Consider the following 57671-nt stretch of genomic DNA (forward strand, 5'->3'; position numbering starts at 1 on the left):
GTCGCATACGTCGAATGCGTATGCACCACCCCACCCACACCATCCATATGCCGATACACATACGCATGCGCCGCCGTATCCGACGACGGCACCAAGCCCTCCGGCGTCCCATCCACAACCTTGTCCCCATCCAGCGTGCACACCACCATATTGTCAGCACAAAGCTCGTCATAGGCCACCCCCGACGGCTTAATCACAAACAACCCCGTCCTCTCCACACTCCCATCCGCCCGGGTCACCACCACCCGCTCAGACACATTCCCAGCCGTCCACACCACCAAACCCCACCGAATCAACTCCCCATGCAAACCAGCCACCCGCTCCCGCGCAGCCGCCACCGCCCCACGCACACCAGCATCCAAATCAGCCAGGACGATTCGTTCGGTCTTCTCCACCATGAGAGCACTCCTTCGTGACGGGCCGGCCCGCTGCCGGCCGATTTCTGCTGTCGTCACGATCCTGCTCGCCGCGGGGCAAACAGTCACCGCCTCCACCGCACGTTCGTGCAGCGGAGGCGGGGTGACTTATACCGGTTTCGGCACGTTGCTTGTGCCGGTCTAGATGAAAGTGGACGAGTGGTCGGTTCAGCGCAGGGTGTCGGCCAGGTCGCCGATGCGTCCGAGTAGTCCGTTGAGGAAGCGGGGCGAGTCGTCCGTCGACAGCATGCGGGCGAGGGTGATCGCCTCGTCCACTGCTACCGGTGAGTCGACGTCGTCGTTCCAGACGATCTCCCAGGTGGCCAGGCGCGCGATGGCCCGGTCCGTGGCAGGCATGCGGCTGAGCACCCACCCGTGGGAGTAGGTCTCGATGGTCTCGTCGATCTCGGTCAGGTGGTCGGCGACGCCCGCCAGGGCCTCGCGGGTGTAGGCGGGGGCCTCGGTCTGGTTCGCGGAGTGGGAGGCCCGCTCGGCGGCGAGCTCCCGCAGCCTCTGCGCGCCCGATTCGCCCCGCAACATGCCGCGCTGGTCCGCTTCGAACAGGACCTCGACGGCCCGCCTGCGGGCCTTGGTGCGGGCGGTAATCGGGTACTTGGGGTGCTGGTCCGACGCGGCGTCGGCGTCGTCGAGCGACGCACGCGGCGCGTCGGACTCAACCGGCATGGATTCGGTCATCGGCGCTCAGTCGGTGACGCGGGAGATGTAGGAGCGGGAGCGCGTGTCCACCTTCACCCTGTCACCGATGTTGAGGAACAGCGGGACCTGGATCTCGGCACCGGTCTCAAGCGTGGCGGGCTTGGTGCCCGCGGAGGAGCGGTCGCCCTGCAGGCCCGGCTCGGTGTGGGAGATGGTCAGCACGACGGCGGCCGGCAGCTCCACGAACAGCACGTTGTCCTCGTGGAAGGCGACGATGACGTCCTGCCCCTCAAGCATGAGGTCGGCGGCCTCCCCGACGACGTCGGCGGACACGTAGGTCTGCTCGTAGGTCTTGACGTCCATGAAGACGAAGTCGTCGCCGTCCTTGTAGGAGAACTGCATGTCGCGGCGGTCGACGGTGGCGGTCTCCACCTTGAGGCCGGCGTTGAAGGTCTTGTCGACGGTCTTGCCGGAAAGAACGTTCTTGATCTTGGTGCGCACGAAGGCGGGGCCCTTGCCCGGCTTGACGTGCTGGAACTCGACCACCTGCCACAGCTGGCCCTCCAGGTTCAGCACCATGCCGTTCTTCAGGTCGTTCGTCGTTGCCACGTGCGGTTTCCTATCTCGCTAGGGGATTGTCGGAGTCTCAGACCGCACCAGCCTACCGCCATGTCGCTGTCATCCCCCAGCCGCCGCCTGTCATGCCCATCACGGCCAGTGGGTCCCCCGCCACCATATCTACCGATCTCACCACGTAACTTCTACCGATCTCGGCGAGAGGGGGCGGCTAGTGGAAGTCAGTCATGTCCTTGACGTCCTCGCGCAGGGCGTGCACCTCGCCCAGGCGGGCGAGCGTGGCGTAGCGCTGCTCCGCATACGGCAGGGAGACTTCCAGCAGGAACTCGGCCATGCGGTCCTGCCCCTGGCGGGCCAGCTCGGCGGCGAGGGAGCGGATGTCGTCGGGGTGCCGGTTCTGGCTCATCTTGGCCTTGCCCTGGACGCGCTCGATGCGGACCTCCACCGCCACGATCCCCCGCGACATGCGCTCCAACTTCTCCTCGCCGACACCGGCCAGCACGTCGTCCGGCTCGCTCAGCTCGGTGAGCCCCCGCGCTGCCCGCAGTGCCGCCTCGGGGCTGGGGTCAACCCGAACGGGCCCCCACACGTGCAAGGTGATGTAGTCCCAGGTGGGAACATTGGGCTTGACCGCGTTGGTGGCGTACCAGCGGGGCGAGACGTAGGCGTCGACGTCGTCGAAGATCACCATGCCGCCGCCGGTGATCGGCTCGCGCACCTGCGGGTTGTTGCGCACCAGGTGGGTGACCAGGGTGCCCCGTTCGGGGTCCCGGTAGAAGGGCACCAGCGTGGCCCGTGGGCCGTCGGCGTGGACGGTGATCAGGTTGCCGACGTGGGGCCGGTCCAGCAGCTCGGTGGCGTATTCCTCAGGAAGTTCAAAGTGCCGCGGCACATACATGCGCTCAGCCTATGGTCCCGTCCGCCGCCGGGTCGAGGCCCTCCCGGTCCGCGACCCGCGCCAGCACCAGGGCGGCGGCCTGCGCCGGGGTGGTGTCGGTGGTGTCGACGACGATCGGGCACCACCGCGCACACGCGGCCTCCCGCTCGCGCAGCATCCGGGTGAAGGTCTGGTGGACGTTTCCCAGCGCCACCGAGCGCGGCGCGTCCAGGCCGTTGCGGGTGGCCAGGCGCCGCGGCGTGGCGGTCAGGTGTACCAGGCACACCCCGGCGGCAGTCGCACCCGCAAGCGCGCTTTCAACGGCCGGGTCTCCCAGGCAGCCCGAGCCCAGGGCGACGACGGCGCCATCGCCGACCCGGGCCAGGGCCCGCAGCGCGATGGCGGCCAGGGCGCGCCGGTAACGCTCCTCGGGGACGGCCACCAGGGCGAGCTCCGGGGCGGTGCCCAGTGCCCGGGCGGCCTCCGCGCCGACGTCGAGCAGGGGCGTCGCCTGGGCCTCCGCAAGGGCGGCGCCCACGCTGGAGCAGCCCGCACCGGGGGCGCCGAGCAGCACCACGCCGGCCGGGCTCACGCGTCCCCTCCCGCGACCGTGCCGGCGGCAGCTGCTGCCGTCGGGGCGGTGACGGCGCCGTGGGCGGCGCGCAGAACCTCCAGCCCGGGTTCGATGCCGCGCACGGGGCGGGCGACGTCGTCCAGCAGCACCATGCGCAGCCGGCCGGCACGCACCTTCTTGTCGGAGGTCATGGCCGCGTGCAAGGCGTCGAAGGCATCCGCTCCCTCCGGGAACGAAGTGGGCAGGCCGGCCGCGGCGAAGGCACGGCGGTGGAGGGCGAGCGCGTCCGCACCCAGCCGCCCCAGCCGGTGGGAGACCTCCGCTGCGAACACGCAGCCGACCGCGACCGCCTCACCGTGCCGCCAGGCGTAGCCGGTCACCTTCTCGATGGCGTGGGCGTAGGTGTGCCCGTAGTTGAGGATCTCCCGCAGCCCGGCCTCGGTGAGGTCCTCCCCCACCACCGCGGCCTTGACCGCGACCGAGCGGGTCACCAGCTCGCAGATCACCGGGGAGTCTGCAAGTGGCGGGGCGGAGCCGCTCAGGACCCGGTCCAGGATCACCGGGTCGGCGATGAACCCGCACTTGACGACCTCGCCCAGGCCCGCACGCAGCTCCGGCGTGGGCAGCGTCTCGAGAACATCCAGGTCGGCGATGACGGCGGCCGGCGGGTGGAACGCGCCCACCAGGTTCTTGCCGGCGTCGGTGTCAATGCCGGTCTTGCCGCCGACAGCGGCGTCCACCATCGCCAGCAGGGTGGTGGGCACCTGCACGATGGGGACGCCGCGCAGCCACGTGGCGGCGGCGAAACCGGCCAGGTCGGTGGTGGCACCCCCGCCCACGCCCACCAGGCAGCCGTCGCGGCCCATGCGGAAGGCGCCCAGCTGCTCCCAGATCTCGTTGAGTACGGCGGCGTGCTTGGCGCGCTCCCCGCCTGGCACCTCGATGCGGGTCACCCGCAGTCCGGCGGCGGCCAGCGCGGACGCGTAGGTGGTGGCGGCGGATGCCAGCGCGTCGGCGTGGATGATCGCGACCCCGCCGGCCCCCGCACCGGGGGCCGCGGCAACCGCACTGGTGACGGCTTCGGCCAGCCCGGCGCCGACCACCACGTCATAGGGGCGGGCAGTGGCGGTTCCCGGGACGGTAATGCGAGTAATGCCGTCCTCGTGCACCTGCCGCGGCGCGGCCGTCCGAGAGGCGTGCACGGCGCCGGGTGCCGGGTTCAGCGCGGCTGCCGCCTGGGAGGGGGCCGCACCCAGCGACACCAGGACCAGGGCGGCGACCTGCTCCGGGGTGAGCCCGTCCGTGGGCACGCTCAAGGTGGCGACCTGCCGATACAGCTCGGCGCGCTCGGTGTGCAGGGCCTCCATACGGGCCAGTACGTCTCCAGCAAGGCCTTCCCGAGCGGCCTCGGCGGCATCCGAGTCCGCCCCGCGGCCCGCCGGGCAGGCCGGGTTCATCAGCGGCCGACCGGCGCCGTCTCCCACGTGGGCCGCCGCGGTCGCCGGGCTGGCCACCAGGTAGACGACCTCCCGTCCCTGCAGCAGCCGCCGGTTCTCCGCGCGCAGCACGGCGCCACCGCCGAGCGCCACCACTCCGTGAGCGGCGGCCTCGCCGGTCAGCACGGCCCGCAGCGCCCGGGTCTCTCGCTCCCGGAAGCCCTCCTCACCCTCGGCGGCGAAGATCTGGGGGATGGTCATGCGGGCACGACGCCGGATCTCCGCATCGGTGTCGGTCACCTGCACACCCAGGGCGGTGGCCAGCAAACGAGCCACGGTGGTCTTGCCGGAGCCGGGCAGGCCGACCAGCACCAGCGGAAGGCGATCGGGGTCGATGGCCGCGCGCAGCGGCCGGGCCGGCCGGTCGGTGGAATGGAGATTCATCGCTCACGGCTCCTTCGGCGTGTGAGGGTGCGTACGAGCCCGGTCACCAGCTGGTGCGTTCAGCCACGCGGGCTAGGTAGCCGGACAGGTTGCGGCGGGCCTCGGTCAGCGAGTCACCGCCGGTCTTTTCCAGCAGAGCATCGGCGAGTACCAGGGCCACCATGGCCTCGGCGATCACCGCGCCGGGGACGACGGCGGTGGTGTCGGAGCGCTGATGCAGGCCGGTGGCGGGCTCCCCGCTGGCCAGGTCGACGGTGCGCAGGGCCCGGGGCACCGTGGATATGGGCTTGTAGGCGACCCGCACCCGGATTTCGTCGCCGTTGCTGATGCCGCCCTCGATACCGCCGGCCCGGTTGGTGGCACGCTCCACGTGCCCGGCGTTCAGGGAGAGGATCTCGTCGTGGGCGGCGGAGCCCCTGCGCGCGGCCTCGGCGAAGCCGTCTCCGATCTCCACGCCCTTGACCGCCTGGATGCCCATCAGTGCGCCGGCCAGCCGGGCGTCGAGGCGCCGGTCGGACTGCACATGGGTGCCCAGACCGATGGGCACGCCGGTGGCGACCACCTCCACCACGCCGCCGAGGGTGTCGCCCGCCTTCCGGGCGGCGTCGATCTCGGCGACCATCGCGGCGCTGGTGGCCGGGTCGGTGCAGCGCACCGGGTCGGCGCTCAGCCGCTGCTCATCATCCGGGGTGGGGCCGGGCACCGCCTCCGGCAGCGCTACAGTGCCGATGCGCACCACGTGGCTGACGAGCCGGATACCGGCGATCTGTTCAAGCACCGCCTCGGCAACGGCCCCCAGGGCGACCCGGGCGGCGGTCTCGCGGGCGGAGGCGCGCTCGAGGACGGGGCGGGCGTCCGCCAGGTCGTACTTGAGCAGGCCGGGCAGGTCGGCGTGGCCGGGGCGCGGCCGGGTCAGGGGCAGATTGCGGGCGATCTCACGCTCGTCGCCGGTACCGGCGTGCTTGCGCAGGGCGGAGTCGGGGACCGGGTCGGCACTCATGACGGTGGACCACTTGGGCCACTCGGAGTTGCCTATGCGCAGGGCGATGGGACTGCCCAATGTGCGTCCGTGGCGGATGCCCCCGAGAACCGACAGCTCGTCGGCCTCGAACTTCTGGCGGGCGCCGCGCCCATGCCCGAGGCGGCGACGAGCCAGGGCGGTACGGATCCGCTCACTCGAAATCTCAACTCCCGCAGGCACGCCCTCAATGATGGCGGTGAGGGCCTCGCCGTGGGACTCGCCGGCGGTCATCCATCGAAGCATGGGGCGATCATCCCATGTCTTCGCCGGGTGTGCCGTCGGCGTCCGTGCCGGCGCGGTCGGCCAGCGCCGCCAGCAGCGCCCGGCGCATGGGCTGAAGCGCGGGGGTGCGGCCGGTCATGAGGGTGACCTGCGGAACGGCCTGGTGCAGCAGCATCAGCCAGCCCGGTGCTACGGCTCCCCCGGCCTCCTGCCAGGCGCCGGCCAGCGGAGTGGGCCAGGGCGCATAGACGACGTCGAGCATCATTGCCCCGCTCCGGGGCCTCGAGCCGGACAGTGCGGCCGCCAGTGGCGCGGCCAGGGTGTCAGCGGCGCCGGCCGGGAGCGTGGAGACCAGCAGGTCGGCGGCTGCCGCCGCCTGCGCCACCTGTGCGTCGGAGTCGGCCTGACCGGGTCGCCAAGTCAGGGCGGTCACCTCCAGCCCCATGCGGTGAGCTGCGGCCAGCGCCCGTCCGGGACCGGCGTGGCGGCGGGCGGCGACGGTGATCTCGGTGGCGCCCAGCTCGGCCAGAGCGGCCAGTGCGGAGCAGGCGGTGGCGCCGGAGCCGAGGACTACGGCGCGGGTCGGCTCGGAGCCGGACTCCGTCCCTGACCGGGCGGCGGAGGCGGTCTCGCGCACGGCGCCGACGATGCCCGCGACGTCGGTGTTGAAGCCGGCCAGCAGGGCGGCGCCGCGTCCGGGCCGCTGGGTGATGACGGTGTTGACCGCGCCGACGGTGGCGGCCAGGGGGTCGATGACATCCAGCCGGCTCAGCAGGGCCTGCTTGTGCGGCATGGTGACGCTCAATCCCGCCCACACGGGATCTGTCGGCGCCGGGGCGGCCAGCTCCTCCAGCAGCGCGGGCAGCTCGGCCGGCGCGGTCTCGCGGCGCTCATAGGTCCAGTTGTCCAGGCCCAGGGCGGCGTACGCCGCCCGGTGGAGCACCGGGGACAGGGAGTGCAGTACCGGTGCGCCGATGACGGCGGCCCGGTACCGGGCGGGCAGGGCCGCGGTCGACGCCGCCATGGCTGCCTACTCGCCCCCCGCGGTGGCGGTGGCCGCGGCGCTGGGCGAGGCGGAGGCGCCGGAGCAGACCTCGGGGTTGGACTTGCAGTAGGCGGTCAGCTTCTCGGTGTTGGTGACCTGCTCCTCGTGGGAGGTGGCGAACAGGGTCTCACCGGTCTCCAGGTTGACGGTGACGAAGTACAGCCAGTCGCCCTCGGGCGGGTTGATTACCGCCTGGATGGCGGCCTCACCGGGGCTGCCGATCGGGGTGGGGGGCAGCCCCGCGTGCTGGTAGGTGTTGTAGGCGTTGGAGGAGTCGGCGATCTCCTCGGAGGACGGGATGCCGCCGGTACGCCCCAGCCCGTACAGGACCGTGGAGTCCATCTGCAGCATGCCCTTGGTCTCGCCGCCCTTGTCGGCCAAGCGGTTCTCAATCACCCGGGCCACCTGCCGGTAGTAGGTGGCGTTGGAGACCTCGCGCTCGACGATGGAGGCCTTGGTCAGCACTGCCTCGTAGTCGGACTCTGACACGCCGGCGTTGGCGAGCCGCGTCAGGGTGGTGGAGACCATGGAGGCGACCACGTCGGTGGCGGTGGCGTCCTCGGCAATGTCATAGGTGGAGGGGGCCAGCCAGCCCTCGACGTCGCCGCCGGCGGCCTCCGGCAGGCCGATGGCGGCGGTGTCGGCGAAGGCCTGCTCCACATCGGCGTCGCTGTAGCCGCCCACGCTCATGAGCCGCTCCTTGACCTGGGCCTTGGTCGCGCCCTCGGGAATGGTCAGGGTGTGGTCGGAGCGGGAGGAGGGGTCCAGCAGCAGGGCCACGGCATTGGCGGCAGACATGTGCGTCTTGAGCGTGTAGGTGCCGGCCTGGATACTGCTGGAGTTGGAGTTGGCCGAGTAGGCCTCCTTGAAGGCTCCGGCGGTGGCGACCACTTCCTTTTCAACCAGGATCTCGGCGATGTCGGCGCCGGTGGCGCCGTCGGGAATGGTGACGATGACGTCGTCCTCGCCCGCACCCGTGTAGTCGGAGACGGTGGTCTGCGCCGGTTGTGCGCCCCTGATGACGCCGAGCGCCTTGAAGCCGACGAATCCGACCCCGGTGAGAACGACGACTAGCACGATGGCGGTCAGTGCATGCCGCCGGCGCTTGCGGCGTCGGCGGTTGCGTTCTGCCTGCCGACTGCGGTGACGCCGACGGCGGCTGTCCTCGGGCTGCCCGGCGTCGGGGGCCTCAACCCCGACCGCCGAGAAGAAGTCGTCCTCGGTCACTGTCTGCCTCTCTGGGTGGGTGCGGCTGCCTCGCCGGCGGGCGCATGGGTGGAGCGTTCGGTGGCGAGCGCCTGTTCAAGTATGACCACGGCGGCCGCCTGGTCGACAACACTGCGGAAGCTCTTCTCCCGCCGCCCTGACTCGTGCAGCTCCCGGTGGGCGGTCACGGTGCTGAGCCGCTCGTCAACCAGTCGTACCGGCACGGGGGCAATGAGCCCGGCGAGTTCGCCCGCCCAGCGGCGGGCGTCCTGCGTGGACCGGGAGGAGCCCCCGCTCATGGAACGGGGCAGGCCGACGATTACCTCGACTGCGTCCAGATCGGAGACCAGGTCTGCGGCCTCCTCCAGGTCGGCGCCATAGCGGTCGCGGTGCAACGTGGTCAAGGGTACGGCAAGGATCGCGTCGGCGTCACAGCGGGCGACGCCCACACGCACCTTGCCGACGTCGAACGCCAGCCTTACCCCAGCTCGCACAGTGGCCCCCGACTTCGCGCGCGGTCAGGCGGACAGGGCGGCCGTGACGGCGGCCAGGGCCGCGGGAATCGCCGCCGGATCCTGGCCACCTCCCTGAGCGACGTCGTCCTTGCCGCCGCCGCCACCGCCGAGTGTCTTGGCGGCGGTGCGCACGAGCGCGCCGGCACGAGCGCCCTGGGTCCGGGCGGCGGGGTTGGTGGCGACGACGATGAGCGGACGCCCATTGGTCTCGGCGGCCAGGGCGACCACGGCCGCCTCGGCCTCCGGCAGGCGCCCGCGCACATCGAGTGCGAGGGTGCGCAGCGCGTCGGCGGAACCGACCGGGCCCAGGGAGGCGCTGGCTAGCAGGTAGTCGCCGGTGCGGGTGGCGGAGTCGGCGATCTGCGCGGCCCGGGCGGTCAGAGCGGCCTGCTCGGCGGCGGCCAGTCGCTTCTCAGCGTCCTTGAGGCGGGCCATGAGGCTCTCCACACGGCCCGGCAGTTCCTCGGGGCGCCCGCCCACCAGCGCAGCCAGCTGGGAGACGAGGGCGTGCTCCTTGCGCTGGAAGCCGTAGGCCGAGTCCGCCACCAGCGCGTCAATACGACGTACTCCGGAGCCGATGGAGCCCTCACCCAGCAGGGCGACGCGACCGATGTGCCCGGTCGAGGGCACGTGGGTGCCTCCGCACAGCTCCCGGTCGAAGCCGTCGCCGATGGTGACCACCCGCACCCGGTTGCCGTACTTCTCACCGAACAGGGCGATCGCGCCGGAAGCGCGGGCCTCGTCCAGCCCCATCACCTCGGTGGTCACCGGCAGGTTCTCGGCGACCTTGTCGTTGACCAGGGCCTCGATGTCGTCCATCTGGCCGCCGGTCAGCGCCGAGCCGTGGCGGAAGTCGAAACGCAGCCGGGCGGGCGAGTTCTCGCTTCCGGCCTGGGTGGCGTCGGCGGAGACCACGTTGCGCAGCCCGGCGTAGACCATGTGGGTGCCGGTGTGGGCGCGGGCAATGGCCAGGCGGCGTACCGTGTCGATCTCCGCGTAGGCGCGCTCGCCCACCGTGGCGGTGCCCTCGGTGAGGGTGCCGCGGTGCACGAACAGGCCGCGAATGGGGGCCTGGACGTCGTGCACCTCGATGACGCCGCCGTCGGCCAGGCGGATGCTGCCGTGGTCGGCGAGCTGCCCACCCATCTCGGCGTAGAACGGGGTGCGGTCCAGGATCACCTCGACCTCGGCGGGGGCGTTGGCAGTCAGTGCGGGGGCACCGTCGACCAGCAGGCCGGTGACCGTGGCGTCGGCCGCCGACTCGGTGTACCCGAGGAACTCCGAGCCGCCGCCCATCTGCTTCTCGATGTCCTGGAAGACGCGCACGTCGGTGTGGCCGGCCTTCTTGGCGCGCGCGTCCGCCCGGGCACGCTCCTTCTGCTCCTCCATGAGGGTGCGGAAGGTCGCCTCGTCCACGTCGACCCCCTGCTCGGCGGCCATCTCCAGAGTCAGGTCGATGGGGAAGCCGTAGGTGTCGTGCAGCTCGAAGGCGGCCTTGCCGGGAACCACCGGGCGGGCGCCGCGCGCCTCGACCGCTGCCGCCTCCTTGGCGGCAGTGACGGCGGTGTCCAGGATGGTGGTGCCGGCTGCCAGGGTGCGGCGGAAGGCGTCCTCCTCGGCGTAGGCGACCTCGGAGATGGTGGCCCACCCGGTCTCAAGCTCCGGGTAGGAGGCCTTCATGGCGTCCTTGGAGGCGGTCAGCAGGGTCGGCAGGGTGGCCTCCCCCACGCCGAGCAGCCGCATGGAGCGCACGGCGCGGCGGATCAGGCGGCGCAGCACGTAGCCGCGGCCGTCGTTGCCGGGGCGCACGCCGTCGCCGATGAGCATGAGGGCGGAGCGGACATGATCGGCCACCACCCGCAGGCGCACGTCGTCCAAGTAGGCGTCCCCGGCCTCCGGTCCGGCCGCCCCGAGGCCGTAGGTCTTGCCGCTCATGGCCTCGGCGGCGGCGATGACGGGGAAGACCTCGTCGATCTCGTACATGTTGGGCTTGTCCTGCATGATGAACGCCAGGCGTTCGAGGCCCAGCCCGGTGTCTACCGCGGTCTGTTCGAGCTTGCCGATCAGCTCGAAGTCGTGCCCCTCGCCCTCGCCCCGGATGAACTCGTCGAAGACCAGGTTCCAGATCTCCAGGAAGCGGTCACCGGCGGCGTCGGCGATGGGCCCGCCGTCGGGGCCGTAGGCGGGGCCGCGGTCGTAGTGGATCTCGCAGCAGGCGCCGGCGGGGCCGGGCTGGCCGGTGGACCAGGAGATCTCCGCGAAGGGCAGCCGCTGCACGCGCTCGGCGGGGACGCCGATCACCCGGGTCCAGTGGTCGAGGGAGACCTGGTCCTCCTCCCAGATGGTCATCCACAGGCGGTCTCCGTCCAGACCGTACTTGCCCTCCTCGCGGCTGCCGGTCAGCAGGTCCCAGGCATAGTCGATGGCCCCCTCCTTGAAGTAGTCGCCGAAGGAGAAGTTGCCGTTCATCTGGAAGAAGGTGCCATGGCGGGTGGTGCGTCCGACGTTGTCGATGTCATTGGTGCGAATGCACTTCTGCACCGAGGCGACACGCGGCCAGGGGGCCTTCTCCGTGCCCAGGATGTAGGGGATGAAGGGGACCATCCCAGCCACGGTGAACAGGATGGACGGCTCCGGGGAGACCAGGGACACGGAGGGGCGGATCTCGTGATCGTTCGCGGCGAAGTAGTCGAGCCAGCGTGAGCGGATCTCTGAGGTGCGCATGAGGTGCCTCGTCCTGTTCGTATCGGGTAGGGCGTGCGGGCGGCACGCGTTGGGTTGGAGGGCCGGGGCGAGACTACCCCGAAACGCTGGGGACGCCCCGAACCGATGTGCGGTCAGGGGCGTCCCGGCGTCGTGAAGGGCGCGGGATCAGCGCGAGTAGTACTCGACGACCATCTGCACGTCGCAGATGACCGGGACCTCGTCACGCTTGGGACGACGCACCAGCTGGGCCTGCAGCTTCTCCAGCTCGACGCTGAGGTACTCCGGCACGGGCGGCAGCACGTCGCGGTGAGTGCCCGCGGCGGCGACCTGGAACGGCACCATCACCTGGGAGCGGGGACGCACCTGGATGGTCTGACCGGGCTTGACGCGGAAGGAGGGGCGGTCCACGACCTTGCCGTCAACCATGATGTGCCGGTGCACCACGCTCTGGCGGGCCTGGGCGATGGTGCGTGCGAAGCCGGCGCGCAGGACCAGGGCGTCCAGACGCATCTCGAGCAGCTCGACCAGGGACTCACCGGTCATGCCCTTCTCGCGGCGGGCCTCCTCGAAGACCTTCTGCAGCTGGGCCTCGCGGATGCCGTACTGAGCGCGCAGGCGCTGCTTCTCCTTCAGCCGGACCGCGTAGTCGGACTCGGTACGGCGACGGGCGCGGCCGTGCTCGCCGGGGCCGTAGGGGCGCTTCTCGAAGTAGCGGACGGCCTTGGGGGTAAGCGGAATGCCGAGGGCGCGCGAGAGGCGCACCTGGCGGCGGGAGCGTGAAGAACTCATAGGCTTCTTCCTGTCGGATCGGTTCGCACGCCGTGGGCGGAAGCCCCGGCGCGGGGCCGGCCGTTTTGCGGCTGGGGCCCCAGGAGTACCCAAGCGCGCGCTGGGAGCGCGACGCCGCGGGCAACCCGGATACATTAGCGCGGGCCGAGGAGCGATGCACGCCGGCGTCGCCGGGTGTGAGCCGGTCCTCATCCGGCTTGCGTCCACTCGACGTCAGACGGCGCGCCGGGCGCGCAGCAGCGTGGATACGATCACATAGACCAGGAACAGGTTGAACAGCACCGAGCCGGCACGGGGGCTGACCAGTCCGGCCACGACACTGCCCAGCGGAGAGGCGGCGGCGGAGGCGACTCCGACTACCACCCCCACGCGCAGGTCGGCAATCCCGTGGCGCAGGTTGGCAATCGTTCCGGACAAGGCGGTCGGCAGCATCACCACCAGGGAGGTGCCGCGGGCCAGCAAGTCGCCCACGCCCACGGCCAACTGTGCGCCGGGAACGATCACCGCACCGCCGCCCACGCCCACGAGGCCGGACAACACACCCGCGACCAGGCCGACGCCGATCAAGGCCGCGCCGCTGGCAGGGGTGAGGGTGAGCCCGGCATCGCGCACGGGCACCATGATCTGCTGCGAGATGATGACGAACACGGCGAAGGCCACGAAGATCCAGGGCAGGATGCGGGCCGGGAGGGTGCGCAGCAGCCGTACGCCGATCTGGGCTCCGGTCAGGGAGCCGCCGATCAGGAACACGGCGGCCACGAGCGACACCTGCCCCTGCACACCGTAGGAGACCGCGCCCACGATCGAGGTGGGCACGATGGCGACCAGCGAGGTAGCTGCGGCGTGACGCTGGTCCATGCCCGCGAAGACCATCAGTGCGGGCACGATCACCAGTCCCCCGCCGACGCCGAACAGTCCGGCCAGGAAGCCCGCTCCCAGTCCCATCAGGACGATTGCCGGCCAGCGCCGAGCGGCCGGAGACGCCGCTGCGGGCACCGAGGCGGACCCTGGGACGGCCCCTGGGACGAGCACTGAGGCGGGCGCGCCGTCCGGGTCCGCCTCGCTCGCATCGGCGCGGGCGGCGGGGCCGGAATCTTCGGCATCGGGGATTGCACTCACCCGCCGACCCTACCCCCACCGTCGACACCGCCGTCATCCCCGACCGTCCTGCGGCCCGTGCACGATCCGCTTCACGGCCGCCAGCCGTCTGGCCAGCTGTTCTTCGAAGCCGTTGCCGGTGGGACGGTAGTACTCGGAGCCGGCCAGTTCCCCGGGCAGGTACTGCTGGGCGACGACGGCGTGCGGGTAGTCATGCGGGTAGCGGTAGCCGGCGCCGTGGCCGAGGCGCTCGGCGCCGGCGTAGTGGGCGTCGCGCAAGTGGGCGGGCACTTGCCCGCCCCGGCCCGCCCGTACATCCGCCATGGCCTCGCCGATGCCGACGGTCACCGCATTGGACTTCGGCGCGGTGGCTACCGCCAGGGCCGCCTGGGCGAGCACCAGTTGTGCCTCGGGCATGCCGATCAGGGCCACCGCCTGCTGCGCGGCCACGGCGGTGGCCAGCACGCTCGGGTCCGCCAGTCCGACGTCCTCTGCGGCGTGGATGGTGATGCGCCGGGCGATATAGCGCGGGTCCTCCCCGGCGACCAGCATGCGGGCCAGGTAGTGCAGGGTGGCGTCCGGATCCGATCCGCGCATGGACTTGATGAAGGCGCTGATCACGTCGTAGTGCTGGTCTCCCTGCCGGTCATAGCGCACGGCGGCCACATCGGCGGCGCGCTCGACATCGGCCAGGGTGATCTCCTGCGGGGCCTCGGCGGCGCCCGAGCCGGTCCCGGGGGCGTCCGCGAGGACGGCGCCGGCGGCCGCCTCCAGGACGGTCAGCGCCTTGCGCGCGTCCGATCCGGCCATGCGCACGATCTGCTCGTGGGCGTCTGCGGCCAGCGCGACCGTACCCGCCAGGCCACGGGAATCGGTAAGGGCGCGCTCGATGAGGGTGCGCACGGCGTCGGCTCCCAGCGGGTGCAGCGTCAGCAGCAGGGAACGGGACAGCAGCGGGGAGACCACCGAGAAGCTCGGGTTCTCGGTGGTGGCGGCCATGAGCGTGACCCACCGGTTCTCGACGCTGGGCAGCAGGGCGTCCTGCTGGGAGCGGGAGAACCGGTGCACCTCATCGATGAACAGGACCGTCTCCTCTCCCGCGGCCAGACGCCTCCGGGCAGCGGATACGACCTGGCGGATGTCCTTCACTCCGGCGGTGACGGCGGACAGTTCGACGAAGCGTCGGCCGGAGCCGCGGGCGACGAGATAGGCGAGGGTGGTTTTGCCGGTGCCGGGCGGCCCCCACAGCACCACGCTGGACACGCCCGCACCGGTGGCCTGCGGGGAGGCCGGCTCAACGAGCCGCCGCAAGGGCGAGCCGGGCGCGAGCAGATGGTCCTGGCCGACCACCTCGTCCAGGGTGCGTGGCCGCATCCGCACCGCCAGTGGCGCACGGGCGTCGGCGGGCAGGCCGACGTCGTCGGTGCCCGCGCTCTCAAACAGGTCGGTGCCCTGATTCATGCATACGATTCAACACCCGATCCGGTGCGGACCCGAGCGGCGGCCCGCTTGTGAACGGTGGGTCTGCCAAACTAGGCCCCATGCTTGCCTGGCTCTCCCGCCGCGTCGTCAAGGACGCCTGGATCGTTGTCGGCACTTGGGCACTTGTCGCCCTGGTGTGTCTCGTCGCCTCCGTGACGGGACTGGGCGGCAGCAACCTGTTCGAGCGGGCGGTGGCGGGAAGCCAGTCGATCAGCGGCACGCAGAGCGCCGCGGGCGAGCAGATCCTGGCCACACTGTCCGGGGATGCCGAGACGGTCTCGCTGCTGGTCACCGACATCGACATCTCCGAGCCCGACACGCAGCAGGCGGTCGCCGACGCCCTGGAGGACGCGCATGCGGATCTGCGCGCGCTGGTGGGCGAGCAGAACGTCATCGACCCCTTCGTGGTCCCCGGGATGCTCTCCGAGCCGGCCGCCCAGATGCTGGCGTCCGCGGATCTGGACGGCTTTCTCATGGTGGTCACCGTCGACCCGAACGGTGATGCAGTCGCCGCCGCCGAGGATGACGCATACGCACGGGAAGTGGCACAGCTGGTCGCCCGAGTTGAGGCGCGGCTCGCCCAGGTGCCGGACGAGTTGGGCGGAGTCGAGCCCTCCGTGCGCGGGATCGTCTCCGACGACACGCTCATGGTCAACGCCGTCAACGACCAGGTCAGAGCCGACCTGTTCAAGGGCGAACTGATCTCCCTGCCGCTGGCGCTGCTCATCATGGTGCTGGTGTTCGGCGGCTTCCTCGCCGCCGGCATGCCGCTGTTCGGTGCGCTTGTGTCGATCGCCGGGACCATGGGGGTGCTGTACGCCCTGAGCTTCAGCATGGACCTGCAGTCCTTCGTGATCAACATCGTGACGGTGATCAGCCTGGGCTTGTCTATCGACTACGGACTGCTGATCACCTCCCGGTACCGGGAGGAGCTGGCTCGCTCTCGCGACGCGGAGGACACCGCAACCGGTGGGCGCCGGCGTCGGCGCCGCACCGGAAGGCGGGATCCGCTCATCACGGCCTGCGTGACGACGACCCTGACGACCGCCGGCCGCACGGTGCTGTTCTCGGCGCTGACGGTGGCGGCCTGCATGTTCGGCCTGGCGCTGGTGGGGACGTCGATTCTGCGCTCCATCGGCGTCGCCTGCCTGGCATCGTGCCTGATCGCGGTCACCGCCGCACTCACGCTGGTGCCGGCCCTGCTGGTGCTGCTGGGGCGACGCATGCTGCGGCCGCCGCTGCTGCAGCGCATCCCGGTCGTCGGTGCCGTGCAGCGTCGCCTGGGAGACGTCACCAGCGACAAGGGCCTGTTCCGGTGGATCGCCCGCCAGGTTCAGCGCATGGCCTGGGTGGTGCTGGTGGCGTGCGTGGTGGCGCTGGTGGTGCTGGCGTCCCCGGCGCGCAACCTGCACCTGCTCACCTCAACCACCGAGCTGCTTCCGACCGACTCCGATCAGCGCACCTATCTGACCGTCTTGGAGGAGAACTACTCGGCCGTCACCCAGCAGGATGCCACCCTGATCATCGCCGCCACCGGTGACCGGGTCACCGACTTCATCAATGCGGACGTGGCCGCCGTGGACGGCATCGCGGAAGTGCTGCGGGTGGCTACCGCGGGCGACTACACGGTGGTCTACCTCGATCTGGCCGCGGAGCCGTCCTCCCGCGGGGCCGAGGAAGCCGTCGCCTCGATTCGGGCACTGGCCGCTCCTGCCGACATGTGGGTGACTGGGCAGGCCGCGGATCAGCTCGACTTCCGGCAGGCGATACTCGCCGCCCTGCCGTGGGTGGGCGGATTCATCGTGCTGGTGACCTTCGTCCTGCTGTTCCTGATGACCGGCTCCCTGCTGGTGCCGTTGAAGGCGCTGGTCATCAACCTGCTGTCGCTGGCGGCGTCCCTGGGCGTACTCGCCTGGGTCTTCCAGGAGGGGCACCTGACCGGCGTGCTCGGCTTCACCCCCATCGGCGGAGTGGAGGCCTATGTGGTGGTGACGGCCATCGGCGTCGGCTTCGGCCTGGCCATGGACTACGAGGTGTTCCTGCTGGGCCGCGTCAAGGAGTACTGGGACGCCGGAGCGGACAACGACACGGCGGTGGCCAAGGGCCTGCAGCGCTCGGGGCGCATCGTCACCTTCGCCGCCCTGATCATGGTGGTCGTGTTCCTGGGATTCGTCAGCGGCGAGTTGCTGATCGTCAAGGAGATCGGGCTGGCGCTGGCGATCGTCGTCGCCCTGGACGCCACGCTCGTGCGAATGCTGCTCGTGCCGGCCACCATGACCCTGCTGGGTCGGTGGAACTGGTGGGCGCCGGAGTCGCTCAAGCGCGTCTACGACCGCTACGGGCTGGCGGACGCTCCCGCCCGCCGGCCCGCGCCGTCGGTGCCCGCCACGGAGGCCGGACAACCGTGACCCGCATCCGCCAGGCGTGGCCGCGGCCCCCCGGCCCGGCTACAGCAGGCTGATGTCCCCGGCGCCCTCGCGGGCAACCTCCGGCACGTCGTCGGTCAGGTCGATGACCGTGGTCGGCTCGGTCGAGGTCACCGGCCCCTCGATGACCACGTCGATCAGGTGGCCGAGCTCCTCCTCGATCTCCCAGCCGTTGGACTCCGGCGTGGTCCACCCGGGGCGGATGAGGGTGGAGGACAGGATGGGGGCGCCGAACTCCTTCACCAGCGCCTGGGCGATGGCGTGGTCGGGAATGCGCACACCCAGGGTGTGCTTCTTGGGGTTCAGCGTCATCCGCGGCACCTCCTTGGTGCCCTTGAGGATGAAGGTCCACGGCCCGGGCGTGAGCCGCTTGATCAGCCGGAAGGCGTTGTTGCCGACGATCGCAAGCGGGCCGACCTGGGCGAAGTTGGCGCACACGAAGGTGAAGTTGTGCTTGGAGTCCAGCTGGCGGATGGTGCGGATGCGCTCCAGCCCCTCCTTGTTGCCGGGCGCGCAGGCGAGCGCGTAGCCGGAGTCGGTCGGATAGGCGATGAGCTCACCGTTCCGGAGTCTGTCGACGATCTTGGTGACCAGTCGTGCTTGGGGGTTGACGGGGTGCAGCTCGATATAGCGGGACATGGGGCATATTGTTGCATCGATCACCCCGCCTTGTCGTGCGCCACACTGCATGTGCGGATCCGTGACGGCGCGCTCAACCTCCCCCGCGCCGGTAGGCACTCGGTGTTGTGCCGGTCTCATCGCGGAAGCGTCGGTTGAAGTTGGCGAGGTTGGTATAGCCGCTCAGCAAGCACACCCGGGCCACCGGCAGGTCTGTGGTGCGCAGCAGGTGACAGGCTCTGGCAATGCGGCGTCGGCGCACAAGGCCGGAGAAGGTCAGCCCGGCAGTGGTGTGGAAGAACCGTGAGAATGCCGACGGGCTCAAGGCCACGAGGTCGGCGACCCTGGCCGAACAGGATGAAGCCCCGCCTCGCCCGGGATACCAGCTCCCCGACCGCGGCCCCATCAGTGTGACCTGTCCCGCCGCGAAGTCAATGGCGCGATCACCGGCGAGCATCTGTCCGGAGCCGGAGCGGATCAGGTGAAACTCGATCTCGGGATGGTGATGCCGGCGGGCGAGCGGGTCGGGGTATCCGTGCGTCCACCACCGCACGGACGAGCCCACGTCGGGGACGATGACCTCGAGCCGACATCCGCCGTCGCCGGAGCCACTGCTGCATTTGCTCCGGCTGCGCGGGGGTGGATGGCGGCCTTGGTGGCCGCATGCATGCCAACGGCGAGCGGTTCCAGCAGTGCACCTTCCCCATAAGAGGCGTTCTCGGGCAGGTGGTATGTGAAGGCTGCCGGGTGGACAACCTCCTCCACCAGGCAACCGTCCACCGGCGGGATGGCCCGGAAGGAGACCTCGGGGTCGACGTTGTACATACCCATGCGGGAGGCGCGCGAACTCATGTCCGGCACGCCGGAGGCCCAGCCGGCCAGGGCGGCCATGAGGCCGTAAGCGGTGATGACGGCGCACGCCTGAGTGGCGGCGAAGCCGAGTGAGACCAGGTACTTGGATAAGAAGGTCGGCTCGAAGCCATCGCCGGTGATGAAAATGGCGATGGCGATGAGTCCTGGGAGCAGGATCCTCGGGGGTGCGAATCGCATGCGTTCACTCCGTCGTGTTGTCGTCCGCGGCTCGTTCCGCGGTTGCCGCCTAAAGCCTCGCGCCGACGCACACGAGAGTCTTCCGGTGTCGATGCCGCGCACCGGTACTTATTTGATAGTCCGACCGGTCGGCGTCGTCCTGATCTCCCCCTGGGAGCACGAGCAGTAGCGGGCCAGCGGTACGTTTCGCGACCTTAGGTGACAGTGCACGACCTTGGGGTACAGATCACGACCACCCCGGAGTCGTGGAACGTACCCCAAGGTCGTGAATTGCACGGGCGAGACGAACAGGCATCTCCACAGGCATAAGGCCGGTAGCATCGGCCGCAGCCGCTCAGGTCGAGGAGGACTCCGAAATCCCGGTGCGAGCCTGGATACTTGAGCGTCTTGAGGCCGAGCACGCCGCCTGACCGGCGCGGGTCGGCGACACCTCGGCAGCCGCATGAGGGGGTGCTCAGCTTGTCAGGCTCAGAACCAGACTCAGATGCGCCGCGCGACGCTTGCGGCGCTCGACAGCACTGGTGGAGGCGGGCGCTGACCTGGCCGTGGCGGCAGCGGATGCCCATCCTGGCGCACCTGGTCGGGATCACGGCGACACTGCTGACACCTGTTGTCTTCCTGTGGCTCGGCCTGAGTCTGCCGACCACTGCTTTCGATCCCGACGACGCCGATTACCGGTGCGCCTACATACTGGAACAGCCGGCGGTCGCCGTCCAGGCCCACGAGTCGTGGTTCTTCTCCTCCTGCGACATCGTCACCTCCGACGACGCCGTGCTGGCGCGGGTGCCCATGAGCCCGCTCTGGTGGCCGTGGGCGGCTGGGGGCCTCGTCGTGGCGTGCGCGAGCGCCGCCGCCCTGGCATTGGCGGCACTCGGTCTACGGCACGGCGGGCGCCGGAGGCCCGCACGCGCACTGTTGGCAGTTGCCCTGGTGATCGTGCTCGTCACCCCGCGCGCAGCCGGCTTCCTGTCTGATCACGCCGAATCGCCCGACGCCGCCGCCCTGGCCCAGGCCCGGCAAATGGCCATTCCGGAGCTGGTCGGAAACGGCGCCGTCATGCCCATTACCACCTCGGTGGAGGAGTGCGACCCCGCGCAGCTCAGCTACTGGCACATCTGGAACGCAGCCTCGCTCGGCGGGCACCGGGAAGCGGCGATTGCCGTGCAGAACGACTCCAGGGCAGCCTGCACGGTATCCGGCTGGCCCGACATCGTCGTGCTCGATGAGCAGGACCAGACCCTTGAGGTACCCGTACTGCACGTGGACGGCCAAAAGGCGAACTCACCCAGTGCCCAGGACCCGCCCGCGGTAGAGATCGGTCCGCGCGTACGGGCGGTCGCCACCCTGAGGTGGGACAACGACCAGACACGCCCCGCTGGCACCCACCTGGCGGTGACGACCGTACTCGGCCGCGAGCCGGTCGTGAAGGACCCCGACCCCAGGTATGAGGAATGGGGCGCCGCCGAGGACCTGTCGATCCCCGAGGGCGGCCTCGTTCTGATCTCCCCCTGGGAGCACGAGTAGACACAGGTGCGCAGGCCGGTGTGCGTTGTACGACCGCAGTGACACTCCACGACCTTGGGGTACAGATCACGACCACCCGGGGGTCGTGGAACGTACCCCAAGGTCGTGCTTTGCACGATGGGCACTGCACCGGTTGGTCCCGGCGCCGGTAGCATCGGCCGCAGTCGCTCAGGTCGAGGAGGACCATGATGCCCAGGACCAGTCCGCCTGCCTCGAGCGGGCAGGTGCTGATCACCGCCCGCGATCTTGCGGTCGGTTACGGCGGTAATGCCGTATGCGGCCCGGCCAGCTTCACGCTGCGTTCCGGCCAGGCGCTCGCGCTGGTCGGCGTGAACGGTGCCGGCAAGTCCACACTGCTGCGCACCTGCGTCGGCCTGCTCCCGCTCGTGGAAGGGGAGGTGACGCTGCTGGGGCGGGTTCCCGACTCACGCTCGAGCCGACAGCGCCGGGCGGTGGCCCGCGACATGGGCGAGGAGTCCTTCTTCCCCACTCTCACCGTGGCCGAGCACCTGGCACTGGTCTGCTACGGCCACGGCGTGCCCGATGCGGAGCGAACCACCGGCGACCTGCTGGAGGAGTTCAACCTGGCTCAGCTGGCCAATGCCCTCCCCGATGAACTGTCGTCGGGGCAGCGGCGGCGCCTCGCCCTGGCCGCGGTGCTGGCCCGACCGCGTCGTGTTCTGGTCATGGACGAGCCCGAGCAGCGCCTGGACCACGTGACCCGCCGCGCCCTCGCCCACCGGGTTGCGGCCGAGCGGAAGGCCGGGGTGGGAGTCCTGATGGCCTGCCACGACGCCGACTTCGTGCGCACCGCCGCTACGGGCGTGCTGCTGGTGGGCGCCGCCACCCGCCTGCTGAGCGTCGCCGACGGGGTGCGCGCCATGACCGAGGGCGAGCTGTGAGCGCCCGCGGCCGCTGCTCCCCCGCCCTCCCCACGGGGTGGGATCTGCGCCGCTGGGTGCGCGTACGCACCGTCCGCACGCGCAGCCCCTGGGCGCTGGTCGGAGACATCTATGACGCCGGGCTGGCCATCGTCGTACTGGGCGCCATGGTCGTGCCTTACCTAGGCCGGCTGGGAACCGGTTCCGTACCGGAGGGAGGCGGGCAAGGACTGTCGGGTGTGGACCCGGCCTGGGCCGCGCTGCTGCTGGCGCTGGTCTCGGTGGTTCTGATCCTGGAACCGCTGCGGCGGTTGGGGCCGCTGTTCCTGCGTCCCTACGAGGCGGCCTGGTGGCTGGACCTGCCCGGTGACCGCCGCGGGCTGCTCGAACCCGTGGCGTGGGTGGAGGCGGCCGTGGCACTGACCGTTGGCAGCGCCACCGGGCTGCTGCTGGCGGTGGTCGCGGCCAGCACGCCGACGACGGCGGCCGGGATGGTCCTGTTCGGAGCCGGCTGCGGCGGGATCCTGCTTCTGCTGCTGCTTCGTGCGCAGCTGGCGGGCACCGACGGCCGCGGCGCCAGGACCGCGCTGCTGGGGGCGGCCACCGCCGCCCTGGCGGCCGACGTCGTGCGGTTGCCCTTCCCGCGTCGCGAGGGCGGCCTTCTGCTCGCGGTCATCGGTCTGCTCATGTGCCTGGTGGCCGCGCTGTGGTGGCGACGGCTGCGGCCCCGACTGGTTGATCTGCCTGATGCGCACCTGCTGGAGGTAGCCGCCCGCAGCCGAGGGGCGCAGGTCTCCGTACTGTCGCTGGACACCCGTGCCCTCGGCCGTCTGCTGTCCGCTCCGGCGCGCCGCCCCGCCGCCTCCTCCCACCTGCCGCTGGCCCGGCTGGCCGGTCGGCTGCCGCGGGCCCTGCGCCCGGTGTTCTGCGTAGCCCAGGCCGACTGGCTGTTGCTGTGCCGCCAGCCACGGCGGGGACTGCAACTGCTGGTGGGCTTGGTCATCGCGGTATTCCCTCTGTTGTCCGACGGCGTCGGTGCGGTCAGTGCCGTCGCTTTTCACCTGGTCGGCGGCTGGGTCGCGGTCCTGGCCGTCGCCGAGCCCGCTCGGCGCGCCTGGTTCGACGGCGGGGCCGACGCGTCCTGGCCCGCCGGTCCCCTGCTGGTCAGGTGCGGGCACCTGCTCATGCCGACGGCGGTCATGACCGCCTGGGCGCTGTCGGCGGTGACTGTCGAACTGTGCGCGAGGCCCTCGGCGCCCACGTCCGGCGAGGTGTTGGCGGCGCTGGGTCTGGCGGCATTGGCGGGCTGCGGCTGGGCGGGCGCGGCACTGCGATCGGGATTCCGCCCGACACCGGACTTCTCGCTGGGTCTGGTGGCCTCCCCGGTCGGCTCGGTGCCGCCGGGAGTGGTGGAAATGCTGGTCAGCGGTCCCGACGCCGCCGCCCTGGCCGGCCTGCCGACCGCCCTGCTGGCCCTGGGCACGCCGCCTACGGCGCAACTGCTGGGCGTTCAGCTGGCGGCCAGTGGCGTCGTCGTCGCCTGGGGACTGCTAACGGGCCGTCGGATGCGGTGGTGACCTGTCACTCGCAACGCAGACGCGGGCGGGGCCGTTGTGGCCCCGCCCGCGTGTCGGTCCCGCGCGGTCACCCGCGGTTCAGGCCGTCATCCCTCCTTGTCGGGGACGGCGTCGACACCGGCCTCCTTGCGCTGCTCGGGGGTGATCGGTGCGGGTGCGTCCGTCAGCGGGTCGTAGCCGCCCCCGGACTTGGGGAAGGCGATGACGTCGCGGATGGAGTCGGCGTGGGTGAGCAGGGAGACGATGCGGTCCCAGCCGAAGGCAATGCCGCCGTGCGGCGGGGCACCGAACTTGAAGGCGTCCAGCAGGAAGCCGAACTTCTCCTGGGCCTCCTCGGGGCCGATGCCCATCACCTTGAAGACGCGCTCCTGCACGTCACGGCGGTGGATACGGATGGAGCCGCCGCCGATCTCGTTGCCGTTGCACACGATGTCGTAGGCATAGGCCAGTGCGGAGCCGGGGTCGGTGTCGAAGGTGTCCAGGCACTCCGGCTTGGGCGAGGTGAAGGCGTGGTGGACCGCGGTCCAGGCGGATTTGCCCAGCGCGACGTCACCCTCCGCCTTGGCCTCGGCCGACGGCTTGAACAGGGGCGCGTCCACCACCCAGACGAAGGACCAGGTGTCTTCGTCGATGAGTCCGCAGCGCTTGCCGATCTCCAAACGGGCGGCGCCCAGCAGGGCACGGGAGGCGTCCACACCTCCGGCAGCGAAGAAGATGCAGTCGCCCGGCTGCGCGCCGGCGGCCTGCGCCAGGCCGGCCCGCTCGGCGTCGGTGATGTTCTTGGCAACCGGACCGCCCAGGGTGCCGTCGTCGGCGACAGTGACATAGGCCAGGCCACGGGCGCCCCGCTGGCGGGCCCACTCCTGCCAGGCGTCGAAGGTGCGGCGGGACTGCGAGGCTCCACCGGGCATGACGACGGCGCCCACATAGGGGTTCTGGAAGACGCGGAAGGTGGTGTCCTTGAAGAAGTCGGTCAGGTCCACCAGCTCGCAGCCGAAGCGCAGGTCCGGCTTGTCGGTGCCGTAGCGCTCCATTGCGTCGCGATAGGTCATGCGCGGGATCGGGGTGGGCAGATCGTAGCCGATCAGGGCCCACACCTCCTTCAGCACATCCTCGGCCACCGCGATGACGTCCTCCTGGTCGACGAAGCTCATCTCGACGTCGAGCTGGGTGAACTCCGGCTGGCGGTCGGCGCGGAAGTCCTCGTCGCGGTAGCAGCGGGCGATCTGGTAGTAACGCTCCATGCCTGCGACCATGAGCAGCTGCTTGAACAGCTGGGGGCTCTGTGGCAGGGCGTACCAGGAGCCCGGAGCCAGACGCGCCGGAACCAGGAAGTCCCGGGCGCCCTCGGGGGTGGACCGCGTCAGGGTGGGCGTCTCGATCTCTACGAAGTCGTGTGCGTCCAGCACCCGGCGGGCCGCCCGGGAGACCTTGGAGCGCAGGCGGATGGCGTGCTGCATGGGGGAACGGCGCAGGTCCAGGTAGCGGTACTTCAGCCGGGTCTCCTCACCCACCTGGCCGGAGTCCTCGGCGTGGTCGGAGACTTGGAAGGGCAGCGCGGCGGCCGGGTTGAGGATCTCGACGTCGGAGACGACGACCTCGATCTCCCCGGTGGGCAGGTTCGGGTTGGCGTTGCCCTCGGGGCGGGCGGACACCTCGCCGGTGACCTTCAGCACGTACTCGGCGCGCAGGTCGTGGGCGACCTCCTCGCGGATCACGACCTGGGCGATGCCGGAGGCGTCGCGCAGATCTATGAAGGCGACGCCGCCGTGGTCGCGGCGGCGGTCAACCCACCCGGCGAGAGTGACGACCTGGCCGATGTCGGCGGCGCGCAGGGTTCCTGCGTCGCGGGATCGCATCACGATGCTGTTTTCCTTCCGTTGGGGACGCTGAGCCGGCGCCCGGCGGGGCGCACCGCGAGACGGGCGGGCGCCGGCGGCGATACTACGCCCGGCCAAGCCCTCGCTTCAGCGCCGGGCCGCGTATTCGAGCTCGCGTTCGTAGGCGGTCAGGCGGCGGCGCTCGATCAGCACGATGACGGTCAGCACCAGCAGGACCGCCGCCAGCGCGAACAACACCGTGGTCACCACCGGCAGCGAGGCGGACGCCCAGTTGCTGCCGCCGGTGGCGGAGCCATCGGTATCTCCCCCGGCCGCGGCCGCCGGGCCGGCCGCCGCTGCGGTCTGCGTTGCCGTGGCCGTAACGGATGACACGGTGTCCCCGGCGGATTGCTGCGTCGGCAGATTGGTCCGCGACTCGCCGCCGATGATGGTGACGTCGGCGACGGTGAAGTATGGGCTCTTGTTGGTGTAATCGAGAGTCCGTACGGCGTTGGTCGGAATGTCCTCGCCCGCCGTCACCCGGAAGCGCAGCCAGTGGGGTCCTTTGGAGACGTATGCGGGCAGCTCAACAGCCCCGGAGTAGGTGCCGTCCTCACCGACGGTGAGTTCGCTTATCGCCCCCGACTCACCACCGGGCGCGAGGTCGCCGTCGTCGACCAGGATCTCGACGGTGGCACCCTCCGGGAAGCCCGAGAGCGTATAGGTGAGCGTGCCACCGACGGCAATAGTCGAGGGACTGACCGTGGAGGCGGTTCCCATGGTCGAGCCGCCCATGGCTGAATCAGCGCGCGCGCCCGCGGCAGGCACAAGCGCCAGCACCCCGGCGAGTACCACCACGAGCGCAAGTGGGCGGCCACGCAGCCGACGCACGCGCGACACGGCGATCCGCAGCCCTTGTAGCACGCCCCCTCCTCTCGTTACGCCGCCGTAACGAGCATACACGTTATCGACGAGTGATTCGCGTTCCAGTTCCGCGCAGCGTCGGAATCGCGAGCATGAAGAATGATGCGGCACCAAGCGCCAGCAGCAGGCCGGCAGACACGAGCTTCCAGCCGTCGGCACCCAGCGCGCCGTCACCGGTCAGGTCCTCGCCCACGGTCAGCGTGATGCCAGTGCCGTCGGAGCTCTGAACGCCTGCGGATTCGGCGATCTCCAGCTGGGCCCACCCCAGCAGCTCAGAGTCGCGGTTACCCACGGCGATCTTGTAGCTGCCCGGGTCGAGGGTGGAGATGTCCACGGAAACGGAATTGTTCGCATCGACCTGGACCCAGCCGGCGGTAGTCGCGCCCGGGAACACGAACACGGCCACCCAGTCGCCCTCGCTAACCTTGGCCGACGGAAATATCAGCGTGATGGTTGTGCCCTGCCGCGTGCCGGACAGTGAGCCCGCGTTGTCGGGCCCGAGCTCGCTGGCGTCCTGGACGGGCGACGCCGGGGCGCTGCTCGGGCGCGCATTGGCGTCGACATCCTCCGCCTCTGCCGGCGGCGCCGCCGACACGTCGCGCGAATCGGGCTGAGAGGCACTGGCGGTCCCCGCCCGCGCACTTGAGGACGTGGTCGTCTCCTGCACTATGAGCGGGTCGATGTCGATGCCTTCGTTGAGCACGTCAAAGTTGGCCTGAGCCGTGTTCGAGTCGGCATCCGCTGCCGCGGCGGAGGGAGCGGCCTCCGGCTGCTTCCCGGGCGCGGCGTCATCCGCCGTGGTGGTGGCCGAAGCCTCCGGTTGGGTCACTGCCTGCCCACTCGGCACCGCGCCTTCCGATGGCTGCGGCTGCACGGACGGCAGGTCGGAGGGCGCCGCAGAGGGCTCGGTGGTGGACTCTGCTGACGGCACGTCGGTGGGTCGGTCTGTCGCCGCGTCGGAGGGCTGCGTTGCGGGCGCCGTCGTGGCGTCGGTCGGTTGCGCGGTGGGCCGGTCCTCGCCGGCTCCCGCTATCCGCACCGACACGGCCCCGGCCGCACCGTCGCCAGGGGTGGCAGAGACGACGTACCCGGCTCCCAGTGACACCCCGGCGGCCTCGAAGGCCTCCGCGGAGACGGTGAAGTAGGTGCCGCAGAAGCGGGCGCGCACGGTCACCGGGCTGGTGCTGCCATTGGGGTCGGTCACCGCGAGCGCGACCTTGAAGCTGCCGGAGATATTGGTACTACGGTCGAAGGACCAGCCGACGCCGACCAAGACACCGTTGGTGTAACTCAGAGTTGCTCCCGCAGTGGCCTCCGGCAGCCGCACGTCCATGAGCAGCGTGTCGACGGTCACCCACTCGGCCGATGACGACTCCCGCCACTGCAAGGTGTATGTGGCGGTGTGGGCGTCCATGGCCTGCGTAAACGGCCACAGCGGCAGGGCGTAGTCGGAGCGGCCATGGGTGAAGGCCGGATAGATGGTAGCCGACTGCGCCGCCCCGGACTCGGCGACCAACCGCACCTGCACCGCCGTGCTGACCGTCCCCTTCGCACCCAGCGGCCGCCCCGCCTCGTCCTTCCAGCCGGAGAACATCAGCAGCGGCCGGTCTGTGCTGCTGGAGGAGACGTAGCTTGCGCCCGGGCTCCTCACTGCGACCGTCTTCTCGCTCCGCTCCTGTGCCGCCACCGCCGTGGGTGCAGCGCCCGGATCCTCTGTGGCGGCCGGTGCCGGCCCGGCGGCGTTTTCCTGGGGGTCGGCGATTGCCTCGTCCAGCGCCGATGCGGGCGCGGTCATGTCGACCGGAGCTGTCGTTTGCGCCCCCGCGGTCCGGGACGGGAGGGCGCCCGACGTATCGTCCGGGGGGCTCGCCGTGTACGGCGTCGCGGCTGCGGCGGGAACGGTCGCCGCCGCTTGCTCCGCGGCGTGCGCGGGAGCCGACGCCCACTGGTCGGCGACGGCCACGGCGCCCACTCCGGCGGAGGCGGTCAGGATGACTCCGAGCACAGTTGGCACGGCGAGCGCGGCTCGCAGTACTGGTCTGCGGGCTGTGCGAGCTGCCTTGGAGTGGCGCGGAAGATAGGTCATCGATACGGAACTCGTCTGTTGGCCTTGGTCTGTTCGGGAACCGTTGCGGCACAGGCACGGTCACGGTGACGATGGGAACAACCCGCATGCTCTCAAGCGACCTCGGGAACCTCGAACACAGGGCCTTCGGGGAGCTCGGGAGTCGATACGTGTGGGTCACCCCCAACGCGCTTCGATCGTATCTCCCAAATTGTCTGAACGACACTGAAATGCCGGGAGCGTGCGGCGTATCACCCACACGCGGCACGACCGGCGGCCGCCCGCCGCCCCGCCCCGACCGGTGATGTTCCCCGTGATGGCAAGGAATGCCCCAACCGCCGAGTCTTAACGGCGCACCTTCTTCTCGGATGTACCATTATCATCTCGAAGGTATCGGTTACATCTACGAAGGCCCGGGCCGCCGAGTCCGCGAGACCGGACTCACGTGTGAGCTTGTGCGGGAGGCGGCAATTCACGCCCACACACCCCTAAGCTGGGCGCCAGGAGTGATCCGTGCTGTGAGCCCCGTTCACGGCTCGTTCTGCCGCTTGACATGCGCAGCGCCGAGCGTGATCCCGTGAGTTGGTACGTGAAGCCCAGGAGTCCCCGTTGTCGACCTCGGCCGGGCGCCGGGCAAGTGTGGTGGGTGCGGCGCGGCAAGAGCGGAGACCATCCGGTTTCCCCCACACTCCGCGACCGGTTCCCCAAAGCGGAACCAGATACGGGAACAGACAATGACAGCCACCCCGACTGGGCCTACTGCGCCCTTCGGCACCCCCGACGACGCCCCTCTCGGCATTGACGACCTGTTCAGCGCCGAGATCGAGGGCGCCGCCCAGAACCCCTCCCGGGGCTCCGCCCCCGACGCCAACGGACCCGAGGCCGTTGCCGCGCCCCGCGACCTGGCCTTCGTCTCGCCGCCGTCCGCGGAGTCCTTCGACACCCCCGCCTCCTCCGACTCGCCCGAAGACCCCGAGGGCCTGGAGGACGAGGAGGAGGCCGACGACGTCGACCTGAACCTGCCCGAGTCCGATCCCGAGGAGCTCGAGGCCGCGGACGAGTCGGATGATGAGGGCGACGCAGACATCGCCGAGGACGACGTCGACGGACACGCTCCGTTCATCGATTCCGATGAGGACGACGATGACGGTGATGAGCCCGCCCAAGCGCCCGAGGACGTCACCTTCGACGACCTGGGCCTGCCCGCCGACCTGCTCAAGGCCGTCAAGGACATGGGCTTTACTACCCCCACGGCCATCCAGCGCGAGGCCATCCCCGTGCTGCTGGCCGGTCGCGACGTCGTCGGCATCGCCCAGACCGGCACTGGTAAGACGGCCGCCTTCGGCCTGCCGCTGCTGGACGCCGTCGACACCCGCGACGACGCCGTGCAGGCCCTGGTGCTGGCCCCCACCCGCGAACTCGCGCTCCAGAGCGCCGAGGCCATCACCGACATGGCCGCCCGCTCGCGTGGCCTGGACGTCGTCGCGGTTTATGGCGGCGCGCCCTACGGACCGCAGATCGGCGCCCTGAGGGACGGCGCCCAGGTAGTGGTCGGCACTCCCGGGCGCGTGATCGACCTGATCGAGAAGGGCGCTCTGTCGCTGGCGGAGGTGAAGTACTTCGTGCTCGACGAGGCCGACGAGATGCTGCGCATGGGCTTCGCCGAGGATGTCGAGACCATCGCCGCCTCACTGCCCCAGCAGCGCCGCACCGCCCTGTTCTCCGCCACCATGCCGCCCGCCATCCAGGCAGTTGCCCGCCAGCACCTGGACGACCCGGTACGCGTGGAGGTCGCCCGTCAGTCCTCCACCGTGGACACCGTCCACCAGACGTACGCCGTGGTGCCCTTCCGCCACAAGATCGGGGCCGCCGCCCGCGTGCTGGCAGTAACCGACGCCGAGGCCGCCCTGGTGTTCGTGCGCACCAAGTCCACGGCTGAAGACGTGGCCATTGAGCTGGCCGGCCGCGGCATCCAGGCCGCCGCCATCTCCGGCGACGTGCCCCAGCGGGAGCGCGAGCGCCTAGTGGAGCGCCTGCGCGCCGGCACGCTCGACGTGCTGGTGGCCACCGATGTCGCCGCTCGCGGCCTGGACGTCGACCGCATCGGACTGGTCGTCAACTTCGACGTCCCCCGCGAGGCGGAGGCCTACGTGCACCGCATTGGACGCACCGGCCGCGCCGGCCGCCACGGTGAGGCGGTCACCTTCCTGACCCCCAAGGAGAAGGGCAAGCTCCGCCAGATCGAGCGCCTGACCGGCACCCGCCTGGAGGAGATCACGCTGCCCTCCCCCGCGGACGTCTCCGAGCACCGGGCCGGCAAGCTGCTGGACCGCGCCGCCGCTCGGCGCGAGCGTGGTCGCTTGGACATGTACGCCCAGCTGGTGGCCGCCAAGAGCGAGGAGCTCGGGATCGGCGCCGACGAGCTCGCCGCCACCCTGCTGGCGCTCGCCGTCGGCGACGAAGGACCCCGCCGCCGTAGAGAGGAGGACCGCCCCCGGCGCGGAAACCGGGAGGAGCTCCTGGACGAAGATGGCTCCTTCGTATCCGCCTCCTTCGAGGGCGGCCGGGATGACCGGCGTGGACGCCGCACGGACCGTATCGATGGCAAGCCCGGCGCTAGCCGCGGTGGCCGTCGCTATCACGACGAGGGCTCCGGCACCGTCTACCGCATCGAGGTCGGCCACCGTGACCGCGTGCTGCCCGGCGCGATCGTCGGCGCGCTGGCGAACGAGGGCTCCATCTCCGGCTCCGACATCGGCAAGATCGATATCCTGCAGTCCTTCTCGCTGGTGGAGATCCACACGCCGCTGAGCGAGGAGCAGCTGGAGAGCATGCGCCACGCCACCTTCGCCGGTCGGGAACTGCGTATCCGCGTGGATGAGGGCCCGGGACACGGCTGGGACAATGGCCAGCGCGGAGGTCGGTCCGGTGGCGGATACCGGGGCGGACGGAATAACGACCGCGGTGCCGGACGTTATGACCGCGGTGGTTTCAAGCGTCGTTACGACCGCGACGACCGCCGCAGTGACAGGAATGACAGGAGCGGCCGCTGGGGCAATCGCGGCTGGGACGGCGGTCGCAAGGGCGGCTTCCGCGGTAACCGCGACGGGCGGTGACGCCCTAGCCAGGAGCCCGGCCGCGGACGAGAGGACCACAGCATGATCCCGGCCGTGTATCTGCTCGCCGTGGTGGTGTTCGGCTTCGCCGCCACCCTGCTGCGCCTACCTCCGCTGGTCGGGTTCCTGGCCGCAGGCTTCCTGCTGGGATCCTCGCCGCTGCCGAATCTGGAGTTCGTCGAGATCCTCGGCGACCTCGGGGTGGCGGTGCTGCTGTTCACCATCGGGCTCAAGCTCGACCTGCGGGTTCTGCGCCGCAAGGAGGTCGTCGGCACGGCCGCCATCGTGATCGCGGTGCTGACCCTCCTGGGGACGGCGCTCGTGGCCGCGCTGCTGGCTCTCGGCCTGGACCTCGGTGCCACCACGCCGGCAGGCGTCGCCGCCGTCGGCTTCGCCCTGTCCTTCTCCTCCACCGTGGTGGTCGTCAAGCTTCTGGAGGAGCGGGACGACTCCGGCTCCCTGTACGGGCGCATCGCCATCGGCGTACTGGTGCTCCAGGACATCGCCGCCGTCGCCTACATGACCGCCGCCTCCGGTCGCCTGCCCAGCCCCTGGGCGGCCGCCCTGGTGCTGCTGTGGCCGGCGTCCCGTTTGTTCGGGAAGGTGCTGGACCGCATTGACCATCGGGAAATGCGGGCCCTGTTCGGCATGTCGATGGCGCTGCTGCCCGGCTACCTGCTGTTCGACCTCGTCGGCGTCGACGGCGATCTGGGCGCCCTGATCATGGGCGCGCTGCTGGCCCCCCACCCTGCCGCCAAGGAGCTTTCCGGCGCCCTGTTCACCATCAAGGAGCTGCTGCTGGTGGGGTTCTTCCTCGCCATCGGGTTGGACGGCGTCCCCGGGACGGCCGCCTTCGCGCTCGCCGGCGCGCTGCTGCTCCTGCTGCCGGTGCGCTCGCTCATCTACACCCTGGTGGTGCGGGTGCTGGGGATGCGGCGGCGCACCTCGGTGCTCACCGGCCTGGCCCTGACCGCCTACAGCGAGTTCGCACTCATCGTGGTGAACACCGCCACCGACCACGGGCTGCTCGGCGCGCAGTGGCCCACGGCGGTCTCCCTGGCCCTGGCACTGTCCTTCGTCGTGTCCGCCATGGTCAACCACAAGCCGGCCGCCCTGGTGGAATGGATGTCGGGGCTGCTCCCCCACCGCCCGGCCGGCAGACTGCACCCCGACGAGCGCCCGCTGCGGCTCGAGGGCGTGTGCACCGTTGTGTTCGGCATGGGGCGGGCCGGGCGCTCCACATACACGCGGCTGTACGCCGACGGGCAGAAGGGCGTGCTCGGCATCGACAACGACGCCACCAAGGTGGAGGAGCTCGCGCGCCAGGGCTTCAACGTCCTGGAGGCGGACGCCACCGATCGCCAGTTCTGGGAGCGGCTGGAGGCCGTGCACGTAGCCACGGTGGTGCTGGCCATGTCCGAGCCGGGCGCCAACGTGCACGTACTGGAATGGCTGGGACGCCTCAATTTCGACGGCCGGGTCCTGGCCATCGCCCGCTACGACGACGAGGCCTCGGCCATGCGGGCCGCGGGCGTGGACGCCGTCATCAACCTCTATGAGGGCGCCGGCGAGGCGCTCGCCCGCGCGGCCGAGGCGCTTCCGTCCGCCGCCGGATCACCCGGCCGGGACGGTGCCACTCCCGCCTGATCCGTAACCGCGACGGGTCGGCGAGCACAGTCCGTCTACGAGAGTCGCGACCTCCTCGAAACGAGCGCTCTCCTGGTCCAGGGGGTCGGTCAGCGTCGTCCGTACCGCCTCCGCCACCCCCCGGTGCAGGCGCGCACGAACGCGTCTGCGGCGGCGGGCGGCCCCGGCACGCGCCAGGCTCGTGCCGACGACTCCCAGCGCCAGGCCGACCAACAGGCCGCCCAGGAGCAGGACGGTAGGCCAGGGGACGTGTCCCCAGCGCGGCGGATCCACCGGAAGCAGCAGGTAGCGGTCCATGACTCGAAGAAGCGCCAGCCAGCAGCCGCCGACGAGTGCCGCGCACGCCAGGAGCACTTGCAGGGCATTCGCGGCCCGCCACCAGCGCGGGCGGCGGGCCTGCTCCAGGTCCGTGCCTCCCACGGCGGCGTCCAGGCGGTCGTAGAGCTGCTCGGCCCGCGCACTCAGGCGGTCAAGGGCCTGCTCCTGCGCCACCGCGGGCAGGTGCCGGGTCCGCTGCGCCGTGTAGGCGTGTACGGCCGCGCGCAGTGCCGCGTCGGCGGCCGCGTCGGGCGCGGGCAGGGATGTGCGCGAGATCGGCGCCTCCCGGCTGGAGGACGGCGGCCTGCGCCTGCGGACGTCGGCCCCCAGGTGCAGGGCCCGCAGCGGGTCCTGGCGCAGGCGTGAGAGCCAGCGCAGGGGCAGCCAGCCGACGCGACGGGCGGCCTCCAGCCGCATGGAGGCGCCGACGGCGTCGGCGACGCGGTCCGTGCCCACGGCACGGCGGGCCGCCGCCTCAAGGGCCTCAACCCCTGCGGCCTCGGCGGGCCCCGGTGCGTCCGCGGGCTCCTGTCGGAGCACGTCGCGAGCCCGGGCGGCCAGCGTCCTCGCGTCGGCGGCAAGGCGCGCCTGGGTCACGTCCTCCAAGTCGGCGACCGCGCGGATGCGGGCGCGCAGCTCCTGCACGCCCTCGCCGGTACGAGCGCTCACCTCGACGACGTCCACGCCGTCCAGGCCCTCGGCGGCGAGCAGGGCGGTGAGGTCGCGCACGGCTTCTTCCCGCTCGGTCTCCGTCAGGCGGTCCACCTGGTTGAGCGCCACGACGGATACGGCGGCATGCTCGGCCATCGGTGCGATGAAGTCGTGGTGGATGACGGCGTCCGCGTACTTCTCCGGGTCCAGGACCCACACGAGGATGTCGACGAGGCCGGCGAGCCGCTCAGCGACGGCACGGTGCCCCCGGATAACGGAATCGATGTCGGGCAGATCCAGCAGGACGGTGCTCTCCCCCACCCCGACGGCGGCCGGCCCCCAGGCCGGGGTCTCCGGCAGGCGGACCCGCTCATGGACCCCGAGCCAGTCCAGGAGCCGCCCGACCGCGCCAGCCGTCTCAGGCGACGGTGAGGCGGGCAGGGCGGCCAGTGGGTGGGTGGTGGTCGGTCGGGTGACCGCGGCAGGCGACAGCTGAGCCCCGCAGATCGCGTTGAAGAGGCTCGACTTGCCTGATCCCGTCGCCCCTAGGAGCGCGACCACGTTGACGCCCGGGGCGATGAGCCGACGTTTCCCGGCGCGCTCAAGCAGGGCACGGGCGGGCTCGATGGCATCCACGGGCAGGAGGTCGTCGCCGATCTCCACCAGGCGGGCGAGCCTCGCGAGCGGGTCCTCGCCGACGGCACCCCCGCCTGCCGCGGCGCGCGGGCGGCTCCTCATCGCATCCCCTCTCCCATCAGCCGCTCGACGGCGGCGGCGACCTCGCCCAGATGCTCCGCGAGCTGCTCGGGCCCGGGGGACGGCTCCGGCAGCGCGCGGACGAAGACGGCCTCCTGCTCGGCGAGGAAGTCCGCCACCCGCTCATCGAGGGACAGGCGGGAGCGCCTGGCGAGGTCACGCATCGCCTGATCGCCGAACACCGCCTCGAGCAGGCGCTGCGCCACGACGGCGGTGCCGCCCGCAATCCCCACTTCCACGCCGGTGAGGCCGCCGGTGTGGGCGAAGACGACGACCATGAGCGCGACGCCGACCCCATTGATCCCCAACGACAGCAGCCGTGCGGTCAGGCGCTTGTCAGCTCCTTCGGCGCGGACCATGTTCAGGACGTCGCCCTGCCAGTCGCGCACGAGCTTCTCAGCGCGCCGGACACGCTCTGCGTGTGTGGGCAGCGCGGACAGGGCGGACGACAGCGGGTAGGCGGCCGAGCCGGCCCGTCTCCAGGCCCGCTCCGTCTCCAGGCGCGCACGCTGCGCCTCATTCACCAGCAGGATCGTCAGCGAGGACTCGATGGCCTCCTCCACGCGTTCGGCCGGAGCCGGGCGCCCCAGCACCGCTGCCGTGATCCGGTCGCGGAGGCGACTGACCCGCGCCTCGATCCCCCGCATGAGCTCACCCGTGCCGACGAGTTCCTGCCACCGGGCGAGCACCTCCCCGCGCAGCAACGAGCCGTTCTCCGTGGCGGCCGTGACCCGGTCGCGGGCCTCGGCGTGGACCGTGGTGGCAGTGCCGGCCAGGCGGTCGCATTCCTCCTGCTGGGCATGGACCGCCTCCAGGAGACCGTCCATGCCCTCCAGGGCGGAGCCGAGCGCTCCGGCGAGGGTGCGCCGGGCGACCTCCCGCCTGGCAGCGGTGTCCGCCGCCAGCGTTCCGAGCCAGTGCCGCAAAGGCGCGACGTGCTCGTCCGGCAGGAGGCCGCCGGGTTCGAGCGCCGTCTCCGGTATGACGAAGACAGGCGAGGAGGACAGGCCGGCGCCGTCGAGGCGCCGTCGCAGATCCTCGGTGACCGCCTCACCGGCCCCCGCGGGGACGCGGTCCAGCACGACGGCGGTGACGACGTCACGCTCCGCGGCCGCGCGCAGGTGCTCCCAGGCGACGGCGTCGGCATAGCGGGAGGCCGTGGTGACGAAGACCCACAGGTCGGCGGCGGCCAGCAGGGTGGCGGCAAGCTCCCGATTCTCGTCAACGACGGAGTCGACGTCCGGCGCGTCCAGGACGGCGAGCCCCTGCGGGAGGGCGGAGCAGGACCGGACCTCGACCTCGCGGGCCGTGCGCGCGCCCGCGGGAGTCGGTGGCGCCTCCTCGGCCACGCGCACGTGTGCCAGCGAGCCGAGCACCCGGTCACCGTCGAACCAGGCACCATCGCCGGTGGCGTGCAGCAGCACGGGGCGGCGCGTCGTCGGTCGAACAGCGGAGGAGATGGCCACGCGGCGGCGCACGAGTGAGGACACCAGGGCCGACTTGCCCGCCCCGGTCGAGCCGCCGACGACGGCGAGCAGCGGCGCGTCCATGGCGCTCAGGCGGGGCAGGACGTAGTCGCCGAGCTGGTCGTGCACGAGCCGGGCCGTGCTGGCGGCGGCGTCCGCCCCCGCCAGCGTGTACGGCAGGCCGAGGTCGGCAAGGTCGCCCTGAAGGCGGCGCAGGGCGGCCGCGGCACCGCGAGTGCCGCCGGTGCCGGATGAAGGCGCCGGCTCAGTCCCCGTGTCGGCGCGCATGTCTCAGTCCCGTTCACCCGCCTGGATGCCCGCCTCGCCGGCAGGGTGCAGACGCGGGGCCAGGTCGGCCTCGTCGCTGGGGATCCAGGTGGCGGCGTCGGAGCGGACCTGCTCGCCGGAGCGGATGTCCTTGACCGAGTCCGGCTCCCCGTCGGCGCCCGGGAACCAGACGTACGGGATGCCGCGCCTGTCCGCGAAGCGGATCTGCTTGCCGTACTTGGCGGCCGTCGGCGACACGTCCGCGGCGATGCCACGGGAGCGCAGCGCGTCGGCGATGGAGTCGGATGCGCCGCGGTGTGCCTCGTCGGTGACCGCGACCAAGACGGCGGTGGGGACAGCGCGCGTCACCTCCAGCATGCCGGAGCCGATCACCCGGGCCAGCAGGCGGGACAGCCCGATGGAGATGCCCACGCCCGGGAAGGTCCGCTTGCCGTCGGAGGCCAGGGAGTCGTACCGCCCGCCGGAGCACACCGATCCGAGGTCCTCGTGACCGGCCATGAAGGACTCGTAGACGGTGCCCGTGTAGTAGTCCAGGCCGCGTGCGATCTTCAGGTCGGCGACGATGGCGCCGGGGCGGCGTCGACCCGCCGAGCGCAGCAGCTCGGACAGCTCGTCCAGGCCCTGCAGCAGCAGCTCGGTGGGGGCGGCGCCTGACAGCGCAGCCAGGACGTCGGCGCGCACCTGCTCGGGATCGGCGCCGGAGATCTCGGCGAGGCGCAGTGCCGCCTCGGCCTGCGCGGGGGTGACGCCGACGACGTCGACCAGCTCGGTGGCGACCCGGCCCGCACCGATCTTGTCGAGCTTGTCGACCACGCGCAGCACCTCGGGCAGCTGTTCCTCGCGGATTCCGAGTGCCTGGTAGAAGCCCTGCGCGACCTTGCGGTTGGACACGTGGATGGTGACGGCGGGAATCGGCAGCGCGGATAGGGCCTCGTGCATGACCAGCGGCATCTCGACGTCGTGGTACAGAGGCAGGGCGCCATCCCCGACGACGTCGATGTCCGCCTGGATGAACTCGCGGAAGCGGCCCTCCTGCGGGCGCTCGCCGCGCCAGACCTTCTGGATCTGGTAGCGCTTGAACGGGAAGTGCAGGGTGCCGGCGTTGTCCAGCACGTAGCGGGCGAAGGGCACCGTCAGGTCGAAGTGGAGCCCGAGCTGCCTGGCGGGGTCGGTGGTCTCTTCCCCGGGGTCTGCCTGCAGGCGGGAGAGCAGGTAGACCTCCTTGCTGGTCTCGCCCTTGCGGGTCAGCTCCGACAGCGGCTCCACGGCGCGGGTCTCGATCCCGCAGAACCCGTGCAACTCGAAGGTGCGGCGCAGCGTGTCGATGAAGTGCTCCTCGACGATGCGGGCCGCGGGGAGCCACTCGGGGAAACCGGATAGGGACGATTGCGCCTGTCGGACCTGTACTGCCATGGGCGGCATTGTGTCATGCCGTCTCACCGTGCATTGACTCACAGCGGCGCGTGGAATGGCCGTGCCCGCCCCGACCGGCGCTCACGCGCCGGTCTCGCCGTGTTGTGCGCCGTGCCCGCCCCGACCGGCGCTCACGCGCCGGTCTCGCCGCCACGCGCCTTGGCCTCGGCCAGGTAGGGGTTGGCCCGGTGCTCGTGCGCCATGGTCGTGGCCGCGCCGTGGCCGGGCAGCAGCACTGTGGCGGGATCGACGGCGGTGGCCAGCAGCCGCAGCGTCGCCCACATCTGGTACTGGTCCCCGCCGGGCAGATCCGTGCGGCCCACGCTGCCCTTGAAGATGACGTCCCCGTCCAGCGCCAGCAGGTAGTCCCGCTCCGGGATGTCGGTCGGATCGTCGAGTACCTCGGCTTCGAACAGGAGCTGGTTGTCACCCAGCTGGGCGTTGAGGAAGAACAGGGTGGATCCCTCGGAGTGGCCGGGCGCGGGCACCGCCTGCAGCGCCACCCCGGGAACCAGCTCAACGGTGCGGCCAAAACCGTCCTGTGGGAAAGGGCGCGCATCCGCCGGTCGCAGCCACGGGGTGCCGGCCAGATCGGCGAAGGTCATGCCGTCCACGGTGATTCCGGTGGTGATGGCCGGGTCCTCAAGCCGGTAGAGATCCGGCCGGGGAATGTAGACCGGGACGCTCGTCCCGGCACTCGCGCCGTCCGCGCCGGAGGCTACGCGGCCCTCGGTGACCGCGGCGTCGATCAGCCGCTGCGCGTCCCAAACGTGGTCGGCGTGACCGTGAGTCAGCAGGATGGCGCCGAGGGTCAGATCATGGGAGCGCAGCAGGGCCATGGCGCCGCGGGCGGCGCCGGCGCCCGGATCCACCACCAGGGCGCAGGCGCCCGGCTCAGCGGCCAGGACGTAACAGTTGGCTCCGAAGACGGGGGCGAGAGTGCGCTCTATGAGCATGACGGCATGCTAATGGAAGCCAGTTCGCCGCCGTGTCCGCTACTGGATGATTCGCAGCCGACCGGGCAGGTACCGCCAGGCCCCGCCGACGGGTAGGCTCAGCCTCGACCGCCGTCTTCCGGCGGCATGTCGTCGTCCGGCAGCTCGCCGGACGTGAACGGAACGGAGCGGGACTGTCCGCTTCCACCCCGTCAGATCCGTGAAGGAGCGCAATGACCGAGCAGACACAGCCCCAGGCCGAGTCCACCACGCCCGCGGTGGAGCCGACGACCGCCACCGGGCAGGCTGCTACCGAGGCCACGCCGACGGCGCCCGCCGACGAGCAGGCCGCTACCGAAACCAACGAGCCCGCCGCGGCCGCAGCGACGCCGGAGCAGGCCCAGACCACCACCGAGCCCCAGGCTGAATCCCAGGCTGAGCCGGACGCCCAGGCGTCGGCCGCTGCCGAGGCACCGGCTGCACGGTCCGAGGGCGGATCGGCCGCCTCCGACCCGGCAGCGCCGACGGAACCGCCGGTGGATCCGGAGGCCGCCATGGACGCGGCCAAATGGGGTCGCGTCGACGGCGAGGGCCGGGTCTACGTGCAGGACGGCGGCACCGAGCGCGAGGTGGGACAGTTCCCGGGCGTGCCGATCGCCGAGGCCATGGCCTACTACGTGCGCCGTTACCTGGACCTGAGTTCCACGGTCGACCTGTTCGCGGCCCGGCTTCCCCACCTATCGGTGCGGGAGATCGACTCCACCATCAAGAACCTGGACGAATCGCTCAAGGAGCCGGCCGCCGTCGGTGACCTCGAGGCGCTGCGTGCCCGGTTCACGGCGCTGAAGTCCGTGGCGATGGAGCGTCGTCAGGCGGTCGCAGCCGAGCGCGCCGCCGCCAAGGAGCAGGCCCTGAAGGACCGCACCGCGATTGTGGAGCGCGCCGAGGCGGTGGCCGCGCAGGACCCGGCCCGCACCCAGTGGAAGTCTTCGGGTGCCGAGCTGCGCACCCTGCTGGAGAACTGGAAGGAGGCGCAGCGGCGCGGGCCGCGCCTGGATCGCACCTCCGAGGACTCCCTGTGGAAGCGCTTCAGCCACGCCCGCACCACCTTCGACCGTCACCGCCGCCAGTACTTCAGTGAGCTGGACGCCAAGCAGGCCAAGGTCAAGGCGGCCAAGGAGGCCCTCATCAAGCGGGCCGAGGAGCTGTCCTCCTCCACGGACTGGGCGGCCACCTCCGCCCGCTACCGGGAGCTGATGGATGAGTGGAAGAAGGCCGGCCGCGCCTCCCGCAAGGAGGACGACGCCCTGTGGGAGCGCTTCCACGCCGCCCAGCAGGTCTTCTACGACGCCCGGCGCGCCAAGGACGAGGCCGCCGAGGCCGAGTACGTCGGTAACCTGAAGGTCAAGGAGGAGTTGGCCGCCAAGGCCGAGTCGCTGCTGCCGATCAAGGACCCCAAGGCGGCTCGCAAGGCCCTGCGCCCCATCCAGGAGGCGTGGGACGAGGCCGGTCGCGTACCCCGCAACGCGGTGCGCCGTCTGGAGTCTCGCATGCGCGCCGTCGAAGAGGCGCTGCGCCGGGCGGAGCAGGCCGAGTGGCGCCGCACCGACCCGGAGACCATGGCCCGGGCCCAGGGGCTTGCCAGCCAGCTGGAGGACTCCATCGCCGAGCTGGAGGCCGACCTGGCCGCCGCCAAGGCCTCCGGCGACGCCAAGGCGGAGGCGCAGGCGGAGGCCGCGCTGACCGCACGGCGCGCCTGGCTGGACCAGGTGCGCCGCACCACCCGCGCCTGAGCCGAGCGGCAACGACGGCGGGCCCCTCCGCACCATGAGGAGGGGCCCGCCGTCGCGTTACCGTGCTCGTTGGACTACTGCGCGAGCCCGGCGAGATTGCGCCAGGCGCGACGGTGCAGCAGCACGCCGGCGGCGACCGATACGTTCAACGACTCGACCGCCGGATTCATCGGGATGCTCACCGTCGCCTGCGCCAAGGAGCGGGCCGCCGGCGTGAGCCCGGTGGTCTCCGCCCCCAGGATCAGGGCTAGCCGGCCCTGCCAGCTCGCCAGCCGCTCCAGCGAGCCCGTCGCCCCGGCGTCCAGGGCGGCCAGGTGACCGCCGGCACGGGTGAAGTCCGCCGCCAGGGAACGCACCTGGTCCCAGTCCATCAACGCCACCGGCAGGGAGAACACGTAGCCGCGGCTGGCTCGGATCAGCCGCCGGTCGGCGATGGAGGCCAGCCCGGAGTCCACGAGAATGATCCCGGCGGCCCCGAAGGCGTAGGCGCTGCGAGCGATCGCCCCGATGTTGCCGACGATCCGAACCCCGTCGAGGATGAGCAGATCGCCCTCCCCCTCCAGCAGCTGCGCGGGCTCCACCGCAGCGGGCACCCGCGCGACACCGAACACCTCGGGGCGCTTATCGGAACGGAACAGCTCGGTCGCCAGGCCGGCGGCCATGACGGTGACCGGCACCCGCCTGCGCCCGCACTCCTCCAAGAGCTCCGGGGAGGGCCGCGCGGAGTCCAGGACGTACACACCGCTGAGCCTCAGCCCCGCGCGCAGGGCGTTGAGCAGCGTCTCCGAGTCCTCCACGAGGAGGGACTTGCTGGGGTGAGAGGTCGCCTTGGCCAGGTCGGCGATCCGCTGCGCGGCGGGTGCGGCCCTGTCGGCCAAGACCTCTCCCCCGGAGACGTCCCCGTGTCCGCCCTCGGCCGTCTTCCCCGTCATCGTCACGTCCTCTCCTGGTATCCACTCGGTGCGCGCCGAGTCTAACTGCAGAAGGGTTTTCCACAGGCCCGGCTCAGGTGCTGGCGCCCGTGCGTGGAGGCCCGCGAGGATGACTCCATGGCCAACCAGCCCGCCCCGCCCCCGCCGCCCGGTTCCATGACGCGCACCGTTCCCGCCCGGGTCGTGCTGGCGCACCTGCTGCCGGGGCCCGTGCAACCGGTCCTCGGCCCGCTGCCCGACCGGGAACCCTCCCTGCTGCGTTGCGGCGGCTTGGATGAGCATGTGCTGGTTGAGGTGCTGGGCAGGCCTGTGCCCGCGGACGTGCTCGGCAACCCGGCTGCACGCGCGCGTGCCCTCCGGGCCCGCCTGCCGGTCGGCGCCGTCGTCGCAGGGTACCCGGCCCTGTGGGTGCACACCGGCGGAAGGCCGCCCGGCGGCCTGGAACTGCTGCGCAACGTTGAGCCGGGCGCCGTCGTCACCCTCGGCGGCGTGGGCTGCCTGCGTCTGGAGCGAGTCGTTGTCGACCTGGCGCGCACCGCACCGCCCGGGTTGGCCGTGGAGGCCGTGCTGCGGGCGCGTCGCGCCGGGCTGACCCGCCGTGAGCTCGAGCCGGCTCTGCTGGCCCGCCGAGGCGGCGGAATGCGGGGGCTTCGCCGGGCCCGCCGCCTGATCGACGACCTGTACGCGCCCGCATTTCAGGCGCCGACGTGAGCCTCGTCGTGCTCGTGCTGACGGCGGGTGGCCGAGGAAGTCAGCCTGCGCGCCTCGAACACGCCGTCGATGCGACGCAGGGAGGCAAGCGTGTGGTCCAGGTGGCCGGCCTCGGCGAGCTCGACGACGAACCTGCCCACCACCACCCGATCGCGGGAGGTGCCGACGTTGGCACTGATCAAGTTGACATGGTTGTCCGCCAGGACCCGGGTGATGTCCGCCAGCAGTCCGCCGCGGTCGAGCGCCTCCACCTCCAGCTGCACCAGGTAGGCGCTCTGGGCGTGCTCGGCCCAGCGGACCTTGAGGATGCGCTCGGGCTGCTGCTTGAGCTGTTCGACGTTCTGGCAGTCGGCGCGGTGTACGGACAGGCCGGAGCCGCGGGTGACGAAGCCGACGATCTCGTCTCCGGGCATCGGAGTGCAGCAGCGGGCGAGCTTGACGTACACGTCGCCCTCATCCATGCCCTCGACGATGATGCCCGGATCGCCCACGGCACGGGTGCGCTGCTGGCTGAGGGCGGCGCGGGTCGGCAGCACCCCTTCGGCAAGCGTCTCCTCCGCGCCGGCCTCGCCGCCCATGGAGGCGACCAGCGTGTCCACGACGTGCTGGGCGGAGACGTGCCCCTCACCGACCGCCGCGTACAGGCCGTCAATGTCCTGCTTGTTGAGCGTCTCGGCCACGTTCATGAGCGAGTCGTGGCTCATGAGACGCTGGATGGGCAGGTCCTTCTTGCGCATGGCGCGGGCAATGGCGCCCTTGCCCGCCTCAATGGCCTCCTCCCGGCGCTCCTTGGAGAACCAGGCCTTGATCTTGTTGCGGGCGCGCGTGGAGCCGACGAAGTTGAGCCAGTCGCGGCTGGGCCCCGCCCCCTGCGCCTTGGAGGTGAACACCTCCACCGTGTCACCGTTCTCCAGCTTGGTGTCCAGCGGCACGAGTCGGCCGTTCACGCGGGCACCGACGGTGCGGTGGCCCACCTCGGTGTGCACCGCATAGGCGAAGTCGACCGGGGTGGACTCGCTCGGCAGTGCCAGCACGTCCCCCTTGGGAGTGAACACGTACACCTGCCCGCCGGACATCTCGTAGCGCAGGGAGTCCAGGAACTCGGCCGGATCCTGCGTCTCCTTCTGCCAGTCCACCAGCTGGCGCAGCCAGCCGAGCTCCCCGGCGTCGGACTCGCCGGGGGCGCCGCGCAGCGGGCTGGGACCCGTGGCGTTGGGGTCCTCCTTGTACTTCCAGTGCGCGGCCACCCCGTACTCCGCCATGCGGTGCATCTCGTGAGTGCGGATCTGAATCTCGACCGGCTTGCCGCCCGGACCGATCACGGTGGTGTGCAGCGACTGGTAGAGGTTGAACTTGGGGACGGCGATGTAGTCCTTGAACCGCCCGGACATGGGGGTCCAGCGGGAGTGCAGTGCGCCGAGCACGGCATAGCAGTCCTGGACGGTGTCAACGATCACGCGCACCGCCACGAGGTCGTAGATGTCGTCGAAGTCCTTACCCCGCACGATCATCTTCTGGTAGATGGAGTAGTAGTGCTTGGGACGGCCGGTGACGATGCCCTTGATCTTGTTTACCCGCAGGTCCTCCTCGATCTGCAGGCGCACCTGGCGCAGGTACTCCTCCCGGGCGGGGGCGCGCTCGGCCACCAGGTGCTCGATCTCGTCGTACACACCGGGATACAGCGCCTTGAAGGAACGGTCCTCCAGCTCCCACTTGATGGTGTTCATGCCCAGCCGGTGAGCCAGCGGCGCATAGATCTCGAGGGTCTCCTTGGCCTTGCGTGCGGCGGTCTCCTCGGGCACGTACTTCCAGGTGCGGGCGTTGTGCAGCCGGTCGCCGAGCTTGATGACCAGCACCCGGATGTCCTTGGACATGGCCACGATCATCTTGCGGACCGTCTCCGCCTGGGCGGCGTCGCCGTACTGGACCTTGTCCAGCTTGGTCACGCCGTCAACCAGCAGGGCGATCTCATCGCCGAAGTCGGCGCGCAGCCGCTCCAGGGTGTAGTCGGTGTCCTCGACCGTGTCGTGCAGCAGGGCGGCGGCGAGCGTCTGCGGCGTCATGCCCAGTTCGGCCAGGATGGTGGCCACGGCCACCGGGTGGGTGATGTACGGCTCGCCGGACTTGCGCCGCTGCCCGGCATGCGCCTGCTCCGCGACCCGATACGCGCGCACAATCAAGCTGGTGTCGGCCTTGGGATGGTTGGCGCGCAGGGCGCGCATCAGCGGTTCGATCGCGGGCGGGGTGGAGTGCCCCCGCGCCCCGAACCAGGCCAGGCGGCTGCGCACGCGCGAGCCCGGCACGACCGTCTCGTCGGCCGTGCCGGTTCCATTGCGCGTGTCCGTCGTCATACCCGGATCATAGCCGGGTTGGGCGGTGCGCGAGGCCGCGCCGAGCGGGATCAGGCCGATTCGAAGACGACGACGGAGTCGATGCTCCGGCCGGCGAGCTTCTCACGGCCGCCCAGACCGGCCAGTTCCAGGAGCATGCAGATCGCCTCGACGCGGGCGCCGGCCTGCTCCAGCAGGCTGATGGAGGCGGCCGCGGTGCCGCCGGTGGCGAGCACGTCGTCGATCACCAACACGCGTGAGCCCTCCCTGACCGTCTCGGGGCGCAGCTCCATGCGGGCCGTCCCGTACTCCAGGGCGTAGTCGACGCCGAGCACCGGGCCGGGCAGCTTGCCGGCCTTGCGGACGGTGACCATGCCGATGCCCAGGTGCACGGCCAGCGGCGCGGCGAGAATGAAGCCGCGGGACTCCAGGCCGGCGACGGCGTCGATGTGGCCGCGGTAGTGGGCGGCCAGGCCGTCGATCAGGTTGGCGAAGGCCTCGCCATTGGACAGCAGTGGCGTGATGTCGCGGAACAGCACGCCGGGCTCGGGAAAGTCCGGGATCTCGCGGAGGTTGTCCAGGACGAGCTGCGTGAGCTCCGGGGGCAGCGCGGGTGAAATGGTCATGACCGCTTCTTCTTCCTCTTGGGCTGGGCGGAGATACCTAGGTGGTGGCCGGGAATCACGGGTGCGGCCGCAGGGGCGGCCGCGATGGCGGCAAGCGCCTCCGGGTCGTCGCCGGCGGCGGCGATGCGCTCGCCCCGTTCCTTCGCGACCCGGGCCGCCTGCTCCTTGACCGCCTTCTCGCGGCCGCGCAGGTCGACGAGAATCGGGGTGGCCAGGAACAGGGAGGAGATAGTGCCGGCGATCATGCCGATGAACAGGGTCAGGGCGATGTCGCGCAGCGTGCCGGCCCCCAGAATGAAGGCGCCGACCACGAGCAGCGACGCCACCGGCAGCACCCCGACCACGGAGGTGTTGACCGACCGGATCAGCGACTGGTTGACCGCCAGGTTGGCCAGCTCGCCGTAGGTGGAGCGGGTCTGGGTCTCGAAGCCGGCGGTGTTCTCCCGGACCTTGTCGAAGACGACGACCGTGTCATACAGGGAGTAGCCGAGGATCGTGAGCACGCCGATGATGGTGGCGGGTGTGACCTCGAAGCCGCTGGCGGCATAGACCCCGACGGTGATCAGAATGTCGTGGACGAGGGCCGCCAGCGCGGCCACCGCCATCTTCCAGGTGCGGAAATAGGCCCAGATCAGACCGCCAACCAGTACGAAGAAGATGACCAGGCCGCGGATGCCCTTGTTGGTCACGTCGGAGGACCAGGTGGGGCCGATGGTGGTGGCCGACACCTCCGCGTCCGTGACGCCGTAGGCATCCGCCAGCGCCGCAGACAGGCCGGTCAGCTGGTCATTGCTCAGCTCGTTGGTCTGCACCCGCACGGAGGAGGAGCCCGCGGTGGTCACCGAGGCCCCTGAGGACAGCCCCTCATCGGCCAGGACGTCGTTGGCAGGGCCCACAGCCGGATCGGCCAGGCCGGTGACGGTGACCTCCGAGCCGCCCCGGAAGTCGATGCCGGGGGTGAGGCCGACGGTGGCGATCAGCACGATGGACGCCACCACCACGGCACCGGCGATCGCGTACCACAGGCGGCGTCTGCCGACGAAGGGGAAGGAGGTGGTGCCGGAGTAGAGCTCGTTGCCTAGCTGGGCGAGGGACTTCATGCCTGCTCGTCCTCCTTTTCGCTCGCGGTCTGCGCATCATCGGCGTCGGTGGGCTCCGGCTGCTCCGCCGCGTCGACGGCGTACGCGTCGGACTGCTCCTGTGCGCGGCGCGCCTCGGCTCTGCGCCGGGCCAGGGATCCGCCGGTGGATGCGGCGGTGGCCAGCAGCCCGCCCCGGTAGGCGGCGCGTGAGCGGGCGCCCAGGTGCTCGGGGTCGAGACCGGACAGCCGGTGCCCCTCGCCGAAGAACCGGAAGCGCAGGATCCACACCATCATCGGGTGCGTGAACAGGATGATCACCGCCAGGTCGACGACGGTGGTCACTCCGAGGGTGAAGGCGAAGCCCTGCACGCCGCCGACGGCGAGGAAGTACAGGACGATCGCCGCCAGCAGGTTGACCGAGTCGGAGACGATGATGGTGCGCCGGGCGTGCCGCCAGCCCTCGTCCACGGCGGCCACGAGCGTGCGACCGTTGCGGACCTCGTCCCGGACACGTTCGAAATAGACGATGAAGGAGTCCATGGTGATGCCGATGGCGATGATCAGGCCGGCCACACCCGCCAACGACAGGCGGTAGCCCATCGACCAGCTGAGCAGCGCGATCACCAGGTAGGTGCCCGCGGCGGCCACGAGCAGCGAGGCGACCGCAACGATCCCCAGGCCCCGGTACTGCCAGGCCAGGTACGCCACGATCAGCACGAAGCCGATCAGCCCGGCAATCAGTCCGTTGCGCAGCTGCTCGGTGCCCAGGGTCGCGGAGATGCGCTGCTCGGACTGAACGGTGAAGGACAGCGGCAGTGAGCCGAAGGACAGCTGGTTGGCCAGCGTGTTGGCCTCGGACTGGGTGAAGCCGCCGGAGATCTGCACCCGGCCGTCGGTGATGGCCGTGGTCACGTCCTGGTTGAAGCCGGAGGACATGATGGTCAGCCCATCGAGCACGATGGCGAACTGGGCCTTCTGCGAATCGGTGGAGGTGGCATCGGCGTTGCTGGAGGTCGAGGCAGCGGACGCAGCGTCCCGGTAGGCGATCAGCCGCTCGGACACGTCGGCGAAGGCCTTGGTGCCGGCCTCGTTGAACTCCAGAGAGACCACCCAGTTGTTGGTGGTGGTTCCCTGGCTGGTGGTCTCCAGTCCGGAGGAGGCGGAGGACACGTCGGTGCCGGCGATGTCGGCAGGCCCCAGGATGTAGATGGTCCCGCTGCCGTCCCGGGCGCAGGAGATGACGGCCGCATCCGGATCCTGCGCCTGGCCGGTGAGCGACTCGGCGGCGGTGCAGTCGGTCATGTAGGCGTCGTAGATGAGCTGCTCGGAGATCCAGGAGTCGGAGGAGTTGTCGTCACTGGTGGACTCCAGCGGATCAGAGCTGATGGTGCCGTCCCCATTGACATCCGCGAGGCCGGTGGCCATCTCCTCCACGGTGACGGTCTCCGCCGTCGCGGCCGCGCTCGCCGCGTCAGTTGCTGCATCGGTGGCGGTATCCGTGGTGGCATCCGTGGCGCTGTCACCGGCATCCTGAGCCGCCTCGGAAGCACCGTCCGTCGCGGCGTCGGTCGCGCCCCCGGTGGCGCCGTCCGTCGGGGCGGCGCTGGCCAGGCTCGCCGCGTACTCGTTCTGGGCGTCGGCGTAGGTGGCGGCACTGGCCTGCAGGATCCGGATGACGGGCCGGAAGTACAGCACGGCCGAGGTACGCACCAGGTCCAGGGTGTCCTCGCTGGGCGTGCCCGGCAGGGACACCATGATGTTGTTCCCGCCCTGGCGGGAGATCTGCGCCTCGGCCACGCCGCTGGCGTCCACCCGCTGCCGAATGATCTCGATGGCCTGGTTGAGATCCTCGTCCGTAATCTCCGAGCCGTCCGAGGTGGTGGGGGTCAGGATGATCTGGGTGCCGCCCTCCAAGTCGAGGGCGAGTCCCGGTGCCATCCGGGTACGGCCCGTGGCGGTGCCCACCGCCAGCGCGACGTAGCCGAGCACGATGACCAGGAGCAGCGCCAGCAGACGCCGGCCCGGATGCTTGAGCTTGTTGGTGGACACGCGGTCCTCTCTTCGGAAGCGGTGCGCGCCGTCGCCTGCGGGGCGACGGCGGCGCTGTGTTGACTATCGGTGTGGGACTCAGGCCCGAGGCTGCGGTTCCGCGGACTCCTCCGGGGAGGCATCAGCTCCGGAGCCGGCCTCGGCTTCCGGGGAGGCGACGTCGGCGTCCTCGCCGTGGACGTCGGACTCGGCACTCGCATCCATGTCATCGGAGGCGGAGGCGAAGGGCGGCTCCTCGGCGCCGACGATGGCGTTCTTGGCCCACAGGGTCTCGTCCCCCAGCGGGGTCGCCAGCGTGACCACGTCCCCGTCCACCTCGACGACGGTGCCGTAGAAGCCGGCGCGGGTACGCACCCAGGTACCGGGCACGAGCGCCTCCTCGGTGCGGCGCTTCTGCTCATCCATCATCCGCTGCTGCTGCTTGCGGGCGAACCTGGACATGAGCCAGAAGGCCAGCAGCATGACGATCAAGATGAGAAGCATGGGGTCCATGACTGTGACTCCGTTCGTGAAGAAACCCTGCGTCGCCCGAGCGACGGCCTTAGCGAGTCTAGGCCACTGCGGGGCGCGTCGGTCCAGCCGGTCCGTCCGCAGCGGTGTGACACGCGCCCCTTATCCGTCCTGGCGGACCCGGGCTCAAGTGAACAGGGCGCCGTCGTCGGGCGGCCGCAGGCCCAGGTGGGTGTAGGCGGCGGGAGTGGCCATGCGGCCGCGCGGGGTGCGGACGATCAGTCCCTCCCGGAACAGGTAGGGCTCGGCCACCGTCTCAATGGTCTCGGGCTCCTCCCCCACGCTCACCGCCAGCGTGCTCAGTCCCACGGGCGCCCCGGCGAAGCGGGTGCACAACGTCTGCAGGACCGAGCGATCGAGCCGGTCCAGGCCGAGCTCGTCGACCTCGAATACCTCCAGTGCCCCCCGGGCGGCGGCCAGGTCCAGCCGTCCGGGCGTGCCATGCACCTGGGCCCAGTCCTGGACCCGGCGCAGCAGCCGGTTGGCAATGCGAGGCGTGCCGCGGGAGCGGCGGGCCAGCTCGCTGGCGGCCTCGGCATCGATGCTCACTCCCAACAGGCTCGCGGAGCGGGTGACAATGCGGGTCAGGTCCCCCGGGCCGTAGTAGTCGAGGTGTCCGGTGAAGCCGAAGCGGTCCCGCAGGGGGGCCGGCAGCAGTCCGGCACGGGTGGTGGCGCCGACGACGGTGAACGGCGGCAGGGTCAGCGGGATGGAGGTGGCGCCCGGCCCCTTGCCGACCACGACATCGACCCGATAGTCCTCCATCGCCAGGTAGAGCATCTCCTCGGCGGTGCGGGCGAGCCGGTGAATCTCGTCGATGAACAGCACATCGCCCTCCTCCAGGGAGGACAGGATCGCCGCCAGGTCCCCGGCGTGCTGAATGGCCGGACCGGAGGTGATGCGCAGCACGCCGTCGACCTCGTTGGCGATGATCATGGCGAGCGTCGTCTTGCCCAGCCCGGGAGGTCCAGACAGCAGCACGTGGTCGGGGACGACGCCGCGGGCCAGCGCGGCGCGCAGCACCACGGACAGCTGCCCGCGCACCACCTGTTGCCCGACGAAGTCCTCCAGCCGCTTGGGGCGCAGCGCGGCCTCCGCGGCGCGCTCGGCGTCGTCGGCGCCGCCGCCGACCAGACGTCCGCCGCCGTCAGGGCCGCCGTGTTCGGCCGGGTAGTCAGCCACGGGCGCCTCCTCCCAGGTACCGCAGCGACGCGCGCAGCAGTTCCGGCACGGGCAGCGGCCTGCTCTCCTCGCCGCCCCCGTGCTCGGCCGCAACAGCCGCCACGGCGCGGGTGGCGGCGGTCTCGTTCCAGCCCAGCTGGATCAGGGCGGCGACGACGTCGGGGTTGGGCTCACCTGCGGTCGCGGCGGGTTCGGGGACCGGGGCTGCACTGGTGGGAGGGCCGAGCTTGTCGGCGACATCGATGATTACCCGCTGGGCGCCCTTGGGGCCCAGCCCGGGGACGCGCTTGAGTGCGGCCACATCGTTACCGGCGACGGCGCGGCGCAGCGCGTCCGGGGTGTGCACGGCCAGGATCGCCAGGGCGAGCTTCGCGCCGACGCCCTTGGCGCCCAGCAGCACCTGGAAGCAGCGGCGCTCGTCGGCGTCGGCGAAGCCGTACAGGGTCAGGGCATCCTCACGCACGATCAGCTCGGTGTGGACGAATCCCTCCTCGCCGGCGCGCAGCCCTGCCAGAGTCGCGGGCGTGGCCTGGAAGGTCATGCCCACGCCGCCGACCTCAATGGTCGCGGCGGCGAGGGAGACCTCGAGGACGGTTCCGCGCAGTGAGGCGATCATGCGGTGGTGGCTCCTTCGGATACGGGCGTCGAACACCTGTTCGGCACGGTGCAGACTCTAGCGCAGCCGACGGCGCGGGTCGACGGCGCCGGTGCGGCGGGCGCGCGCCTGTGCCGCCGCCCACGCCTGCTGCGCGGGGGTACGGGCGGAGACACGAATCGATCCGCCTGCGGAGACCATGTCGGTGCCGCCGTCTATACCGGTGCCGCCGCCGCGCCAGCCATGGCAGATGGCCTGGGCGAGGGCGTCGGCGGCGTCCGCGGGGCGCGGTGGAGCATCCAGGCCGAGTATGCGCTGGACCATCGCCTGCACCTGCGCCTTGGTGGCGGTGCCGGAACCGGTCACCGCCGCCTTCGCCTCGCTGGGCGTGTGCTGCGCCACCTCCAGGCCGGCACGGGCGCCGGCCACCATGACCACGCCGATCACCTGGGCCACGGAGATCACCGACCGCAGGTTGTCGTGGGCGAAAACGCGTTCCACGGACAGGCTGGTGGGAGCCAGACGGGCGATCCAGTCGTCCAGCGCCTCGGCCAAGGTCAACAGCCGCAGCTCGGGGCTCGCCGCGGCGGGGGTGCGCACCACGGCCACCTCAACCAGCCGGGCGCGGCGGCGCGGGTCCACATCCACACACCCCAGGCCGCAGCGAGTCATGCCCGGGTCGATGCCCAGAATGCGCTGTTCGGCGACGGCGCGGCGCGCTCTGCGCCCCCGTGCCGAAGACCGCTCGGTCGCGAGCGGGGACGTATCGGTCATGGACGGCGCTCGCGGGGGTGTTACTCGTCGTCCGCGTCCAGCTCGGCGGCGACCTCCGGGGTGATGTCGACGGAAGTGTAGACGTTCTGCACGTCGTCCAGGTCCTCCAGGGCATCAACCAGGCGCATCACCTTGCGGGCGCCGTCGGCGTCGACCGTGACCGTGGTTCCGGCCACGAACTGGGACTCGGCGGACTCGTAGTCCATGCCGGCATCGGTGACGGCGGTGCGCACCGCCACCAGGTCTCCCGGCTCGGAGATGATCTCGAAGGAGTCGGCGCCCTCGACGACCTCCTCGGCACCGGCGTCGAGCACCGCCATGAGGATGGTGTCCTCGTCAATGCCCTCGCCCTTGGCCACCTCGACCACACCCTTGCGGGTGAAGTTGTAGGCGACCGAGCCGGGGTCAGCCAGGGAACCGCCGGTGCGGGTGAAGGCAACGCGCACGTCGGAGGCGGCGCGGTTGCGATTGTCGGTGAGGCACTCGACCAGGAAGGCGACGCCCTCGGGGCCGTAGCCCTCGTACATGATGGTCTGCCAGTCCGCCCCGCCGGCCTCCTCGCCGGAGCCGCGCTTGACGGCGCGGGTGATGTTGTCGGCCGGGACGGAGTTCTTCTTGGCCTTCTGGATGGCGTCGAACAGGGTCGGGTTGCCGCTGGGGTCACCGCCGCCGGTGCGAGCGGCGACCTCAATGTTCTTGATCAGGCGGGCGAAGAGCTTGCCGCGCTTGGCGTCGATGGCGGCCTTCTTGTGCTTGGTGGTGGCCCACTTGGAGTGACCCGACATGTGTTCTCCTTGCAGTTTCCTGTCCCTCCCGTAGGGCAGAGTCGGGAGGGCACTCGCGGACATACCTATGCCAAGTCTAGGGGATCGGTCAAAACACTCCGCCCTCCCCCGGCGCGGTGCCGTGCCGTCTTCATCATGGCGGCCGGTTACCGTCCCCGCCCCCCCTTCCCCCGCCCCCTTGGCCGAAATCGGTAGTAGTTACGTGCCCAGATCGGTTGATGTGGTGCCCGGCCCCTGTTGGACGGGCGGCGGGCGCCGGTAGGCCCGGGGGCGTGCGTGCCCGGGGCCGTCATGAACACGAGTTCACGCCACCAACACGACTTCCTGACGACCTGCACGGGTACAACCCATGCACACCTCCAAAACTCGTGTCTTCGAGCAGAACCCGTGTCCCCGAGGCAAACACCTGCACCCGATCCGCCGCCGGAGGGTACGCACCGAAGCATGCGAAGCGTTGACGCCGCCGGGGCGTCCTCGGGGTAGGCGGGGAGTCGGAGGCAATGTGACGCGAGGCAGGAAAACAGGCCGGCTTAACAGCCGCCTGGGAGCGCGGCCTGAGCGAGATCTCGGCGTCAGGTCTCAGTGCTCGACGAGGTGACGTACCCTGCCGTCCCAGCCGTCCATGAGCTCGCGGGCGAGTGCCGGCAGGATGCGCGGATAGACGGTCATGCCGGAGGCGACGGCGGCATCCAGTTCGTCCAGCTCCCACCAGCGCAGCGAGTCCAGTACCTGCCGTTCGGTGGCGGTCCAGCCCGAGCGGTCCACGGTGTCACCGCCGACCGCCAGGTGGGTCAGGTAGAACAGCTCGTCCTGTCGGCAGGTGACCCGGTTGAACATGAACACGGCCTTGCGCTCCACCACCGGACCGGTCAGCGCCGACTCCGACAATCCGATGCCGGTCTCCTCCGCCAGTTCCCGGCGGGCGCCGCCGACCGGCGTCTCCCCGGGCAGCAGGCCGCCGCCCGGAGTGAAGCCCCAGGAGTGGGCCGTATCCCCGAAGTCGTGTCCAACCACCAGCAGAATCGCCGGCTGCGGCTCCCGGCGCAGGGCGATCACGCGAGCCGCACGGCGGAAGGGCAGCCCGTCGGCGTTCAGGCGCCACTCGTCGGGATCCAGCAGCTGCGCCCAGTTCTCCGGTACGCGCAGCGGATCGCGCCCGTCGGCGGCCAGGCCGGTTCCCGGTCGCCTGCGGGGGTCGGCCTCATCCGGTGAACGCATACCGATTCTCCACGATGGCTGTCAGAAGGGCGGACTCATGCGCCGTGAAGTCGGCGTCCGCATGCCCGTCGATCGCCTGCTGCCGTAGTTGGGCCAGCGCGGACGCGCAAGCCAGGAAGTCCCGCATCGCCCGGGCGGCGACCGGTCCGCGGCTCTTGGCCCAACGGCGGGCGGCCGAGCGGCCCGCACCCGTGGTGATCATGGTGACCTCGGTGGGCGAGAACCAGCCGGCGCGCTGGTAGTCGGCCAAGCGCTGCCGCATGGTCATGCGCTCGCTCCAGCGCAGCCATATGACCAGGCCGACAGCGGCGATGAAGAACGGGACCGCGACATAGAAGTACAGCTCCGGGTCGGTGGTCAGCATGCCGTTCCAGAAGGAGTGCAGCACGATGGCGCAGGCCAGCCCCAGCGGCGCCGTCCACATCCAGGCCAGGTTCGAGCGCATGCGCGCGCTCGCCCCGATCGCCAGTCCGGTGCAGGCGGTGAAGGTGACATGCGCGAACGGGGAGGCGATACCGCGCATGAGGAATGTGACCAGCAGGGTGTCCGCGTACTGCACGAAGTACAGGATGTTCTCCGCGAAGGCGAAGCCGGCGGCGACAACGGAGGCGTAGACGATACCGTCCACGGCACCGTTGAAGCTGCGCCGCCAGATCAGGAAGATGATCAGCACCCCCAGTCCCTTGGTGCTCTCCTCCACGATGGGGGCGGTGACGACGGCGGACACGAACTGGCCTCCGGTAACGGAACCGGTGGCAGCGGAGACCAGCAGGGATGCAGACGTGTTGACCACCAGCGAGATTACGGTGGCCACGCCCGCGCCCCACAGGAAGGCGGCCGCCAGGAGGCCGGGCGGTTCGGGCTCCCAGCGGTCGATCCAGCGGACGGTGGCCAGGACGATGCCCAGCGGCACGAGCGCCAGCAGGATGGGTACGAGCAGTTCGGAGGCCGCCCCGGCGGTGGAGGAGTAGATGATCCACAGCATCAGCGCCAGTCCGACCGCCCCCACGCATGCCAGGACCGTACTGGCCACGGCGCCGCGACGACGGTGCACCATCGCCTGCGGAGTCCACTGCGGTGCGGAACGAGGCTGAGTGCGTCCGACGGGCGGATAGCCGCCGCGCCGGTAACCGGGCCGGGGAGCCCAGGAGCCCCCGGAGCCGCCGCTCGGGAAGGGCACACTCATGGTGCCGTCTCCGTCCGCCCGCTGCCCGGCTCCGCGGCGGTGGCATCATCGATATCGAAGGTCTGCGGGAGCGGCGCATGGCCGGCCAGGTGCAGCGCCCGCACATCCAGGGCGCCGCGCAGCCGTCTGGCCTCGGCCACGTGCGTGTTGTGGAAGCGGCGCGCCAGCACCAGCCGGTAGGAGGCCCGGTCGAGCCGCTCCAGGGAATCGCGTCCCCGCGGGTCGGCGTTCAGGTCCAGGCGCGCCTGAGGATCAACGACGGTGCGGATCACGCGCGAAAGATCGGACTCAATGCGGGCCCGGCTGCGCGTCGGCTCACCGGTGGCGGTGTCACCAGCGTCACGGCGGGGCGCCTCGGTATCCAAACCGTCTTCTACCAGCGGCCCTTCAGCGTCGAGGGCGTCGTAGGCGGCCCGCGAGAGGATGAGCGCCGAGGCCGGGTCGAGCAGCCCGGTGGCGGCCAGGTCGGCGGCGGCCTGCGCGCGGTGGACCAGTTGCGCCTCGAGGGTGGCGCGTGATCCCAGCACCTGTCGGTGGAGCCGGTCCACGCGCAGCGCCTTGGCGTACAGCGACCAAGCGATGGCCAGCAGCACGAGCGCGAGCGCGAGGACGACGACAGCAGGCATCAGCCAGACCGGCGGGCCGCCGGGGTGAGTTCCGGGAGGAACCGCACCGGGCGGCGTGGTGATGGGAATCGGCAGGTTCATCTTTCGGTGCTTCCGATCAGTCCTCGAGGGCGTCGCGCAGCCGACCCACCATGGTACGGGAGCCGGGGGCGACGGTCACGCGTGTATGAGCGGTGGACAGGGCCATGTCGTACACGTCGAGGATGGCGTCGGTGACCGCCGACCAGTCGTAGCGGCCGACGACGGCGGCCGCCGCGGTCCTGCGCGCATCGGCTGCGGCAGTGTCGGTGAGGGTGTCGAGGATGGCGCGGGCGAGGTCGTCTCCGTCACCGGTGCGGAACAGGGAGCCGTAGGCGCCGGCACCGAGTACGTCCGAGAAGGCGGTCAGGTCGGATGCGATCACGTGGGTGCCGGCTGCCATCGCCTCCACCAGTACGATGCCGAAGGACTCCCCACCGGTCTGCGGCGCCACATAGCAGGAGCAGGAGGCGAGCATGGCGGCCTTGTCGGCGTCCGAGATGCCGCCCAGGAACACCACCCGGTCGCCGTAACGGCTCAGGGAGTCCCGCACCGCCTCGGCCTCGCCCCGGCCGGCGATGAGGAACCGGGCGGAGGGGAGCGCCGCCAGCACCGCCGGGATGGCGCGGGCGAGCACCTGCAGCCCCTTGCGGGGCTCATCCAGGCGCCCGAGGAAGGAGATGGTAGGCGCCGTGGGAGTGCCGACGAAGCGGGGGTCGTCCTTGGGGGCCTGAGCGAAGGGAGCCACGTCCACGCCGTTGGGGATCACCACGGCGTCGCCGCCGTGGTACTGGATGAGGGTGCGCCGGGCCTCCTCCGATACGGCGATGCGGGCGGTGAGCTTCTCCATCAGCGGCACGGCCACCGGGGACAGCAGTTCACGGGTGAGCGAGCGGTCCATGGCTGCGTGGAAGGTGCCGACTACCGGGCAGGTGGCGGCCTGCAGCGCGAGCATGCCGACGCTGGGGGTGATCGGCTCGTGTATGTGCAGCAGGTCGAAATCGCCGGCGGCCAGCCACCGGTGGGCGCGGCGGGCGACCGCGGTGCCGAAGTTGAGGCGGGCGATCGAGCCGTTGTAGGGGATGGCGATGGAGTCGCCGGCGCTGGTGACCCAGTCGGGCAGCTCCAGGTCCTGTGAGGCGGGGGCGAGTACCTGGACCTCGTGGCCGCGGCGCATCAGCTCCCGGGCCAGGTCCATCACATGCACCTGTACCCCGCCGTGCGCATCGAGCGAATAGGGGCATACGATTCCTACTCTCACGGCTGCGGCTCCTGCCCGGCGCCTCCGGCCCGCTGCTGCGCGGCCTCGGCGGCGTGACGACGGGCCAGGCGCGCGGGGTCGAGGTCGGCGTCAAAGACCGCCTGCAGCATGTGCCAGTCGACGGCGTGCTCGGCCAGGCGCGGCGAGAGATCATCCACCCATGACCGGGTCCAGGCGGCCACCTGCTCACGCCCCTCAAGGCCCTCCGGTGCGGCGACGGGGCGAATGGTCAGGACGATTCCCCAGGGGGATCCGGCCCGACGGCGGCGCTCGCCCTCCAGGCGCTCGTAGTGCAAGGAGGCGCTGTACAGGGGCAGCTCCAGTCTGGCCGCCAGCGCGGCCGGCCCGGCGGCCACGCGCGCGCGATGGCCGCCGAGGTCGGTCGGCACGCCGGAGCTGGACAGGTCGCGATCGGCGAGCAGGGCAATCACATAGCGCCCTTCCTGAGCGGTCTGGATGAGTTGGTCGAATACCTTCTCCCCACGCCCCTGGCCGATGACCTTCATCCCCAGTCCCTCGCGGAAGCTGACGAACTGCTCGAACAGGTCGGCGGGCTCGAGCCTCTCGGCGACGGTGAGCACCTGGGCGAGCTCCTGGCCGGCCCAGGCGCCGGCCAGGTCCCAGTTGCCCATATGCGGCAAAGCGATGACGATGGAGCCGCGGGAGATGTCCGTGTAGACGCTCGGGTCGATGTCCGGGCGCACGCGGGCCCGAAGCTGCTCCAGGCTCATGCCGGGCAGGGCGAAGGCCTCGTAGAAGTAACGCATGTAGGAGCGCATGCCGGCACGGGAGACGCGACGCACCTCCCGCGCGGGGGTGTCGGGAGGCAGCACGCGCGCCAGGTTCTTCTCCAGCTGCCCGACCCCCTTTTCGCCGCCGCGCAGCCGGTGCAGCAGCCAGACGGCGTCGGCTCCGAGTGCGGACAGCCCGTAGCCCACGGGGGCGGGCAGCTTGCGCACGTGCCTCCAGGCCAGGCGGTACAGGTCCTCGATGCCGACGCTCACGAGCGCGTCTCCTGCGCGGCGCGCGGCAACTGGTCACGCACCGTCATGACTCTCTGCACGACGGTGATGAAGGAGGCGACGGCGATCAGTGCGAGCGCCGCCGTCAGCGCCCATGACGGCGCGCCCAGCCCGACGGCGAGCACGCCGATGGCGGCCACGACGAGGCGATCGGTGCGCTCGGCGACGCCGACGGCGGCGGTCGCGCCGACGGACTCGGCACGGGCACGCGCGTAGGGCACCGCGGCGGCGAGCACGACCACGCTCACGGCAATGGCCACGGTCCAGGTGCGCAACGGTCCCGGCTCCAGGTGCAGGGCCGCCCAGACGGCCAGGGAGCCGAACACGGCGCCGTCGGCCAGGCGGTCCATGGTGGAGTCGAGGAAGGCGCCGAAGGCGGAGCTGGTGCCCGTGAGGCGGGCGAGGATGCCGTCGAAGGAGTCGCCGATCAGCA

Annotated in this window: 48 protein-coding genes (1 of these 48 running past the window's edge); 8 read left to right on the plus strand and 40 right to left on the minus strand. The window is 71.0% G+C overall.

Going from position 1 to position 57671, the window contains the following annotated elements:
- The 14 genes from BLR49_RS06355 to BLR49_RS06420 form a co-directional block, all read right to left on the minus strand.
- Positions 1-398: class II aldolase/adducin family protein (locus tag BLR49_RS06355; RefSeq protein WP_176765798.1), on the minus strand; the 398-nt coding region annotated here is incomplete at its 3' end.
- A 186-nt stretch (positions 399-584) separates the two neighbouring features.
- Entirely contained in the window at positions 585-1112 is a 528-nt protein-coding gene (gene nusB / locus BLR49_RS06360; protein ID WP_092535179.1) for a transcription antitermination factor NusB, read from the minus strand.
- 6 nt (positions 1113-1118) lie between these two features.
- Positions 1119-1682, minus strand: coding sequence for an elongation factor P (efp, locus tag BLR49_RS06365; protein WP_092535182.1), 564 nt, complete (start codon positions 1680-1682; stop codon positions 1119-1121).
- A 178-nt stretch (positions 1683-1860) separates the two neighbouring features.
- Positions 1861-2547 carry an FMN-binding negative transcriptional regulator gene (locus BLR49_RS06370; RefSeq protein WP_092535185.1) on the minus strand — a complete coding sequence of 229 codons (687 nt, stop codon included), beginning with the start codon at positions 2545-2547 and terminating at the stop codon, positions 1861-1863.
- Between the two features lie 4 nt (positions 2548-2551).
- Positions 2552-3118, minus strand: coding sequence for a shikimate kinase (locus BLR49_RS06375; protein WP_092535188.1), 567 nt, complete (start codon positions 3116-3118; stop codon positions 2552-2554).
- On the minus strand, positions 3115-4980 hold the full coding sequence (aroB, locus tag BLR49_RS06380; protein WP_092535191.1) for a 3-dehydroquinate synthase: 1866 nt from the start codon (positions 4978-4980) through the stop codon (positions 3115-3117). The genes BLR49_RS06375 and aroB overlap by 4 nt, the downstream gene beginning before the upstream one ends.
- Before the next feature lie 43 nt (positions 4981-5023).
- Entirely contained in the window at positions 5024-6244 is a 1221-nt protein-coding gene (gene aroC / locus BLR49_RS06385) for a chorismate synthase (protein WP_092535195.1), read from the minus strand.
- A gap of 7 nt (positions 6245-6251) precedes the next feature.
- On the minus strand, positions 6252-7247 hold the full coding sequence (locus BLR49_RS06390; RefSeq protein ID WP_092535198.1) for a shikimate dehydrogenase: 996 nt from the start codon (positions 7245-7247) through the stop codon (positions 6252-6254).
- A 6-nt stretch (positions 7248-7253) separates the two neighbouring features.
- Positions 7254-8495: an endolytic transglycosylase MltG gene (mltG, locus tag BLR49_RS06395; protein ID WP_092535201.1), complete on the minus strand. Its 1242-nt coding sequence runs from the start codon at positions 8493-8495 to the stop codon at positions 7254-7256.
- On the minus strand, positions 8492-8968 hold the full coding sequence (gene ruvX / locus BLR49_RS06400) for a Holliday junction resolvase RuvX (protein ID WP_092535205.1): 477 nt from the start codon (positions 8966-8968) through the stop codon (positions 8492-8494). The genes mltG and ruvX overlap by 4 nt, the downstream gene beginning before the upstream one ends.
- Before the next feature lie 24 nt (positions 8969-8992).
- Positions 8993-11713, minus strand: a complete 2721-nt coding sequence (alaS, locus tag BLR49_RS06405; protein WP_092535208.1) for an alanine--tRNA ligase — start codon at positions 11711-11713, stop codon at positions 8993-8995.
- A 147-nt stretch (positions 11714-11860) separates the two neighbouring features.
- Complete coding sequence (gene rpsD, locus BLR49_RS06410; RefSeq protein WP_092535211.1) at positions 11861-12484, minus strand: 30S ribosomal protein S4; 624 nt, start codon at positions 12482-12484, stop codon at positions 11861-11863.
- A gap of 213 nt (positions 12485-12697) precedes the next feature.
- On the minus strand, positions 12698-13480 hold the full coding sequence (locus BLR49_RS06415; RefSeq protein WP_281241802.1) for a sulfite exporter TauE/SafE family protein: 783 nt from the start codon (positions 13478-13480) through the stop codon (positions 12698-12700).
- A 156-nt stretch (positions 13481-13636) separates the two neighbouring features.
- Complete coding sequence (locus tag BLR49_RS06420; protein WP_092535217.1) at positions 13637-15043, minus strand: replication-associated recombination protein A; 1407 nt, start codon at positions 15041-15043, stop codon at positions 13637-13639.
- 80 nt (positions 15044-15123) lie between these two features.
- Between BLR49_RS06420 and BLR49_RS06425 the strand changes: the two genes are divergently transcribed.
- On the plus strand, positions 15124-17472 hold the full coding sequence (locus tag BLR49_RS06425) for an MMPL family transporter (RefSeq protein ID WP_092535220.1): 2349 nt from the start codon (positions 15124-15126) through the stop codon (positions 17470-17472).
- Positions 17473-17511: 39 nt separating this feature from the next.
- Here the strand turns inward: BLR49_RS06425 and BLR49_RS06430 are convergent, their stop codons facing one another.
- The 3 genes from BLR49_RS06430 to BLR49_RS13410 form a co-directional block, all read right to left on the minus strand.
- Entirely contained in the window at positions 17512-18129 is a 618-nt protein-coding gene (locus BLR49_RS06430) for an L-threonylcarbamoyladenylate synthase (protein ID WP_092535223.1), read from the minus strand.
- A gap of 73 nt (positions 18130-18202) precedes the next feature.
- Positions 18203-18439 carry a helix-turn-helix domain-containing protein gene (locus tag BLR49_RS13640; RefSeq protein ID WP_245690516.1) on the minus strand — a complete coding sequence of 79 codons (237 nt, stop codon included), beginning with the start codon at positions 18437-18439 and terminating at the stop codon, positions 18203-18205.
- 146 nt (positions 18440-18585) lie between these two features.
- A complete protein-coding gene (locus BLR49_RS13410) occupies positions 18586-19158 on the minus strand; it encodes an MDR/zinc-dependent alcohol dehydrogenase-like family protein (protein WP_218121321.1) in 573 nt (190 codons plus the stop codon).
- Between the two features lie 558 nt (positions 19159-19716).
- On the opposite strand from BLR49_RS13410, the gene BLR49_RS06445 reads away from it, so the two are divergent.
- The 3 genes from BLR49_RS06445 (at position 19717) to BLR49_RS06455 (ending at position 23140) form a co-directional block, all read left to right on the plus strand.
- On the plus strand, positions 19717-20682 hold the full coding sequence (locus BLR49_RS06445) for a DUF4232 domain-containing protein (protein ID WP_092535226.1): 966 nt from the start codon (positions 19717-19719) through the stop codon (positions 20680-20682).
- Between the two features lie 185 nt (positions 20683-20867).
- Positions 20868-21584, plus strand: a complete 717-nt coding sequence (locus BLR49_RS06450; RefSeq protein ID WP_092535229.1) for an ABC transporter ATP-binding protein — start codon at positions 20868-20870, stop codon at positions 21582-21584.
- Positions 21581-23140, plus strand: coding sequence for a DUF6297 family protein (locus BLR49_RS06455; protein ID WP_092535232.1), 1560 nt, complete (start codon positions 21581-21583; stop codon positions 23138-23140). Before BLR49_RS06450 ends, BLR49_RS06455 begins: the two co-directional genes overlap by 4 nt.
- Positions 23141-23226: 86 nt before the next feature.
- On the opposite strand, the gene aspS is transcribed toward BLR49_RS06455, so the two are convergent.
- From aspS to BLR49_RS13645, 3 genes are all read right to left on the minus strand, one after another.
- The gene (aspS, locus tag BLR49_RS06460; protein ID WP_092535235.1) at positions 23227-25002 is read right to left on the minus strand and encodes an aspartate--tRNA ligase; all 1776 of its coding nucleotides are present in this window, start codon (positions 25000-25002) and stop codon (positions 23227-23229) included.
- Between the two features lie 105 nt (positions 25003-25107).
- Positions 25108-25884 (minus strand): hypothetical protein, encoded by a 777-nt coding sequence (locus BLR49_RS06465; protein WP_143013718.1) that lies wholly within the window; start codon positions 25882-25884, stop codon positions 25108-25110.
- A gap of 40 nt (positions 25885-25924) precedes the next feature.
- Positions 25925-27898 carry a hypothetical protein gene (locus BLR49_RS13645; RefSeq protein WP_245690518.1) on the minus strand — a complete coding sequence of 658 codons (1974 nt, stop codon included), beginning with the start codon at positions 27896-27898 and terminating at the stop codon, positions 25925-25927.
- Positions 27899-28683: 785 nt separating this feature from the next.
- Between BLR49_RS13645 and BLR49_RS06475 the strand changes: the two genes are divergently transcribed.
- Positions 28684-31065: a DEAD/DEAH box helicase gene (locus tag BLR49_RS06475; protein ID WP_092535241.1), complete on the plus strand. Its 2382-nt coding sequence runs from the start codon at positions 28684-28686 to the stop codon at positions 31063-31065.
- A 42-nt stretch (positions 31066-31107) separates the two neighbouring features.
- A complete protein-coding gene (locus BLR49_RS06480; protein WP_092535244.1) occupies positions 31108-32712 on the plus strand; it encodes a cation:proton antiporter family protein in 1605 nt (534 codons plus the stop codon).
- Here BLR49_RS06480 and BLR49_RS06485 read toward each other — a convergent pair.
- From BLR49_RS06485 to BLR49_RS06500, 4 genes are all read right to left on the minus strand, one after another.
- Positions 32680-34419, minus strand: coding sequence for a GTPase (locus BLR49_RS06485; RefSeq protein ID WP_092535247.1), 1740 nt, complete (start codon positions 34417-34419; stop codon positions 32680-32682). The two genes, BLR49_RS06480 and BLR49_RS06485, sit on opposite strands and share 33 nt — an antisense overlap.
- Complete coding sequence (locus BLR49_RS06490; protein WP_092535250.1) at positions 34416-36191, minus strand: dynamin family protein; 1776 nt, start codon at positions 36189-36191, stop codon at positions 34416-34418. The genes BLR49_RS06485 and BLR49_RS06490 overlap by 4 nt, the downstream gene beginning before the upstream one ends.
- 3 nt (positions 36192-36194) lie before the next feature.
- On the minus strand, positions 36195-37613 hold the full coding sequence (hisS, locus tag BLR49_RS06495) for a histidine--tRNA ligase (protein WP_092535253.1): 1419 nt from the start codon (positions 37611-37613) through the stop codon (positions 36195-36197).
- A gap of 122 nt (positions 37614-37735) precedes the next feature.
- The gene (locus BLR49_RS06500; RefSeq protein WP_092535256.1) at positions 37736-38560 is read right to left on the minus strand and encodes an MBL fold metallo-hydrolase; all 825 of its coding nucleotides are present in this window, start codon (positions 38558-38560) and stop codon (positions 37736-37738) included.
- Between the two features lie 212 nt (positions 38561-38772).
- On the opposite strand from BLR49_RS06500, the gene BLR49_RS06505 reads away from it, so the two are divergent.
- A complete protein-coding gene (locus BLR49_RS06505; protein ID WP_092535258.1) occupies positions 38773-40332 on the plus strand; it encodes a DUF349 domain-containing protein in 1560 nt (519 codons plus the stop codon).
- A gap of 74 nt (positions 40333-40406) precedes the next feature.
- Here BLR49_RS06505 and BLR49_RS06510 read toward each other — a convergent pair whose 3' ends face one another.
- Positions 40407-41264, minus strand: coding sequence for a TrmH family RNA methyltransferase (locus BLR49_RS06510; RefSeq protein ID WP_176765799.1), 858 nt, complete (start codon positions 41262-41264; stop codon positions 40407-40409).
- Positions 41265-41381: 117 nt separating this feature from the next.
- Between BLR49_RS06510 and BLR49_RS06515 the strand changes: the two genes are divergently transcribed.
- Entirely contained in the window at positions 41382-41975 is a 594-nt protein-coding gene (locus BLR49_RS06515; RefSeq protein ID WP_176765800.1) for a hypothetical protein, read from the plus strand.
- Here BLR49_RS06515 and BLR49_RS06520 read toward each other — a convergent pair.
- From BLR49_RS06520 to pgsA, 15 genes are all read right to left on the minus strand, one after another.
- Positions 41960-44326: a RelA/SpoT family protein gene (locus BLR49_RS06520; protein WP_092535267.1), complete on the minus strand. Its 2367-nt coding sequence runs from the start codon at positions 44324-44326 to the stop codon at positions 41960-41962. The genes BLR49_RS06515 and BLR49_RS06520 overlap by 16 nt on opposite strands.
- A gap of 50 nt (positions 44327-44376) precedes the next feature.
- Positions 44377-44931, minus strand: a complete 555-nt coding sequence (locus BLR49_RS06525; protein ID WP_092535270.1) for an adenine phosphoribosyltransferase — start codon at positions 44929-44931, stop codon at positions 44377-44379.
- Positions 44928-46031: a protein translocase subunit SecF gene (gene secF, locus BLR49_RS06530; protein WP_092535273.1), complete on the minus strand. Its 1104-nt coding sequence runs from the start codon at positions 46029-46031 to the stop codon at positions 44928-44930. The genes BLR49_RS06525 and secF overlap by 4 nt, the downstream gene beginning before the upstream one ends.
- Positions 46028-48061 carry a protein translocase subunit SecD gene (secD, locus tag BLR49_RS06535; protein WP_092535276.1) on the minus strand — a complete coding sequence of 678 codons (2034 nt, stop codon included), beginning with the start codon at positions 48059-48061 and terminating at the stop codon, positions 46028-46030. The genes secF and secD overlap by 4 nt, the downstream gene beginning before the upstream one ends.
- A gap of 78 nt (positions 48062-48139) precedes the next feature.
- Complete coding sequence (locus BLR49_RS06540; protein WP_092535279.1) at positions 48140-48553, minus strand: preprotein translocase subunit YajC; 414 nt, start codon at positions 48551-48553, stop codon at positions 48140-48142.
- 144 nt (positions 48554-48697) lie between these two features.
- Positions 48698-49753, minus strand: coding sequence for a Holliday junction branch migration DNA helicase RuvB (gene ruvB / locus BLR49_RS06545; protein ID WP_092535282.1), 1056 nt, complete (start codon positions 49751-49753; stop codon positions 48698-48700).
- Positions 49746-50369: a Holliday junction branch migration protein RuvA gene (ruvA, locus tag BLR49_RS06550; protein WP_092535285.1), complete on the minus strand. Its 624-nt coding sequence runs from the start codon at positions 50367-50369 to the stop codon at positions 49746-49748. The genes ruvB and ruvA overlap by 8 nt, the downstream gene beginning before the upstream one ends.
- 57 nt (positions 50370-50426) lie before the next feature.
- Positions 50427-51041 (minus strand): crossover junction endodeoxyribonuclease RuvC, encoded by a 615-nt coding sequence (locus BLR49_RS06555; RefSeq protein WP_256329364.1) that lies wholly within the window; start codon positions 51039-51041, stop codon positions 50427-50429.
- 101 nt (positions 51042-51142) lie between these two features.
- Positions 51143-51907: a YebC/PmpR family DNA-binding transcriptional regulator gene (locus tag BLR49_RS06560; RefSeq protein ID WP_092535291.1), complete on the minus strand. Its 765-nt coding sequence runs from the start codon at positions 51905-51907 to the stop codon at positions 51143-51145.
- 579 nt (positions 51908-52486) lie between these two features.
- The gene (locus BLR49_RS06565; RefSeq protein WP_092535294.1) at positions 52487-53125 is read right to left on the minus strand and encodes an NUDIX hydrolase; all 639 of its coding nucleotides are present in this window, start codon (positions 53123-53125) and stop codon (positions 52487-52489) included.
- Positions 53109-54311 (minus strand): PrsW family intramembrane metalloprotease, encoded by a 1203-nt coding sequence (locus BLR49_RS06570; RefSeq protein WP_092535297.1) that lies wholly within the window; start codon positions 54309-54311, stop codon positions 53109-53111. Before BLR49_RS06570 ends, BLR49_RS06565 begins: the two co-directional genes overlap by 17 nt.
- Positions 54308-54937: a hypothetical protein gene (locus tag BLR49_RS06575; protein ID WP_092535492.1), complete on the minus strand. Its 630-nt coding sequence runs from the start codon at positions 54935-54937 to the stop codon at positions 54308-54310. Before BLR49_RS06575 ends, BLR49_RS06570 begins: the two co-directional genes overlap by 4 nt.
- Before the next feature lie 97 nt (positions 54938-55034).
- Positions 55035-56216, minus strand: a complete 1182-nt coding sequence (locus BLR49_RS06580; protein ID WP_092535300.1) for a glycosyltransferase family 4 protein — start codon at positions 56214-56216, stop codon at positions 55035-55037.
- Positions 56213-57220: a phosphatidylinositol mannoside acyltransferase gene (locus tag BLR49_RS06585; protein ID WP_092535303.1), complete on the minus strand. Its 1008-nt coding sequence runs from the start codon at positions 57218-57220 to the stop codon at positions 56213-56215. The genes BLR49_RS06580 and BLR49_RS06585 overlap by 4 nt, the downstream gene beginning before the upstream one ends.
- A protein-coding gene (gene pgsA, locus BLR49_RS06590; protein WP_092535306.1) for a phosphatidylinositol phosphate synthase crosses the window boundary here: on the minus strand, positions 57217-57671 show its 3' portion. 184 nt of this gene lie beyond the right edge of the window; 455 of the gene's 639 nt are visible here — the last part of the coding sequence; its start codon lies off the right edge, out of view; its stop codon occupies positions 57217-57219. Before pgsA ends, BLR49_RS06585 begins: the two co-directional genes overlap by 4 nt.

The organism is Actinomyces ruminicola, assembly GCF_900103885.1.
Classification (GTDB): Bacteria; Actinomycetota; Actinomycetes; order Actinomycetales; family Actinomycetaceae; genus Actinomyces; species Actinomyces ruminicola.

Bases quoted from the DNA above. Each gene is read 5' to 3' on its own strand.
- aroC (WP_092535195.1), bottom strand. From the start codon at position 6,244: ATGCTTCGATGGATGACCGCCGGCGAGTCCCACGGCGAGGCCCTCACC.
- hisS (WP_092535253.1), bottom strand. From the start codon at position 37,613: ATGCCGCCCATGGCAGTACAGGTCCGACAGGCGCAATCGTCCCTATCC.
- BLR49_RS06480 (WP_092535244.1), top strand. From the start codon at position 31,108: ATGATCCCGGCCGTGTATCTGCTCGCCGTGGTGGTGTTCGGCTTCGCC.
- BLR49_RS06370 (WP_092535185.1), bottom strand. From the start codon at position 2,547: ATGTATGTGCCGCGGCACTTTGAACTTCCTGAGGAATACGCCACCGAG.
- BLR49_RS06510 (WP_176765799.1), bottom strand. From the start codon at position 41,264: ATGACGGGGAAGACGGCCGAGGGCGGACACGGGGACGTCTCCGGGGGA.
- secF (WP_092535273.1), bottom strand. From the start codon at position 46,031: ATGAAGTCCCTCGCCCAGCTAGGCAACGAGCTCTACTCCGGCACCACC.
- BLR49_RS06490 (WP_092535250.1), bottom strand. From the start codon at position 36,191: ATGCGCGCCGACACGGGGACTGAGCCGGCGCCTTCATCCGGCACCGGC.
- BLR49_RS06505 (WP_092535258.1), top strand. From the start codon at position 38,773: ATGACCGAGCAGACACAGCCCCAGGCCGAGTCCACCACGCCCGCGGTG.
- BLR49_RS06570 (WP_092535297.1), bottom strand. From the start codon at position 54,311: ATGAGTGTGCCCTTCCCGAGCGGCGGCTCCGGGGGCTCCTGGGCTCCC.
- BLR49_RS13410 (WP_218121321.1), bottom strand. From the start codon at position 19,158: ATGCGATTCGCACCCCCGAGGATCCTGCTCCCAGGACTCATCGCCATC.
- BLR49_RS06485 (WP_092535247.1), bottom strand. From the start codon at position 34,419: ATGAGGAGCCGCCCGCGCGCCGCGGCAGGCGGGGGTGCCGTCGGCGAG.
- BLR49_RS06515 (WP_176765800.1), top strand. From the start codon at position 41,382: ATGGCCAACCAGCCCGCCCCGCCCCCGCCGCCCGGTTCCATGACGCGC.
- aroB (WP_092535191.1), bottom strand. From the start codon at position 4,980: ATGAATCTCCATTCCACCGACCGGCCGGCCCGGCCGCTGCGCGCGGCC.
- BLR49_RS06450 (WP_092535229.1), top strand. From the start codon at position 20,868: ATGATGCCCAGGACCAGTCCGCCTGCCTCGAGCGGGCAGGTGCTGATC.
- BLR49_RS06445 (WP_092535226.1), top strand. From the start codon at position 19,717: ATGCCCATCCTGGCGCACCTGGTCGGGATCACGGCGACACTGCTGACA.
- BLR49_RS06565 (WP_092535294.1), bottom strand. From the start codon at position 53,125: ATGCGTTCACCGGATGAGGCCGACCCCCGCAGGCGACCGGGAACCGGC.
- BLR49_RS06425 (WP_092535220.1), top strand. From the start codon at position 15,124: ATGCTTGCCTGGCTCTCCCGCCGCGTCGTCAAGGACGCCTGGATCGTT.
- ruvA (WP_092535285.1), bottom strand. From the start codon at position 50,369: ATGATCGCCTCACTGCGCGGAACCGTCCTCGAGGTCTCCCTCGCCGCC.
- rpsD (WP_092535211.1), bottom strand. From the start codon at position 12,484: ATGAGTTCTTCACGCTCCCGCCGCCAGGTGCGCCTCTCGCGCGCCCTC.
- BLR49_RS06520 (WP_092535267.1), bottom strand. From the start codon at position 44,326: ATGACGACGGACACGCGCAATGGAACCGGCACGGCCGACGAGACGGTC.
- BLR49_RS06390 (WP_092535198.1), bottom strand. From the start codon at position 7,247: ATGGCGGCGTCGACCGCGGCCCTGCCCGCCCGGTACCGGGCCGCCGTC.
- BLR49_RS06525 (WP_092535270.1), bottom strand. From the start codon at position 44,931: ATGACCATTTCACCCGCGCTGCCCCCGGAGCTCACGCAGCTCGTCCTG.
- BLR49_RS06540 (WP_092535279.1), bottom strand. From the start codon at position 48,553: ATGGACCCCATGCTTCTCATCTTGATCGTCATGCTGCTGGCCTTCTGG.
- BLR49_RS06500 (WP_092535256.1), bottom strand. From the start codon at position 38,560: ATGCTCATAGAGCGCACTCTCGCCCCCGTCTTCGGAGCCAACTGTTAC.
- BLR49_RS06575 (WP_092535492.1), bottom strand. From the start codon at position 54,937: ATGCCTGCTGTCGTCGTCCTCGCGCTCGCGCTCGTGCTGCTGGCCATC.
- BLR49_RS06430 (WP_092535223.1), bottom strand. From the start codon at position 18,129: ATGTCCCGCTATATCGAGCTGCACCCCGTCAACCCCCAAGCACGACTG.
- nusB (WP_092535179.1), bottom strand. From the start codon at position 1,112: ATGACCGAATCCATGCCGGTTGAGTCCGACGCGCCGCGTGCGTCGCTC.
- BLR49_RS06560 (WP_092535291.1), bottom strand. From the start codon at position 51,907: ATGTCGGGTCACTCCAAGTGGGCCACCACCAAGCACAAGAAGGCCGCC.
- BLR49_RS06420 (WP_092535217.1), bottom strand. From the start codon at position 15,043: ATGAATCAGGGCACCGACCTGTTTGAGAGCGCGGGCACCGACGACGTC.
- alaS (WP_092535208.1), bottom strand. From the start codon at position 11,713: ATGCGCACCTCAGAGATCCGCTCACGCTGGCTCGACTACTTCGCCGCG.
- BLR49_RS06475 (WP_092535241.1), top strand. From the start codon at position 28,684: ATGACAGCCACCCCGACTGGGCCTACTGCGCCCTTCGGCACCCCCGAC.